At 74.7% G+C, this 56,032-nt stretch carries 56 protein-coding genes and 1 pseudogene (2 of these 57 cut by a window edge); 28 read left to right on the top strand and 29 right to left on the bottom strand.

Annotation, left to right across the window (positions count from 1 at the left end; genetic code table 11):
- The 5 genes from PGB27_RS05045 to PGB27_RS05025 all read left to right on the top strand — a co-directional run.
- Positions 1-677: the 3' portion of a phosphoglycerate kinase gene (locus PGB27_RS05045; RefSeq protein WP_274199253.1), read on the top strand. It extends 559 nt beyond the left edge of the window; 677 of the gene's 1,236 nt are visible here — the last part of the coding sequence; the start codon falls outside the window, past its left edge; it ends in the stop codon at positions 675-677.
- The gene (tpiA, locus tag PGB27_RS05040; protein ID WP_274199252.1) at positions 677-1,462 is read left to right on the top strand and encodes a triose-phosphate isomerase; all 786 of its coding nucleotides are present in this window, start codon (positions 677-679) and stop codon (positions 1,460-1,462) included. Before PGB27_RS05045 ends, tpiA begins: the two co-directional genes overlap by 1 nt.
- A gap of 156 nt (positions 1,463-1,618) precedes the next feature.
- On the top strand, positions 1,619-1,855 hold the full coding sequence (gene secG / locus PGB27_RS05035) for a preprotein translocase subunit SecG (protein WP_116707491.1): 237 nt from the start codon (positions 1,619-1,621) through the stop codon (positions 1,853-1,855).
- Positions 1,856-1,911: 56 nt separating this feature from the next.
- On the top strand, positions 1,912-2,256 hold the full coding sequence (locus PGB27_RS05030; protein ID WP_274199251.1) for an RNA polymerase-binding protein RbpA: 345 nt from the start codon (positions 1,912-1,914) through the stop codon (positions 2,254-2,256).
- Between the two features lie 33 nt (positions 2,257-2,289).
- Positions 2,290-3,582, top strand: a complete 1,293-nt coding sequence (locus tag PGB27_RS05025) for a TrpB-like pyridoxal phosphate-dependent enzyme (protein ID WP_274199250.1) — start codon at positions 2,290-2,292, stop codon at positions 3,580-3,582.
- Positions 3,583-3,601: 19 nt separating this feature from the next.
- Here the strand turns inward: PGB27_RS05025 and PGB27_RS05020 are convergent.
- Positions 3,602-4,141, bottom strand: a pseudogene (locus PGB27_RS05020) (DUF488 domain-containing protein).
- Here PGB27_RS05020 and mdlC point away from each other — a divergent pair.
- Entirely contained in the window at positions 4,134-5,786 is a 1,653-nt protein-coding gene (gene mdlC / locus PGB27_RS05015) for a benzoylformate decarboxylase (RefSeq protein WP_274199249.1), read from the top strand. The pseudogene PGB27_RS05020 and the gene mdlC overlap by 8 nt on opposite strands.
- Before the next feature lie 5 nt (positions 5,787-5,791).
- Here mdlC and PGB27_RS05010 read toward each other — a convergent pair whose 3' ends face one another.
- Entirely contained in the window at positions 5,792-6,250 is a 459-nt protein-coding gene (locus PGB27_RS05010) for a universal stress protein (RefSeq protein WP_274199248.1), read from the bottom strand.
- 127 nt (positions 6,251-6,377) lie between these two features.
- Positions 6,378-6,869, bottom strand: a complete 492-nt coding sequence (locus tag PGB27_RS05005; protein ID WP_274199247.1) for an Lrp/AsnC family transcriptional regulator — start codon at positions 6,867-6,869, stop codon at positions 6,378-6,380.
- An 85-nt stretch (positions 6,870-6,954) separates the two neighbouring features.
- On the opposite strand from PGB27_RS05005, the gene PGB27_RS05000 reads away from it, so the two are divergent.
- On the top strand, positions 6,955-7,224 hold the full coding sequence (locus PGB27_RS05000; RefSeq protein ID WP_274199246.1) for a hypothetical protein: 270 nt from the start codon (positions 6,955-6,957) through the stop codon (positions 7,222-7,224).
- 136 nt (positions 7,225-7,360) lie between these two features.
- On the opposite strand, the gene yczR is transcribed toward PGB27_RS05000, so the two are convergent.
- The gene (yczR, locus tag PGB27_RS04995; protein ID WP_274199245.1) at positions 7,361-8,893 is read right to left on the bottom strand and encodes a MocR-like transcription factor YczR; all 1,533 of its coding nucleotides are present in this window, start codon (positions 8,891-8,893) and stop codon (positions 7,361-7,363) included.
- A gap of 120 nt (positions 8,894-9,013) precedes the next feature.
- Here yczR and PGB27_RS04990 point away from each other — a divergent pair, with 120 nt between their 5' ends.
- Positions 9,014-9,289 carry a hypothetical protein gene (locus PGB27_RS04990; RefSeq protein ID WP_274199244.1) on the top strand — a complete coding sequence of 92 codons (276 nt, stop codon included), beginning with the start codon at positions 9,014-9,016 and terminating at the stop codon, positions 9,287-9,289.
- Positions 9,290-9,320: 31 nt separating this feature from the next.
- On the opposite strand, the gene pgl is transcribed toward PGB27_RS04990, so the two are convergent.
- From pgl to tkt, 6 genes are read right to left on the bottom strand one after another with little or no spacing between them, the layout of a single operon-like run.
- Positions 9,321-10,097: a 6-phosphogluconolactonase gene (gene pgl / locus PGB27_RS04985; protein WP_274199243.1), complete on the bottom strand. Its 777-nt coding sequence runs from the start codon at positions 10,095-10,097 to the stop codon at positions 9,321-9,323.
- On the bottom strand, positions 10,094-11,047 hold the full coding sequence (locus PGB27_RS04980; RefSeq protein ID WP_274199242.1) for a glucose-6-phosphate dehydrogenase assembly protein OpcA: 954 nt from the start codon (positions 11,045-11,047) through the stop codon (positions 10,094-10,096). The genes pgl and PGB27_RS04980 overlap by 4 nt, the downstream gene beginning before the upstream one ends.
- Before the next feature lie 13 nt (positions 11,048-11,060).
- The gene (gene zwf / locus PGB27_RS04975; protein ID WP_274199241.1) at positions 11,061-12,617 is read right to left on the bottom strand and encodes a glucose-6-phosphate dehydrogenase; all 1,557 of its coding nucleotides are present in this window, start codon (positions 12,615-12,617) and stop codon (positions 11,061-11,063) included.
- Complete coding sequence (locus tag PGB27_RS04970; RefSeq protein ID WP_274199240.1) at positions 12,614-14,350, bottom strand: glucose-6-phosphate isomerase; 1,737 nt, start codon at positions 14,348-14,350, stop codon at positions 12,614-12,616. Before PGB27_RS04970 ends, zwf begins: the two co-directional genes overlap by 4 nt.
- The gene (gene tal, locus PGB27_RS04965) at positions 14,347-15,474 is read right to left on the bottom strand and encodes a transaldolase (protein WP_274199239.1); all 1,128 of its coding nucleotides are present in this window, start codon (positions 15,472-15,474) and stop codon (positions 14,347-14,349) included. Before tal ends, PGB27_RS04970 begins: the two co-directional genes overlap by 4 nt.
- Positions 15,475-15,502: 28 nt before the next feature.
- Complete coding sequence (gene tkt, locus PGB27_RS04960; protein WP_408630009.1) at positions 15,503-17,650, bottom strand: transketolase; 2,148 nt, start codon at positions 17,648-17,650, stop codon at positions 15,503-15,505.
- Between the two features lie 427 nt (positions 17,651-18,077).
- Here tkt and PGB27_RS04955 point away from each other — a divergent pair, with 427 nt between their 5' ends.
- Entirely contained in the window at positions 18,078-19,013 is a 936-nt protein-coding gene (locus PGB27_RS04955; RefSeq protein ID WP_274199238.1) for a heme o synthase, read from the top strand.
- 6 nt (positions 19,014-19,019) lie between these two features.
- Here the strand turns inward: PGB27_RS04955 and PGB27_RS04950 are convergent, their stop codons facing one another.
- The 6 genes from PGB27_RS04950 to mptB form a co-directional block, all read right to left on the bottom strand.
- A complete protein-coding gene (locus PGB27_RS04950; protein ID WP_274199237.1) occupies positions 19,020-19,865 on the bottom strand; it encodes a hypothetical protein in 846 nt (281 codons plus the stop codon).
- A gap of 420 nt (positions 19,866-20,285) precedes the next feature.
- Positions 20,286-21,242, bottom strand: a complete 957-nt coding sequence (locus PGB27_RS04945) for a quinone oxidoreductase family protein (RefSeq protein WP_274199610.1) — start codon at positions 21,240-21,242, stop codon at positions 20,286-20,288.
- A gap of 10 nt (positions 21,243-21,252) precedes the next feature.
- A complete protein-coding gene (locus PGB27_RS04940; RefSeq protein ID WP_408630023.1) occupies positions 21,253-22,188 on the bottom strand; it encodes a COX15/CtaA family protein in 936 nt (311 codons plus the stop codon).
- A gap of 102 nt (positions 22,189-22,290) precedes the next feature.
- Positions 22,291-23,004, bottom strand: a complete 714-nt coding sequence (locus PGB27_RS04935) for an ABC transporter permease (RefSeq protein ID WP_274199609.1) — start codon at positions 23,002-23,004, stop codon at positions 22,291-22,293.
- 53 nt (positions 23,005-23,057) lie between these two features.
- Positions 23,058-23,987 carry an ABC transporter ATP-binding protein gene (locus PGB27_RS04930; protein ID WP_274199235.1) on the bottom strand — a complete coding sequence of 310 codons (930 nt, stop codon included), beginning with the start codon at positions 23,985-23,987 and terminating at the stop codon, positions 23,058-23,060.
- A 10-nt stretch (positions 23,988-23,997) separates the two neighbouring features.
- On the bottom strand, positions 23,998-25,584 hold the full coding sequence (mptB, locus tag PGB27_RS04925) for a polyprenol phosphomannose-dependent alpha 1,6 mannosyltransferase MptB (protein WP_274199234.1): 1,587 nt from the start codon (positions 25,582-25,584) through the stop codon (positions 23,998-24,000).
- Between the two features lie 144 nt (positions 25,585-25,728).
- Here mptB and PGB27_RS04920 point away from each other — a divergent pair, with 144 nt between their 5' ends.
- Genes PGB27_RS04920 through PGB27_RS04890 form a run of 7 tightly spaced genes read left to right on the top strand, consistent with a single transcriptional unit; the run spans position 25,729 to position 32,158 of the window.
- A complete protein-coding gene (locus PGB27_RS04920) occupies positions 25,729-26,484 on the top strand; it encodes a helix-turn-helix transcriptional regulator (RefSeq protein ID WP_408630022.1) in 756 nt (251 codons plus the stop codon).
- Complete coding sequence (gene sufB, locus PGB27_RS04915; protein ID WP_274199232.1) at positions 26,481-27,929, top strand: Fe-S cluster assembly protein SufB; 1,449 nt, start codon at positions 26,481-26,483, stop codon at positions 27,927-27,929. Before PGB27_RS04920 ends, sufB begins: the two co-directional genes overlap by 4 nt.
- Positions 27,926-29,188, top strand: coding sequence for a Fe-S cluster assembly protein SufD (sufD, locus tag PGB27_RS04910; RefSeq protein WP_274199231.1), 1,263 nt, complete (start codon positions 27,926-27,928; stop codon positions 29,186-29,188). Before sufB ends, sufD begins: the two co-directional genes overlap by 4 nt.
- 36 nt (positions 29,189-29,224) lie before the next feature.
- On the top strand, positions 29,225-29,995 hold the full coding sequence (gene sufC / locus PGB27_RS04905; RefSeq protein WP_274199230.1) for a Fe-S cluster assembly ATPase SufC: 771 nt from the start codon (positions 29,225-29,227) through the stop codon (positions 29,993-29,995).
- Positions 29,992-31,305 (top strand): cysteine desulfurase, encoded by a 1,314-nt coding sequence (locus PGB27_RS04900; RefSeq protein ID WP_274199229.1) that lies wholly within the window; start codon positions 29,992-29,994, stop codon positions 31,303-31,305. Before sufC ends, PGB27_RS04900 begins: the two co-directional genes overlap by 4 nt.
- Positions 31,302-31,763, top strand: a complete 462-nt coding sequence (gene sufU, locus PGB27_RS04895) for a Fe-S cluster assembly sulfur transfer protein SufU (protein WP_274199228.1) — start codon at positions 31,302-31,304, stop codon at positions 31,761-31,763. Before PGB27_RS04900 ends, sufU begins: the two co-directional genes overlap by 4 nt.
- Positions 31,760-32,158, top strand: coding sequence for a metal-sulfur cluster assembly factor (locus tag PGB27_RS04890; protein ID WP_274199227.1), 399 nt, complete (start codon positions 31,760-31,762; stop codon positions 32,156-32,158). The genes sufU and PGB27_RS04890 overlap by 4 nt, the downstream gene beginning before the upstream one ends.
- Before the next feature lie 147 nt (positions 32,159-32,305).
- On the opposite strand, the gene PGB27_RS04885 is transcribed toward PGB27_RS04890, so the two are convergent.
- The 5 genes from PGB27_RS04885 to PGB27_RS04865 all read right to left on the bottom strand — a co-directional run bounded on the left by PGB27_RS04885 (position 32,306) and on the right by PGB27_RS04865 (position 36,323).
- Positions 32,306-33,325 carry an adenylate/guanylate cyclase domain-containing protein gene (locus tag PGB27_RS04885; RefSeq protein ID WP_274199226.1) on the bottom strand — a complete coding sequence of 340 codons (1,020 nt, stop codon included), beginning with the start codon at positions 33,323-33,325 and terminating at the stop codon, positions 32,306-32,308.
- On the bottom strand, positions 33,322-33,768 hold the full coding sequence (locus tag PGB27_RS04880) for a universal stress protein (RefSeq protein WP_274199225.1): 447 nt from the start codon (positions 33,766-33,768) through the stop codon (positions 33,322-33,324). The genes PGB27_RS04885 and PGB27_RS04880 overlap by 4 nt, the downstream gene beginning before the upstream one ends.
- Positions 33,769-33,836: 68 nt before the next feature.
- Positions 33,837-35,087 carry a lycopene cyclase family protein gene (locus PGB27_RS04875; RefSeq protein ID WP_274199224.1) on the bottom strand — a complete coding sequence of 417 codons (1,251 nt, stop codon included), beginning with the start codon at positions 35,085-35,087 and terminating at the stop codon, positions 33,837-33,839.
- The gene (locus tag PGB27_RS04870) at positions 35,084-35,485 is read right to left on the bottom strand and encodes a hypothetical protein (protein ID WP_274199223.1); all 402 of its coding nucleotides are present in this window, start codon (positions 35,483-35,485) and stop codon (positions 35,084-35,086) included. The genes PGB27_RS04875 and PGB27_RS04870 overlap by 4 nt, the downstream gene beginning before the upstream one ends.
- Positions 35,486-35,540: 55 nt before the next feature.
- A complete protein-coding gene (locus tag PGB27_RS04865; protein ID WP_274199222.1) occupies positions 35,541-36,323 on the bottom strand; it encodes an SDR family oxidoreductase in 783 nt (260 codons plus the stop codon).
- A 115-nt stretch (positions 36,324-36,438) separates the two neighbouring features.
- Here PGB27_RS04865 and PGB27_RS04860 point away from each other — a divergent pair, with 115 nt between their 5' ends.
- The 7 genes from PGB27_RS04860 (at position 36,439) to egtD (ending at position 45,406) form a co-directional block, all read left to right on the top strand.
- A complete protein-coding gene (locus PGB27_RS04860; protein ID WP_274199221.1) occupies positions 36,439-38,079 on the top strand; it encodes an ABC-F family ATP-binding cassette domain-containing protein in 1,641 nt (546 codons plus the stop codon).
- 175 nt (positions 38,080-38,254) lie between these two features.
- Complete coding sequence (locus tag PGB27_RS04855; protein ID WP_116707459.1) at positions 38,255-38,464, top strand: helix-turn-helix domain-containing protein; 210 nt, start codon at positions 38,255-38,257, stop codon at positions 38,462-38,464.
- A gap of 172 nt (positions 38,465-38,636) precedes the next feature.
- Positions 38,637-40,481 carry an ABC transporter ATP-binding protein gene (locus PGB27_RS04850; protein ID WP_408630021.1) on the top strand — a complete coding sequence of 615 codons (1,845 nt, stop codon included), beginning with the start codon at positions 38,637-38,639 and terminating at the stop codon, positions 40,479-40,481.
- Positions 40,482-40,647: 166 nt separating this feature from the next.
- Positions 40,648-42,108, top strand: coding sequence for an ergothioneine biosynthesis glutamate--cysteine ligase EgtA (egtA, locus tag PGB27_RS04845; RefSeq protein WP_274199219.1), 1,461 nt, complete (start codon positions 40,648-40,650; stop codon positions 42,106-42,108).
- A 77-nt stretch (positions 42,109-42,185) separates the two neighbouring features.
- Positions 42,186-43,544, top strand: a complete 1,359-nt coding sequence (gene egtB, locus PGB27_RS04840) for an ergothioneine biosynthesis protein EgtB (protein ID WP_408630020.1) — start codon at positions 42,186-42,188, stop codon at positions 43,542-43,544.
- Between the two features lie 5 nt (positions 43,545-43,549).
- A complete protein-coding gene (gene egtC / locus PGB27_RS04835) occupies positions 43,550-44,350 on the top strand; it encodes an ergothioneine biosynthesis protein EgtC (protein ID WP_274199218.1) in 801 nt (266 codons plus the stop codon).
- A gap of 84 nt (positions 44,351-44,434) precedes the next feature.
- Complete coding sequence (gene egtD / locus PGB27_RS04830) at positions 44,435-45,406, top strand: L-histidine N(alpha)-methyltransferase (RefSeq protein WP_274199217.1); 972 nt, start codon at positions 44,435-44,437, stop codon at positions 45,404-45,406.
- Between the two features lie 13 nt (positions 45,407-45,419).
- Here egtD and PGB27_RS04825 read toward each other — a convergent pair whose 3' ends face one another.
- Together PGB27_RS04825 and PGB27_RS04820 are read right to left on the bottom strand one after the other, a co-directional pair.
- The gene (locus tag PGB27_RS04825) at positions 45,420-45,914 is read right to left on the bottom strand and encodes a cupin domain-containing protein (protein WP_274199216.1); all 495 of its coding nucleotides are present in this window, start codon (positions 45,912-45,914) and stop codon (positions 45,420-45,422) included.
- 40 nt (positions 45,915-45,954) lie between these two features.
- Entirely contained in the window at positions 45,955-46,491 is a 537-nt protein-coding gene (locus PGB27_RS04820) for a DUF1772 domain-containing protein (protein WP_274199215.1), read from the bottom strand.
- A gap of 175 nt (positions 46,492-46,666) precedes the next feature.
- Between PGB27_RS04820 and PGB27_RS04815 the strand changes: the two genes are divergently transcribed.
- Both PGB27_RS04815 and PGB27_RS04810 read left to right on the top strand, forming a co-directional pair.
- Positions 46,667-47,812: a sensor histidine kinase gene (locus PGB27_RS04815; RefSeq protein WP_274199214.1), complete on the top strand. Its 1,146-nt coding sequence runs from the start codon at positions 46,667-46,669 to the stop codon at positions 47,810-47,812.
- Positions 47,809-48,471 carry a response regulator gene (locus tag PGB27_RS04810; RefSeq protein ID WP_274199213.1) on the top strand — a complete coding sequence of 221 codons (663 nt, stop codon included), beginning with the start codon at positions 47,809-47,811 and terminating at the stop codon, positions 48,469-48,471. The genes PGB27_RS04815 and PGB27_RS04810 overlap by 4 nt, the downstream gene beginning before the upstream one ends.
- On the opposite strand, the gene PGB27_RS04805 is transcribed toward PGB27_RS04810, so the two are convergent.
- The 6 genes from PGB27_RS04805 to PGB27_RS04780 form a co-directional block, all read right to left on the bottom strand.
- Positions 48,435-49,118: a hypothetical protein gene (locus PGB27_RS04805; protein ID WP_274199212.1), complete on the bottom strand. Its 684-nt coding sequence runs from the start codon at positions 49,116-49,118 to the stop codon at positions 48,435-48,437. The genes PGB27_RS04810 and PGB27_RS04805 overlap by 37 nt on opposite strands.
- 55 nt (positions 49,119-49,173) lie before the next feature.
- Positions 49,174-49,614, bottom strand: coding sequence for a hypothetical protein (locus tag PGB27_RS04800; RefSeq protein ID WP_274199211.1), 441 nt, complete (start codon positions 49,612-49,614; stop codon positions 49,174-49,176).
- Positions 49,611-49,889 (bottom strand): hypothetical protein, encoded by a 279-nt coding sequence (locus tag PGB27_RS04795; protein WP_274199210.1) that lies wholly within the window; start codon positions 49,887-49,889, stop codon positions 49,611-49,613. Before PGB27_RS04795 ends, PGB27_RS04800 begins: the two co-directional genes overlap by 4 nt.
- 1,086 nt (positions 49,890-50,975) lie before the next feature.
- Positions 50,976-51,248 (bottom strand): hypothetical protein, encoded by a 273-nt coding sequence (locus tag PGB27_RS04790; RefSeq protein WP_274199209.1) that lies wholly within the window; start codon positions 51,246-51,248, stop codon positions 50,976-50,978.
- Entirely contained in the window at positions 51,245-51,493 is a 249-nt protein-coding gene (locus tag PGB27_RS04785; protein WP_408630008.1) for a DUF397 domain-containing protein, read from the bottom strand. Before PGB27_RS04785 ends, PGB27_RS04790 begins: the two co-directional genes overlap by 4 nt.
- A 111-nt stretch (positions 51,494-51,604) precedes the next feature.
- A complete protein-coding gene (locus PGB27_RS04780) occupies positions 51,605-52,492 on the bottom strand; it encodes a helix-turn-helix domain-containing protein (RefSeq protein ID WP_274199207.1) in 888 nt (295 codons plus the stop codon).
- 176 nt (positions 52,493-52,668) lie between these two features.
- Here PGB27_RS04780 and PGB27_RS04775 point away from each other — a divergent pair, with 176 nt between their 5' ends.
- From PGB27_RS04775 to PGB27_RS04765, 3 genes are all read left to right on the top strand, one after another.
- Positions 52,669-53,508, top strand: a complete 840-nt coding sequence (locus PGB27_RS04775) for an SAM-dependent methyltransferase (protein WP_274199206.1) — start codon at positions 52,669-52,671, stop codon at positions 53,506-53,508.
- 95 nt (positions 53,509-53,603) lie between these two features.
- A complete protein-coding gene (locus PGB27_RS04770) occupies positions 53,604-54,062 on the top strand; it encodes a class I SAM-dependent methyltransferase (RefSeq protein WP_274199205.1) in 459 nt (152 codons plus the stop codon).
- Between the two features lie 582 nt (positions 54,063-54,644).
- On the top strand, positions 54,645-56,032 hold the 5' portion of the coding sequence (locus PGB27_RS04765; RefSeq protein ID WP_274199204.1) for an aldehyde dehydrogenase family protein. The gene runs 115 nt beyond the window's last position; the window shows 1,388 of its 1,503 coding nt (coding positions 1-1,388); it begins with the start codon at positions 54,645-54,647; the stop codon falls past the right edge of the window.

Here is a 56,032-nt window from a genome sequence, read left to right as displayed (position 1 = left end):
TGCTGCGCCGGCTCGTCGGCGACCCCGAGCGGCCCTACGTGGTGATCCTCGGCGGCTCGAAGGTCTCCGACAAGCTCGGGGTGCTCTCGAACCTGCTGCCGAAGGTCGACAAGCTGCTGGTCGGCGGGGCGATGTGCTTCACCTTCCTCGCCGCGCAGGGCCACGACGTCGGCGGATCGAAGCTCGAGTCCGACCAGGTCGACACGTGCAGGGAGCTCCTGACGAAGTACGCCGACACCCTGGTGCTGCCCACCGACGTGGTCGTCGCGTCCGAGTTCGCGGCGGACGCGCAGACCCGGACGGTGTCGGTGTCGGAGATGCCCGAGGGCTGGCTCGGCCTGGACATCGGCCCGGAGACGGTGTCGGCGTTCGGTGCGGCGCTGGCCGACGCGGCGACGGTGTTCTGGAACGGGCCGATGGGCGTGTTCGAGATGGAGCCGTTCGCGGCGGGCACCAAGGGCGTCGCGGAGGCCGTGGCGTCGACCAGCGCGTTCAGCGTCATCGGCGGCGGCGACTCGGCGTCGGCGATCCGGGCCGCGGGGCTGGACGAGGGCCGCTTCGGCCACATCTCCACCGGCGGCGGGGCCTCCCTCGAGTTCCTCGAGGGGCACGTGCTGCCGGGCATCGCCGTCCTCGAGTCCTCCCATCGCTCCGCTCGCCCCGGTGAGGAGTCCTGATGGCGCGCAAGCCGCTGATCGCCGGCAACTGGAAGATGAACCTCAACCACCTCGAGGCCATCGGGGTGACGCAGAAGCTCGCGTTCGCCCTGCCCGGCAAGTACTTCGACGTCGTCGACGTCGCGGTGCTCCCGCCGTTCACCGACCTGCGCAGCGTGCAGACGCTGGTCGACGCCGACTCGATGCCGATCACCTACGGCGGCCAGGACCTCTCGCCCGAGGACTCCGGGGCGTTCACCGGTGACGTGTCGGGGGCGATGCTCGCGAAGCTCGGGTGCACGTGGGTCGTCGTGGGGCACTCGGAGCGCCGCACGATCCACGGTGAGGACGACGAGCTGGTCAACCGCAAGGTGCACGCGGCCCTGCGCCACGGCCTCACGCCGATCCTGTGCCTGGGGGAGGGCGAGGAGGTCCGCGACGCCGGCGGGCACGTGGCGCACTGCACGGGCCAGCTCGACGGCGCGCTCAAGGGCCTGTCGGCCGACGACGTCGCCAAGGTGGTCGTGGCCTACGAGCCGGTGTGGGCGATCGGCACCGGCAAGACCGCCGGGGTCGCCGACGCCCAGGAGGTCTGCCACGCGCTGCGTGAGCGCCTCCGCGAGGTGCACGGCGCCGGGGTCGCCGACCGCGTGCGCATCCTCTACGGCGGCTCGGTGAAGTCGAACAACGTCGCCGACCTCGTGAAGAGCGACGACGTCGACGGCGCGCTGGTCGGCGGGGCGAGCCTCGACCCCGAGGGCTTCGCCGAGCTGTGCGCCCTCGCTGCGGGTGGCCCCCTGCCCTGACGCCGGGTGCACGATGCCCCGTTCGGCCGACGGGTCCTGACAGGACCGTGACCGGGGCGGGGTATCGTGCACCACCAGCGCCGATCCCGCACATCGGGACGGCCAGAGCCCCACCCGGCCGGGTGGGGTCGGCTCCCGGAGGTCACGGACACCGACATGCGACTGTTCCTCGACATCCTGCTCATCGCGTCCAGCGTGCTGCTGGTGCTGCTGGTGCTGCTGCACCGCGGGCGGGGCGGCGGGCTGTCGTCGCTGTTCGGCGGCGGGGTGCAGTCGAGCCTCGCCGGGTCGAGCGTCGTCGAGAAGAACCTCGACCGCCTCACCCTGTTCGTCGGGGCCATCTGGCTGATCTCGATCGTCGGCACGGGGCTGCTCGTCAAGATCGAAGGTTGACGGGTGGCCCGGGTGCCGAGCGCCCGGCCGCCCCTGGACGCGGAGGTACTCCGGCGATGGCGACTGGCAACGCGATCCGAGGCACCCGGGTGGGTTCGGGCCCCATGGGGGAGTCCGAGCGCGGGGAGAGCGCGGCGCGCACCGTGGTCTCGTTCTGGTGCTCCAACGGGCACGAGACGCGCCCGTCGTTCGCGATGGACGCCGAGATCCCGACGACCTGGGACTGCCCGCGCTGCGGCCTGCCCGCCAACACCGACGAGAAGAACCCGCCGCCGGCCAAGCGCACCGAGCCGTACAAGACGCACCTGGCCTACGTGAAGGAGCGTCGTTCGGACGCCGACGGCGAGGCCCTGCTGGACGAGGCGCTCGCGAAGCTGCGCGCGAAGCGCGGGGAGAGCTGACCCGCCCGCCCGCGAGCTGACATGATCCGGGCCATGGCGGCCCCAGCTGACACCACAGACACCCGCTTCTCGCTCCCGCAGTCCGCGCTGCCCACGGCGTGGTTCAACGTCGCACCGCACCTGTCGGACCTGTTCGGGGCGCCGTTGGACCCGCCGCTGCACCCGGCCACGCGGGAGCCGGTCGGCCCGGACGACCTCGCGCCGCTGTTCGCCCAGGAGCTCATCGGCCAGGAGATGGCGACCGACCCCTGGATCGACATCCCGGGCGAGGTCCTCGACGTCCTGCGCCTGTGGCGGCCCACGCCGCTCGTGCGCGCCCGCCGGCTCGAGGCCGCGCTGGGCACGCCCGCGCGCATCTACTTCAAGGACGAGTCGGTGTCGCCCGCGGGCTCGCACAAGCCGAACTCGGCGGTGCCGCAGGCGTTCTACAACGCGAAGGAGGGCATCACCCGGCTCACCACCGAGACGGGTGCGGGCCAGTGGGGTACCGCGCTCTCGTTCGCGTGCGCGCAGTACGACGTCGAGTGCGCGGTCTACATGGTGCGCAAGAGCTTCGAGCAGAAGCCCTACCGCAAGGTCATCATGGAGACCTGGGGCGGCACGGTCGTCCCGTCCCCGATCGACGACCCGTCCCACCCCGGCTCGCTCGGGGCCGCGATCTCCGACGCGGTCCGCGACGCCGTCGGTCGCGACGACACCCACTACGCGCTGGGTTCGGTGCTCAACCACGTGCTGCTGCACCAGACGGTGATCGGGCTCGAGGCCCAGCAGCAGCTGGAGAGCGCGGGGGAGACCCGCCCGGACGTCGTCATCGCGCCGTGCGGCGGCGGGTCGAACCTCGGCGGCATCGCGCTGCCGTTCCTGCCCGACCCGTCGGTGCGCCTGCTCGCGGCCGAGCCGGCGTCGTGCCCGACGCTGACGCAGGGCCGCTACGAGTACGACTACGGCGACACCGCCGGCTTCACGCCGCTGATGAACATGTACACGCTGGGCCACGACTTCGTGCCGCCGGGCATCCACGCGGGCGGGCTGCGCTACCACGGCGACTCGCCGATCATCTCCAAGCTCGTGCACGAGGGGCGGATGGAGGCGGTGGCGCACCGCCAGCGGGCGGTGTTCGAGGCGAACGTGCTGTTCGCGCGGGTCGAGGGCAAGGTGCCGGCGCCCGAGGCGGGCCACGGGATCGCGTCGGTGATCCAGGAGGCGAACGACGCGACGGCCAAGGGCGAGGAGCGCGTCATCCTCTTCAACTACTGCGGCCACGGCCTGCTGGACCTCGCCGCCTACCAGGAGTACCTGGCGGGCGACCTCGTGGACGAGCCCTGAGCCCTGGGCCGGGCCCTGATCACCCGGTGCCGGGGAGCGGCGCCTGCCCGTCGTCGTAGACGAGCTGCTCCCCGGCGACCCGGACGCCGTCGGTGGGGCGGTGCTCGGGCGTCCGGCCGTCGTGCATCAGGTGGCGGACCGCCGCACCGCGGACGAGCAGGGCGTGGTCGGCGACGAGACGGCGGTGGCAGCGCCACCACACCGACTCCGAGCACAGGATCGCGGTCGGCTCCCCGGCGGCGAGCAGCTCGGTGACGGCGTCGCCGAACACCGGCGTGCGCATGTGGGCCGCGTAGCCGGCGAACGAGCGGTCGCGCAGCGCGGTGTCGGGGGAGTCGGCCGGGCGGCTGCGGCGCCCGTCGAGGCGCTCGTCTCAGCGGTAGGCGACGCCGTGGTCGGCGAGCACCGGCCCCAGGGCCTCGCGGGCGACCGACGGGTCGCGACGGCTGCCGGGGTGGCGGCGGACGTCCACGACCGCCGCGACCCCGGCCTCCGCGACGAGCCGCGCGACCGCGGGGCCGTCGAGCGTGCCGTGGCCGACGGTCCAGAGCGTGTCCACGCGCCGGGGGTACCCGGTGTTCCGGGCACCGGGAGGGCCCTCGCGTGCCGCCGCCGCCCGTGATGGGCTGCCCGGCATGGTGACGGTGCGCGAGGCGTCCCTGGCCGTGCTGCGCGGCCACGGCATCACGACGATCTTCGGCAACCCGGGCTCGACCGAGCTGCCGATGTTCCGGGACTTCCCCGACGACTTCCGCTACGTGCTGGGCCTGCAGGAGTCCGTCGCGGTGGGCGCCGCCGACGGCTACGCCCAGGGCACGGGCCGCGCGGCGCTGGTGAACCTGCACTCCGCGGCGGGCGTGGGCCACGCGCTGGGCAACGTGTTCACCGCCTTCCGCAACCGCACGCCGCTCGTGCTGGTCGCGGGGCAGCAGGCGCGCTCGCTGCTCGTCGGCGAGCCGTTCCTGTTCGCGGAGCGCCCGGCGGAGTTCCCCGAGCCCTACGTCAAGTACAGCCGCGAGCCGGCGCGGGCCGCGGACGTGCCGGCGACGCTGGCGCGGGCGATCCACGTCGCCACCACGCCGCCGTGCGGGCCGGTGCTGGTCTCGGTGCCGGTCGACGACTGGGACCAGCCCGCGCCGGCCGTGCCCCCGCACACCGTGGTCGGGACGGTCGCGGGCGACCCGCAGGCGCTCGCGCAGGTCGCCGACGAGCTGGCCGCCGCCCGCGCGCCGGCGTTCGTCGTCGGCGGGGAGGTGGACCGCGACGGGGCGTTCGACGACGTCGTCGCCCTCGCCGAGCGCCACGCCGCGCGCGTGTACGTCGCGCCCATGTCGCCGCGCTGCGGCTTCCCCGAGCGCCACCGGCTCTTCGGCGGCTTCCTGCCCGCCGCGCACGACGGCATCCGCGCCGCCCTCGACGCCCACGACGTCGTCGTCGTCCTGGGCTCGCCGGTCTTCCCGTTCCACACCGAGGGCGCGGTGCCGGGCGACACCGCGGTCCCCGACGCCACCACGCTGGTGCAGCTCACCGAGGACCCGGCGCACGCGGCGTGGACGCCGGTCGGCACGTCGATCGTCACCGGGGTACGCCACGGGGTGCGCGCGCTGCTCGCCGGGCCGACGCCGCCGCGGCGTCCGTTTCCCGCGCCCGGGGTGTCGGCCGGCCGCGTCGCCGCCGACGGGGACGTCATCACCGAGGAGCTGCTGCTGCAGACGCTCGCCGACCTGCGGCCCGCGGACTCGGTGGTCGTCGAGGAGGCGCCCGCCACCCGCGGCCCCATGCACGCGCACCTGCCGTTCGACCGCGCCGCGAGCTTCTACACGTGCGCGAGCGGCGGCCTGGGCCACGGGCTGCCCGCAGCGGTCGGGATGGCGCTGGCGCGCCCGGAGCGGGTGGTGGCGCTGGTCGGTGACGGGTCCGCGATGTACGGCATCCAGGCGCTGTGGTCGGCCGCGCAGCTCGGGGTGGCGCTGACCGTCGTCGTCGTGCACAACGCCCGCTACCGCGCGCTCGACCAGTTCGCCGAGCACTTCGGCATCACCAAGCCCGTCGGCACCGCGCTGCCGGGCCTCGACTTCGTCGCGCTCGCCGCCGGGCAGGGCGTCGCCGGCGTGCGCGTCGAGCGTCCCGACGAGCTCGAGCCCGCCCTCGCCGAGGCGCTGCGCTCGCCGGGGCCGGTGGTGCTGGACGTGATCGTGGCCTGAGGTCGCTAGTCGCGGACCACCACGACCGTGCAGTCCGCGTGGATGACGGCGCTCAGCCCGACCGAGCCGATGAACCGGCTGGCCAGGCCGCCGCGCCCGCGGTGGCCCACGACGAGGACCGAGGCCCCGCGCGCGTGGTGGAGCAGGACGGTCGACGCCGGCCCCATGGCGACCTCGGTCCGGACCTCGGGCACCGCCAGCCCGCGCTCGCGGCGCGCCGCGGAGACCTCCTCGACCGCGGCGGCCACCTCGCGCTGGGCCGCGTCGTGCAGGACCCGGGCGTCGGGGACGAGCCCTTCCGCGGTCGACCACACGTCCGGGCCCGCATAGGCCGTGATGGCGTGCACCGCGACGCCCCGGCGCGCGGCCTCGTCCATCGCCCACGCGAGCGCGGCGCGGGAGCCGTCGCTGCCGTCCACGCCGACGGCGACGTCACCGGTGCGGGTGGGGGCCGGTTCGGACACGTCGTGCTCCTCCCGACGATCACCAGGGCGTCCGATCATGCCGCGCGCCCCGGCGGCCCGCGAGCGCCCGGTGCTCCGCTGCGACGTCCGTCCCCGATGTCCCGATCGCCCGATCGGGCGGACGGGATCAGGCGTCGGTGGGGATGTTCCGCAGCTCGACCGGGCTCGACTTCACGACCGCGGTCACGGTGGCGGCGTGGTCCTGCCAGATCTCGAGGACACGGTCGAGGTCGGCGACGTCGCGGACCTGCACGCGCATGAGCAGGCAGTCCTCGCCGGTGATCTTGTGGCACTCGACGACCTCGGGCTGGCGGGCCGCGAGCTGCTCGGAGATCTTCCCCTGGCCCAGCGCCGGCCGGACGCGCACCCACGCGGCGATCGGGTAGCCGAGCGCGGCCGGGTCGATGTCGAGGCGGTAGCCCCGGATGACGCCCGTCCGCTCGAGCCGCTGGACCCGCTCGGTGACCGCCGGGGCCGACATCCCGATGCGCCGGCCCAGCGCCGACATGCTCTGGCGGGGGTCGGCCTCGAGCTCCGCGAGGATGCGCCGGTTGGTCTCGTCGAGCAGCTTGTCGTTCTCCAGGCGCTGGGTGCCCCGGGCTTCGGATACTGCAGTCATGTCGCCACTATCCCCGTGAGTTCGCCATGGAGTCCAGAGCTCTGGCCTTCGAGAATTGTCCTCATCAGCGCAGGGGTGCGAGGGGATGGTCGAGATGGTCACGTTCTGGGGAGTGCTGCTGGTCCTGGGGTTCCTGGCGGTCGCGCGCTACGGCGTCGACAGCCGCGGTGAGCAGGACCCGACGGGTCGCGACCCGGCCTGGCCGGTGACGCGCCGGCCGCACACGGTGCGCGGGGACGCGGTGCTGCTGGGCGAGCTGGCCCGCCGGGTGGCGGCCCACCGGCAGCTGTGGGCGGCGTACGACCGCAGCCTGCGGCCGTGGGAGACGGAGCGCAGCGGAGCTCGACCCGAGTAGTGGGAGACGGAGCGCAGCGGAGCTCGACCCGAGTAGTGGGAGACGGAGCGCAGCGGAGCTCGACCCGAGTAGTGGGAGACGGAGCGCAGCGGAGCTCGACCCGAGCAGTGGGAGACGGAGCAGGCGCGGTCGGGGCTCACACGACGGTCGTGAGCGTGGAGGTCCCGACGCCGAGGGAGTCCCACGCCTCGGCGAGCCGGGCCACGGCGTCGTCGAGGGCGTCGGGGGTGAGGGTGTAGGGCAGGCGCAGGTACTGCTCGAACGCACCGCCGGTGGCGAACCGGGGACCGGCGGCGAGGTGGACGCCGAAGCGGCCCGCCGCCTCGACCAGGGCGCTCGAGCGGGGGACGCCGAGGTCGACCCAGAGGCTGAAGCCGCCCGAGGGGTTCGGGACGCGCCACTCGGGCAGGGCCTCGGCGAGGGCGGCGCGCAGGTGGTCACGACGGTGCGCGAGCACCCGGCGGCTCTGGTCCACGAGCTCGTCGAGACGCTCGACGAGACCGACGGCGACGAGCTGCTCGAGGACGGGGGTGGAGATGTCGTCCGACGAGCGGGCGGCCGCGATGCGCCGCAGCAGGGTCCGCGGGGCCCGCAGCCAGCCGATGCGCAGCCCGCCCCACACCGTCTTCGAGAGCCCGCCGGTGGTGATCACCGGGGTGCCGCCGGCGCCGGCCCAGGCGCCGAGGGGCGGCGGGACGGGGGTGTCGAGCCACATGTCGCGCAGGCAGTCGTCGACCACCAGCGTCACGCCGTGCCGCCCGGCCGCGGCGACGACGGCCGCCCGCGTCTCGGGAGGCATCACCGCGCCGGTCGGGTTCTGGTGGTCGACGACGAGGTAGCCGAGCGTGGGCGAGGACGCGCGCATCGCCGCGGCGAGGGCGTCGAGGTCCCAGCCGGGGCGGCCGGTCGCCGCGTCGTCGACCATCGCGACCGGCACCGCGCGCGCCGAGGCGTGGCGGCACAGCTCGATGGCGCCGGGGTAGGTGGGCTGCTCGATGAGCACCCGGTCGCCGGGACGGACGAGCGTGCGGGCCACGAGGGAGTGGGCGTGCTGGGCGCCGGCGGTGATCATCACCTCGTCCGCCGAGGTGCGCAGGCCCTGCGCGGTGAGCCGGGCGGCGACGGCCTCGCGCAGCGCGGGCAGCCCGAGGACGTCGTAGCCGGTGCTCGCGAGGTGGGTGGGCAGCTCCGCGAGCGCCCGCGCACCGGCCTCGGTCACGGCCTCCATGGGTGCCCAGGGCGCGGCGTGGGCGAGGTCGATGACCTCGCGGCCCGGCACCTGGGCGGTCGGCGTGCCCATCGGCGCGAACGGCGCGAAACCGGTGGCGCCGACGTGCAGCGTGCCGTCGAGCGGCGCCGGCGGCCCGCCCGGCCCGGACGGCCGCGCGGAGGGCACCGCCGTCCACGTGCCCGAGCCGCGCCGGCGCACGAGGTGGCCCGCCTCGCGCAGCTCCTCGTACGCCGCGGCGACCGTGCCGCGCCCGACACCGAGGGCGCCGGCGAGCTCGCGCTCGCTGGGGACCCGCGTGCCCACCGCCAGGCGTCCGTCGGCGAGCAGCGAGGTGATGCGCCCGGCGAGCGCGGCCTGCGCGCTGGCCCCCGGGCCACCGCTCTCGCGCCAGCCGGCGAGCAGGCGGGCGAGGCTCCCGGCACCGAGGTGGTCGTCCATGACCGAGCATCCTGCCACTTCTGCCACCTTGGCTGCCACTCCTGCCGAGGTGGCCCTGGGCAGAGCTGCCACTGCAGGCCACTGTGAAGGACGACCAGCCACGACCTGAGGAGGAATCCCATGGCCACCATCGTGTTCGGCGTCCTCGTCGTCGCCGCTCTCCTCGCCACCACGCGCTACGGCGCCGACTCGCGCTCCGGTGGCGACCCGACCGGGCGGGACCCTGCGTGGTCGTCGGCCCCCACGCGCCAGCACACCCCTCGGCGAGACCTCGCGCTGGGCCGCGCCCTGGCCGCCCGGTGGGCCGCCTACCTGCGGCTCTGCGACATTTACGAGCGCGAGCTGCGTCCGTGGGAGGCGCCGCCGGCGGAGCGGACGCGCCGTTCGATCGCCTAGAGGCGGCGAACAGCACGTTCGCTGCCCGGGGTCAGAGCTGCGCGGCCGCCGCCTCGTCGAGCAGCCACAGCGTCCGCTCGGTGCCGCGCAGCCCGGCGAGCGGGACGTCGACCTCGGACGCGCCGCCGTGCGCCCGGGCGATCGCCTCGGCCTTGCCCCCGCCGGCCGCCACCAGCCAGACCTCGCGGGCGTGACGGGCGGCGGGGAGCGTGAGGCTGACGCGCGTGGGCGGCGGCTTCGGGCAGTCGCGCACCCCGACGACCCCGGCCGCGGCCGCGTGGACGGCGGGGGAGTCGGGGAAGACCGACAGCACGTGGCCCTCGGGCCCGCAGCCGGCGAGCAGCACGTCGAACGCGGGGATCGCCGCGCCGCCGCCGAGCCGGGACGCCGCGGCCGACAGCGTCTTGGCGTAGGCGTCGGCGGCGAGGTCCGGGTCGCCCCCGCCGGCGTCCTCGGGGGCGTCGGACGCCGCCATCGGGTGGACGCGGGCGGGGTCGAGGGGCAGCGCGTCGAGCAGCGCCTCGCGCGCCTGGGCGTCGTTGCGCTCGGCGTCACCGGCGGGGACGAAGCGCTCGTCGCCCCAGAAGACCTCGACCGTGGGCCAGTCCACCTCGTCGCGCCGGGACGAGCCCGCGACCTCGCGCAGCATCGCGATCCCGATCCCGCCGCCGGTGAGCACCACCGACGCCGACCCGCGCGCGGCCTGGGCCTCGGCGAGTGCGGTGATCAGGCGGTCGGCGGCGTCCCGGGCCGTCGTCTGCTCGTCGGCGTGGACGACGACGGTCGGTTGCCCGCCCCCCGAGGTCATGCGCTCACCTTCCTCGACGGCCGCGAGCGTCCGGCCGGCACCGCCTCGAGCGCCTCGGCGAAGATGTCGTCGGGGTCGAGACGGCGCAGCTCCTCGGCGAGGCACTCACGGGTGGTGCGCCGCGACAGGGCCACGCGCCGGTCCGGCTGCCCGGACTGCGAGAGGACCGCGCTCTTCGCGTCGAGGCGTCGGAGCTCGACCGCGCCGCTCGCGCGCTCGAGACGCACCGCGGCGATCTGCCCGCCCTGGCCGCCCGGCACGTCCTCGGACTTGCGGCTCACCGGGCAGCCCAGCCGCGAGGCGAGCCAGCCGGCCAGGAGGTCGGTGGACGCCGAGTCCGCGGCGCCGGTCACCGACGCGGCGGTGATCCGCTCGTGCGGCGGCTGGTCGAGCGCCGCGGTGAGGAGCGCACGCCAGCTGGTGATCCGGCTCCAGGCGAGGTCGGTGTCGCCGGGGTGGTAGCGCTGGCGCAGCTTGCCCAGCGCCTTCGACGGCGACTTGGCCTGCGCGACGTCGGTGATCCGGCGCCCGGCGACCGACCCGACGGGGTCCTCCGCGGGCACCGCCGGCGCCTCGCCCGGCCACCACGCCACGATCGGCGCGTCGGGCAGGAGCAGGGGCACCACGATCGCGCCGCCCTGGTCGGCCAGCGGCCCGTACATGCGCAGGACGATGACCTCGCTCGCGCCGGCGTCGCCACCGATGCGGATCTGGGCGTCGAGCCGCGACGCGGCCCGGCGCACCCCGCGGGCGAGGACGAGCACGCGGCACGGGTGCTCGCGGCTGGCGTCGTTGGCGGCCTGGATCGCCGCCTCGGCCTCCGGGCCGTCCTCGGTGATGATGATCAGCGTCAGCACCCGCCCGAGCGCCACCGCGCCCGCGCTCTCGCGCAGGTCGACCATCGTGCGGTTGACCGCCGACGTGTCCGTCGACGGCAGGTCGACGATCATGTGTCCCTCTCCCTCATGGACGCCGCCAGACGCGACCGGTGCGCTCGAGCACGAGGTCGGCCGAGCGCGGGCCCCAGGTCCCGGCCGGGTAGCTGTCGGGCGTGCCCTCGCGGTGCCACTTCGCGATCACCGGGTCGAGGATGCGCCACGACAGCTCGACCTCGGTGTTGGTCGGGAACAGCGACGGCTCGCCGAGCAGGACGTCGAGCAGCAGCCGCTCGTAGGCCTCGGGGGAGGCCTCGGTGAACGCCGTGCCGTAGCCGAAGTCCATCGTGACGTCGCGGACCTCCATGCCCGAGCCCGGCACCTTCGACCCGAACCGCAGGGTGACGCCCTCGTCCGGCTGGACGCGCACGACCAGAGCGTTCTGGCCGAGCTCCTCGGTCATGGTCTGGTCGAACGGCAGGTGCGGGGCCCGCTTGAACACCACGGCGATCTCGGTGACGCGCCGGCCCAGGCGCTTGCCGGTGCGCAGGTAGAACGGCACGCCGGCCCAGCGGCGGGTGTTCACCTCGCACGTGATCGCCGCGTAGGTCTCGGTGACCGAGTCCGGCGGGAAGCCCTCCTCCTGCTGGAGGCCCTTGACCTCGGTCGAGCCCTGCCAGCCGGCGGCGTACTGCCCGCGGGCGGTGGTCTCGTCGATCGGCTCGGCGAGCGTCGTCGCCGACAGGACCTTGATCTTCTCCTCGCGCAGGTCGTCGGGGGAGAAGGAGACCGGCTCCTCCATCGCCGTCAGCGCGAGCAGCTGCAGCAGGTGGTTCTGGATGACGTCGCGCGCCGCGCCGATGCCGTCGTAGTAGCCGGCGCGCCCGCCCACCCCGATGTCCTCGGCCATCGTGATCTGCACGTGGTCGACGTGGTGGGCGTTCCAGATGGGCTCGAACAGCTCGTTGGCGAACCGCAGCGCCAGCAGGTTCTGGACGGTCTCCTTGCCGAGGTAGTGGTCGATCCGGAAGACCGAGTCCTCGGGGAAGACGTCGTTGACGATGCCGTTGAGCTCCTGCGCCGAGCGCAGGTCGTGCCCGAAGGGCTTCTCGATGACGACGCGGCGCCACACGTCCCCCTCGTCGTCGGCGAGGCCCGAGCGCGAGAGCTGCTTGCACACGGTCGGGAACGCCGACGGCGGGATCGACAGGTAGAACGCGTGGTTGCCGTTGGTGCCGCGCTGGGCGTCCAGCTCGGCGACACACGCCGCCAGCCGGTCGAACGCCTCGTCGTCGTCGAAGGTGCCCTGCACGAACCGCAGCCCCTCCGACAGGCGGTCCCAGACCTCCTGCCGGAAGGGCGTGCGGGAGTGCTCCCGCACCGCGTCGTGCACGACCTCGGCGAAGTCCTGGTCGGCCCAGTCGCGGCGCGCGAACCCGACGAGCGCGAAGCCCGGGGGGAGCAGGCCGCGGTTGGCGAGGTCGTAGATGGCGGGCATCAGCTTCTTGCGGGCCAGGTCACCGGTCACGCCGAACAGGACGAGACCGGAGGGCCCCGCGATCCGCGGGAGGCGCTTGTCGCGTGCGTCCCGCAGCGGGTTGGTCCACTCCCCGTGGACCCCCGCGTGTCCCGACCCGAAGGTCACCGGCCCACCACCCCGTCGTCTGGTCGAGCTCCGCTGCGCTTCGTCTCCCGCACCGCGTTCGCGAGCGCCACCAGCCCGGCGGCGCGGTCCGCCAGGTGCAGCCGCAGGACCGGCCGCGGCGTGCCGCCGTTCTTGGCCGCCGCGAGCACCCCGGCGTCCCCGCGCGCCTGCGCGTGCTCGAGCGTGCCGAACGTGAACGGCTGCCCGGGGATGGCCAGGTCGTCGGCCACCGAGCCCGTGATCTGCAGGAACACGCCGTTCTGGTGCCCGCCCTTGTGGTACTGACCGGTCGAGTGGAGGAACCGCGGCCCCCACCCGAACGTGGTCTGCAGCCCCGTCGCCTTCGCCAGCTCCGGGCGCAGCGTCGCGAACGAGGCGTCGTCGAGCCGGTCGAGGTAGGCCTGGATCGCGATGTAGCCGTGGTCCGGCGCCGCGTCCACCAGCGCCTGGATGGCGTCGATGACGGTGTCCGGCGTCCCGAGCCAGCTCGCGTCGCCCGCGGCCCGGATCTCGACCGGGCCGTCGGTGGCGATCGGGGCGTCGTCGGCGGCGGCCCCACCGTCGCCGCCCGACCCGTCGCCGGCCGCGGCCAGCAGGTCACGCGTGGCCTGCTTGGCGGACTCGACGTCGGGCTGGTCGAACGGGTTGATCCCGAGGAGGCGCCCGGCCAGCGCGACGGCGTGCTCCCAGAGCAGGAACTGCCCGCCGAGCGTGCCGGTGACCGACACCTGTGCGCCGGACTCCGCCGGCCCGACGGCCACCGCGGTGGCGTCGCTGCCGTGGTCGCCGAAGCCCGGTGCACTCCCTGGATCCGCATCGGGGCTGCCCTCCACGACGACCGGGAGCAGACCGGTGCCCTGCTTGCCGGTGGACTCGGCGATGAGCTGCTCGGCCCAGTTGCCGAAGCCGACCAGCCCGGAGCCGGTGTCGGCCAGCACGACCTTCTCCGCGCCGGCGCCGTGCGCCGCCGCCATGGCCGCGGCGAGGCGGATCGCGGGGTTGTCGGCGCTGTCGCGCGCGAGCTCCGGGGCGACCGCGGCCGCCTCGTCGAGCAGCGCGCCCACGTCGACGCCGGTGAGCGCCGAGGGCACGAGACCGAACGCGGTGAGCGCCGAGTAGCGCCCACCGACGCCCGGGTCGGCCTCGATGAGCTTGCGGTAGCCCTGGTCGCGGGCGAGGTCCGCGAGCTTCGTGCCCGGGTCGGTGACGACGACCATGCGCGAGGCGGCGTCGATGCCGTTGGCCTCGAACACCTCGGCGAACACCCGGCGCTGGCTGTCGGTCTCGACGGTGCCGCCCGACTTCGACGACACGACGAGCACCGTGCGGGACAGGTCGCCCGCGAGCGCGTCGGAGACCTGCATCGGGTCGGTGGTGTCCAGCACGACCAGCGGGAACTCGCCACCGATCGCCCCGCCCGACCGGGTCGCGCAGATGACCTCGGGGGCCAGCGACGAGCCGCCCATGCCCGCGAGCACGACGCGGTCGACGCCGTCGTCGTGCAGCTCGCGGCGCAGGGCGGTCAGCTCGTCGACCAGCGGGCGCGAGGTCTCGTGCAGGGTCACCCAGGCGAGGCGCTTGCTCGCCTCGGGCTCGGCGTCCGGACCCCACAGGGTGGCGTCGCCGGCCGAGAGCTTCGACGCCGCGGCGTCGCCGACGAGCTTCTCGACCAGCGCGTCGGCGGCGTCGGAGAGCCCGGAGTCGACGATGTCGACCTCGACGCCGCCGCTCACTGCGCCTGCTCCGGGCTCCGGCGGGTCAGCTGGTCGGACACCGTGGCGGTGAGCTCCTGCCAGGAGTCGTCGAACTTCTGGACGCCCTCGTTCTCGAGCGTGAGGAAGACGTCGTCGATGTCGATGCCGACGTGGCTGAGCCCCGCGAACACCTCGCGCGCCGCCTCCTCGGTGCCGCTGACCGCGTCGCCGTGCAGCTCGCCGTGGTCGGCGAACGCCGTCAGCGTCGCCTCCGGCATCGTGTTCACGGTGTTCGGGGCGACCAGCTCCGTGACGTAGAGCGTGTCCGGGTAGGCCTTGTTCTTCACGCCGGTCGAGGCCCAGAGGGGGCGCTGGGCCTTGGCCCCGGCGCCCTTGAGCGCCGCCCACCGCTCGGTGCCGAACACCTCGAGGTAGGCCGCGTAGGCGAGGCGGGCGTTGGCGATCGCCGCGGTGCCGCGCAGGTTCAGCGCGGCCTCGGTGCCGATGGCATCGAGGCGCTTGTCGACCTCGGAGTCCACGCGCGAGACGAAGAACGACGCGACCGACGCCATCGACGACAGGTCGTGCCCGTTGGCGCGGGCCTGCTCCATGCCGGCGAGGAACGCGTCCATGACCTGGCGGTAGCGCTCGACCGAGAAGATCAGGGTGACGTTGACGCTGATGCCCTCGGCGAGCGTGCGCGTGATCGCCGGGATGCCCTCGAGGGTCGCCGGGATCTTGATCATGAGGTTGGGCCGGTCGACCGTCTTCCACAGGTCGGCGGCCTCGGCGACGGTGCCCTCGGTGTCGTGGGCCTTGCCCGGGTCGACCTCGAGCGAGACGCGGCCGTCGACGCCGCCGGTGCGCTGCCACACGCTGCGGAAGACGTCGCAGGCGCGCCGGACGTCCTCGGTGGTGAGCTCGCGGATCGCCTCCTCCACCGAGGCGCCGCGGGCGGCGAGCCCGTCGAGGTCCTCGGCGTAGTGGTCGGCCTGCGCGAAGGCGCTGGCGAAGATCGTCGGGTTGCTGGTGACGCCGACGACCTCGTACTCCTCGATCAGCGAGGTGAGGTTGCCGGACTCGATGCGCTGGCGGGACAGGTCGTCGAGCCAGACCGACACGCCGGCCGCGGAGAGGTCGGCGAGGGGGGTGTTGCTGGCCATGGGGTCCTCCTCGGACTGCGGACCGGGATCAGGAGCGCTCGGCGCGCTCGGCGGCGCGGGCGAGCGAGCGGCGTCCGGCCTCGACCACGTGCTCGGTCGTGAAGCCGAACTGCTGGAACAGGGTCTTGTAGTCGGCGCTGGCCCCGAAGTGCTCGATCGAGACGCACTCGCCGTCGTCGCCGACGAACTTGTGCCACGACTGGGCGACGGCCGCCTCGACCGAGACGCGCGCCGTGACCTCCGGCGGGATGACGTGGCGGGTGTACGACCGGTCCTGCGCCTCGAACCACTCGACGCAGGGCATGCTCACCACGCGCGTGGGAACGCCCTCGGCCTCGAACACCTTCCGCGCCTCGACGGCGAGCTGCACCTCGGAGCCGGTGGCGATGAGCACCAGTCGGGGCTGCCCGCCGCTCGCGTCGGCGAGGACGTAGCCGCCGCGGCCGACGCCGTCGGTGTCGGTGCCCTCGAGGATCGGCAGGTTCTGCCGGGTCAGCGCGAGGCCGGCGGGCCCGGTCGGGTTGTCGAGGATGTGCCGGACGCACGCGGCGGTCTCGTTGGCGTCCGCGGGACGCACGACCGACAGGCCCGGCACCGCGCGGAGCGAGGCGAGCTGCTCGATCGGCTGGTGGGTGGGCCCGTCCTCGCCGAGACCGATCGAGTCGTGGGTCCAGATGTAGGTCGTCGGCAGCTTCATCAGGGCCGCGAGCCGGACCGGCGGGCGCATGTAGTCCGAGAAGATCAGGAACGTGCCGCCGTAGACGCGGGTGCCGCCGTGCAGCGCGATCCCGTTGAGGATCGAGCCCATGGCGTGCTCGCGGACCCCGAAGTGCAGGGTGCGGCCGTAGGGGCTCATCCGGCCCCACATGTTCGTGGAGACCGTCGATGGGCCGAACGAGTCGGCGCCCTTGATCGTGGTGTTGTTCGACTCCGCGAGGTCGGCCGACCCGCCCCAGAGCTCGGGCAGCACGGGGCCGATCTCGCCGAGGATCTTCTGCAGGGCCTTGCGGGTGGCGACCGGGTCGCCGCCGGCCTCCCAGGTCGGGAGCTTCTCGTGCCACCCGTCGGGCAGCTGGCGACGGGCCATGCGCTCGAGCAGCGCGCGGCGCTCGGGGTTGGCCTCGGCCCAGTCGGCGAACTGCTTGTCCCACTGCTCGTGGGCGGCCTTGCCGCGCTCGCCGACGCCGCGGGTGTGCTCGAGGACGTCCTGGTCGATGTGGAAGTGGGCGTCCGGGTCGAAGCCGAGGATCTCCTTGACGGCGCGGACCTCGTCCTCGCCCAGCGCCGCGCCGTGCGCCGCCCCGGTGTTCATCTTCTCCGGCGCGGGATAGCCGATGATCGTCCGCAGCGCGATGAAGCTGGGACGGCCGGTCTCGGCCCTCGCGTTGGCCAGCGCCTCGCGGATCCCGACGACGTTCTCGCCGCCGCGCACCACCTGCGTGTGCCAGCCGTAGGCCTCGTAGCGCTTCACCACGTCCTCGGACAGGGCGACGGTGGTGTCGTCCTCGATCGAGATGTGGTTGTCGTCGTAGATGACGACGAGGTTGCCGAGCTGCTGGCGGCCGGCGATCGAGCTCGCCTCGGCCGTCACGCCCTCCTCGATGTCACCGTCGGAGGCGATGACGTAGATGAAGTGGTCGAACGGGCTCTCGCCCTCCGGCGCCTCCGGGTCGAACAGGCCGCGCTCGCGGCGGGCGGCCATCGCCATGCCGACCGCCGACGCGAGACCCTGGCCCAGTGGGCCGGTGGTGATCTCGACGCCGGGCGTGTGGCTGTACTCCGGGTGGCCCGGGGTGGCCGAGTCCCAGGTCCGCAGCTCCTGCAGGTCGCGCATCTCCAGGCCGTAGCCGGCGAGGAACAGCTGCAGGTAGAGCGTGAGGCTCGAGTGTCCGGCGGACAGGACGAAGCGGTCACGGCCCTGCCAGCCCGGCGCCGCCGGGTCGTGGCGCATCGTGTGCTGGAAGAGCTCGTAGGCCAGGGGGGCGAGGGACATCGCCGTCCCCGGGTGACCGTTGCCGACCTTCTGGACGGCGTCGGCGGCGAGCACGCGGATGGTGTCCACGGCCTTCTGGTCGAGGTCGGACCAGTCGTCCGGACGGTGCGGGGTCAGGAGCGCCTGGATCTCGTCCGGGTCCTCGCTCGCGGGCTGCGTGCTGCTCACATCGGTCGCGGTCACGAACCGTGCCTTTCCTGCGCGTGTCGTGCGCCGTGGGCGCGGCCACGACGCGTCGGTCCTTGCCCGGGCTCCGGCGTCGGACGGCGGCGTCGCACGACCACGTGCCCCGGCCCGGGCGATGCTCCCACGGGATCGATTCGGGTCCGCACCACGGCGGCTCGGACCTGCATCGATCCTCCGTCATGGCACGCCAGTGCGTATACCCTCCGCGCCCCTCACGGACACCGGACACCTATGATCGCCGGGTCGTTCGGCGAGCGGTCCCGACCGCGTCACGTGCCCGTGACGTGTCGGACACCGCACCGCCCGGGGGACGCCCCCCGCGAGCGCGCGGAGCCGCGGGGGTGCAGACTTCCCCGACGACAGCGTGTAGGAGACGCGCGTCGTGCCAGGAGCAGTTCCGTCCACCACAGCGAGGTGCCCCCGAGTGAGCACGGCGGTCGGCCCGGTCCCCGCGACGCGGCGGGGCGGTCTGCTCACCACCGTGCGGGCCTACCTGGCGCTGACCAAGGCCCGGATCATCGAGCAGCTGCTCGTGGTCACGGTGCCGGCGATGATGCTCGCCGAGCGGTCGGTGCCGTCCCTCTGGCTCGTGCTGGCGGTGCTCGTCGGCGGCGCCGGCGCCGCGGCCAGCGCGCACGCGTTGAACTGCGTCGTCGACGCGGACATCGACGCGAAGATGGCCCGCACCCGCAAGCGTCCCCTGGCCCGCGACGCGGTGCCCCGCTCGCACGCCCTGGTCTTCGGGCTGCTGCTCGGCGCGGCGTCGGCCGTGTGGCTCGGGCTGACCGCGAACTGGGTCGCGGCCGGCCTGTCGGTCGCGGCGATCGCGTTCTACATCCTCGTCTACACGCTGCTGCTCAAGCGCCGGACCTCGCAGAACATCGTCTGGGGCGGCGCGGCCGGCTGCATGCCGGTGGTGATCGGCTGGGCGGCCGTGACGGGCACCGTGCAGTGGCCCGCCCTGGTGCTCTTCGCGATCATCTTCTTCTGGACGCCGCCGCACTTCTGGGCGCTCGCGATGCGCTACCGCGACGACTACGCCGCGGCCGGCATCCCGATGCTGCCCGTCGTCGCCTCGCCCCGGCGCGTGAGCCGCCAGATCGTCGCGTACTCCTGGGCGATGGTGGCCTGGTCGGCGCTGCTGATCCCCGCGACCTCCTGGATCTACCTGGGGGCCGCCGCGCTCGGCGGGATCTGGTTCCTCGTCGCGGCCCACCGCCTCGACCGCGCGGTCAGGCGTGACGAGGTGGTGCAGTCGATGCGGCTGTTCCACCTCTCGAACACCTACCTCACCGGGCTCTTCGTGGCCGTGGCGGTGGACTCGGCCATCGGCTGGCCGGTCTTCGGCTGGCCGTTCTAGGCTCCGCTAGACCCACAGCCGCGGCGCGGACGGCCGTCGCGGGAGGCGTCCGCGCATGTCCGGGACGTCGCGCCACCGCAGCCGGTCGAGGCGCGCGGAGAACGCGACGATGCGCTCGACCACCTGCGCCACGGGTTGCTCGCCGCCGGCCCCGAGCGACACCACCTCCCACCCGTGGTCGAGCAGCGCGCCCGCGCGCGACCACGCGTCCGCGGGATCGCGGTCCACGAGCACGCCGCCGCGTGTCCCCGGCCAGGCCAGGTCGAGCTCGGCGACGACCTCCTCGGTCGCCGCCACCGTCACCACCGCGCCCACCACCGGGGTCGGCAGGCGCGCGGACAGCACCCCGAGCCGCACCCGGGTGCGCCGGGGCGTGTCGGTCCGCGGGTTCATCAGGGCCGCAGCCGCGCGCACCCGGGCCATCCCACGCTCGCCGGTGTGCCGGTCGGCCAGCGCGACGACGTCGGCCCCTCCGAGCCCGCAGCGCCGGGCGAGGGCGTCGGCGACCACCACCGCCTCCACCGTGGGCAGGCGGCGGGCGACCTCGAGGACCGTCCGCGCGGGCGAGGTGAGGCGCAGGACCGCGCCGTCGCTCCCGTCCGGCCACGTGACGACCTCGTCCTGCGGCAGCGCGGCGCGCCGGACGTCGAGGTCTCCCCGCGATCGGATGCCCGCGCCCGGCACCAGGACCTCGGTCAGCCCCGAGAGCTCCGTGGTGGTGGTGACGTCCGCGACCGCCGCGCCGGCGCCCCAGAGCACCGCCGCGGCCGTCCCCGTCAGGCTCCCGTCGGGGTGGCGCAGCATCGCGGCGCGGGCCAGCGTGACCTGGTCGACGGCCGTCCCGGCGCTCACGTAGACGTCGTGCCCGAGGGGGACGAATCCCGGCCCGCGGAGCCGTCCCGGCGTGAGGAGGCCACGCCCGACGGCTTCGGACCCGCGGAACGGTCGCTCGAGGTCCATGCCGGCTTCGACGCAGCCCGCGCCCGGGCGGTTCCGTGCGCCGACAGCTCTCCATCTCGATCTCTCGAGAGTGTCCGGGCTGCTGGACACTGGCGACACTCTCGGGAGATCGATCTGGAGGTGCGCGGGACCCCCTCGCCGTCGGCACGAGCCGACGCGACGAGCCCGGATCGACGACGGCCCGCGCCGCCCCACGAGATCGGGGCCTGCTGACACGCCACGGCGTCCGAGACGACCTCTCTCGTTCGATCTCCCGGGAGTGTCACCACGGCGGTGCGCTGACGACATCCTCGAGAGATCGGGACGGAGAGCTCACGGCAGCAGGAGCAGCTTGCCCGTCGTCCGGCGCGACTGGAGGTCGCGGTGGGCGGTGGCGGCGTCGTCGAGGGCGTAGCGGCCGCCGATGCGCACCGACAGGTCGCCGGCCGCGACCGCGGAGAACACGTCGGACGCCCGGGCCGCCAGGGCCTCGGGGGTGCGGACGTGCCAGTGCAGGGACGGGCGGGTGAGGTAGAGCGAGCCGCCGCTGTTGAGGCGCTGGGGGTCGACGGGCGGGACCGGGCCGCTCGCGGCGCCGTAGAGGGCCAGCACGCCCCGGATGCGCAGGCTCGCCAGGGACGCGTCGAAGGTGGCGGCGCCGACGCCGTCGTAGACCGCCGCGACGCCTTCGCCGTCGGTGAGGGCGCGGACCCGGTCGGCGAGGTCGTCCCCGTACCGCAGGGTCTCGTGCGCGCCGGCCCCGCGGGCCAGGGCGTCCTTCTCCTCCGACGAGGTCGTCGCGAGCACCCGGGCTCCGAGCGCGCGGGCCATCTGGCACAACAGCAGGCCCATGCCCCCGGCGCCGGCGTGCACGAGCACGACGTCGCCCGGCGCCACCGGGTAGGTGTCGTGGAGCAGGTAGTGGGCGGTCATGCCCTGGAGGACCACCGCGGTGGCGGTCTCGAGGTCCACGGCGTCCGGGACGGTGACGAGCTCGGCGGCCGGGACGGTCGCGAGCGTCGCGTAGGAGCCGAGGGTGTTGGTCCAGACCACGCGGTCGCCGGGCGCGACGGTGGTGACGCCGGCGCCGACGGCGCGCACGGTGCCGCCGCCCTCGAGGCCGGGCACGAAGGGCAGCGACGTCGGGTAGGTGCCGGTGCGGAAGTAGGTGTCGATGTAGTTGACGCCGATCGCCGCGAGCTCGACGAGCGCCTCGCCCTCGCCGGGCTCGGGGTCGGGCAGGTCGGCGGGCTCGAGCACCTCGGGGCCGCCGAGGCGGGTCACGCGGATGGCGCGCACGTCAGGACCTCCCGGCCAGCGCGGGAGCGGGGACGTCGGAGGCCGCGAGCGTCACGGCGTCCGGCTCGGCGGTCGCCGACCACAGCCAGGCCGTCGCCGCGACGATGACCACGGCGCCGAGGACGTGCAGTGCCACGAGGAGCTCGGGGACGCCGAGGGCGTACTGGACACCGCCGAGCGCTCCCTGCGCGAGCGTCAGGACGACGAGCACCCGCAGTCGCACGATCACCGCCCGGGGCGCGCCGACCGCGTGGACCATGAAGCCCACGCCCACGAGCAGGCCGAGGAACGCGAACAGCAGGTGGGCGTGCGCCGTCGCGAGCGAGGGGAGCGGGATCGCGGCCAGGCGGGGGGTGGCGGCGTCGCCGCCGTGCGGTCCGGCGGCCGTGACGAGCGTGCCGGCCACGAGCAGGGCGACGAGCACGACCGAGGTCACGACCAGCAGCCCGCGCAGCGCCGGCGCGACCGCGGGGCGCCAGGGCGTCCCCGGCGGCGCGGCCACGGCGGCGGGGGAGGACTCGCGCACGAGGAGCACGGCGAGCCAGATGAGCGGGATCGTGACGAGGAAGTGCGGCGCCACCGTGTACCAGGCCAGGCCCGCGAGCACCGTGATCCCGCCGATGACGGCCTGCGCGACCACGCCGAGGGGCATCGTCGCCGCGAGGAGGATCAGCCGGCGCCGGCGCGGGCGGACGTTGATCGCGGCGAGCAGGCAGGCCCCGGTGACGAGCACGAGGGCGATCCCGAGCAGGCGGTTGCCGAACTCCACCCACTGGTGCAGGACCGCGATCTCGGGGTGCGGGACGGGCACGAGGCTGCCCGGGAAGCACTGGGGCCAGGTCGGGCAGCCGAGCCCGGACCCGGTGACGCGGACGACGGCACCCGTGACCGCGATGCCCGCCTGGCCGACGACCGCGGCCATGGCGAGCCCGCGCATCAGCCGGGGCGGGGTGGCGGGGAGGCGCTCCAGCACGAGGCCGATCCTAGGACGCGCAGCGCTGCGGAGCCGGATCAGTCCTACGACCGGTCGTAGGCGCGCTCAGGACCAGCGCACGGTCCGGACGGCGATGCCGCCGGCGACGACGGTCCAGGCGAGCAGGACGACGACGTGCACGGTCGACGGGGTGCCGCCGACCAGGGCCGTGCGCAGCCCCTCGGCGAGCGCCCCGGACGGCAGCAGCTGCACGACGGTCGCGAGCGGACCGGGCAGGGCGGCGGCCGGGACGAGGACCCCGCCGGCGAAGAGCAGCACGAACCACACGATGTTGGCGACGGCGAGGACCAGTTCCGCGCGGAGGCTGCCACCGAGCAGGACGCCGACCGCGCCGAAGGCCGCCGTGCCGAGCACGACGAGCAGCACGACCCACCCCGGCGAGCCCGCGCCCGGCCGCCAGCCGAGCGCGACGGCGACCGCCGCGAGCACGACGACCTGCACGAGCACCACGGCCGCCATCCCGCCGAGGCGCCCGAGCACGATGAGCCAGCGCGGCACCGCCGTCGCGGCGAGGCGGCGCAGCACCCCGTAGCGCCGGTCGAAGCCCAGCGAGATCGCCTGGCTCGTGAAGGCCGTCGACATGATGGCGAGTGCGAGGACCGTGCCCAGCGCCGACGTCGCCCGCGGCTCGGGCAGCGGGACGACGCGCAGCAGCGTGAGCCCGACGAGCAGGGCGAGCGGGATGACGAGGGTGAGCAGCACCTGCTCGCCCTGGCGCAGCGCGAGCTTGGTCTCGAGCAGCACCTGCGTGGCGAGCATGCGGCCCAGGGACCCGCGCCCGGGTGCCGGGGTGAAGGTGCCCGCCTCGAAGGTCACGACCGCAGCTCCCGCCCCGTGAGCTCCAGGAACACGTCCTCGAGGCTCCGGCGGGCGACCCTCAGGTCGTCGGCGAGCACGCCCTGGCGCGCACACCACGACGTCACCGCCGAGAGCACCTGCGGGTCGATCGAGCCCTCCACGAGGTAGCTGCCCGGCGTCGGCTCGGAGACCGTGCACCCCTCGGGCAGGGCGTCCGCCAGCAGGCGCAGGTCCATCCCGGCCGCGGCGCGGAAGCGCAGCTCGCGGTCGGCGCCGGCGGCGGTGAGGTCGTCGGGCGAGCCCTCGGCCACGGTGCGCCCGTGGTCGATGATCACGATGTGGTCGGCGAGGGTCTCGGCCTCCTGCATGAGGTGCGTGGTCAGCAGGACGGCGACGCCGTCGGCGCGCAGCGCCCGCACCAGGTCCCACACGAGCCGCCGGCCCTGCGGGTCGAGGCTCGCGGTCGGCTCGTCGAGGAACACGAGCTCGGGGCGCCCGACGACCGCGCAGGCCAGGGCGAGGCGCTGCTGCTGGCCGACCGAGAGCCGCTTGTAGGGCGTGCGGGCGCAGGACGCGAGGCCGAGGGTCTCGACGAGCCAGTCGGGGTCGAGCGGGCGCGCCGAGCACGTCGCGACGAGCCCGACCATCTCCCGCACGCGCACCCCGGGGTACGCGCCGCCGCCCTGGGGCATGACGCCCAGGCGGGCGCGCAGGGCGTCCGGCGCGCCGGCGGGGTCGGTGCCGAGCACCCGGACCTCGCCCGCGTCGCGCCCGCGCAGGCCCTCGCACACCTCGACCGTCGTGGTCTTGCCCGCGCCGTTGGGCCCGAGCAGGGCGAGCACCTGGCCCGGCGCGAGGTCGAGGTCGAGCCCGTCGACCGCCGCGCGTCCCTGGTAGCGCACGACGAGGTCGCGCACCTCCAGCGCGCGCACGGCTCCCGACACGCTCGACAGCCTAGGTGGCCGGTGCATCGGGTCGAGCTCCGCTCCGCTCCGTCTCCGGAGTCCGCGGCACGCGCCCGCGCACCGCGGCCAGCGGCACCAGGGCGAGCAGCGCGGCCGCGGTGATGGCCATGGGCAGCTGGTAGGTGCGGAACGAGAAGTCCGCGCCCGTCGGCGGCACGAGCAGGGCGACGATCGCGCAGACCGCGACGGCGAACCCGCGGATCTTCGGGTCCCGCACCGACGCGGCGAGCGGGACGACGGCCCACAGCAGGTACCAGGGATGCAGCACGGGTCCGGCGAGGAACACCGCGCCGAAGCCGTAGCCCATGCCGGCGACGGCGTGCAGGCGCCCGTTGAGCACCATGAACACCAGCAGCACGCACACCAGGGCGGCGACGCCGAGACCGGCCGCGCGCGTGAGGTCGAGGACGGCCTCGGTGTGGTCGCCGAGGCCGAGCAGCCCGCCGAGCCAGCCGCCGAGCACCCCGAGGTCGGTGGTGACCGAGAGCCAGCTGCGCAGGAGGTTCGGCACGGCGAGGGCCTGGATCCACCCGAAGCCCAGCCCGCTGCCCACCGACACCGCGGCGACCGTGCCGAGCCCGAGCACCGAGACCCCCGCGCCGTAGCGCACCAGGCGCGCGAAGCCCCCGCCGCGCTCGTGCGCCACGTGCGCGGCGAGGAACCCCAGGGCCACGACCGCCGGGATCTTCCCGGAGGCGCCGAGCCCGATGAGCAGCGCACCCAGCACCCACGAGCGCCGCATGCCGATCTCCATGCCGGCGAGGACGACGCCCAGCATGATCGCGTCGTTGTGGATGCCGCTGACCAGGTGGAACAGCACCAGCGGGCTGATCGCGAGCCACAGCGCCGCGATCGGCTCGACGCCCGCCCGCCGTGCGAGGTGCGGCACCGCCCAGATGACGAGGCCGAGCGCGGCGAGCGCGAGGACCCGGTGCAGGTAGATCCCGAGCACGATGTCGTCGCCGGCGATCCCGGTGATGAGGCGCCCGAACGTCAGGAATCCGGGCCCGTACGGCGACGGCGTGGTGCGCCAGATCGTCGGGATGCTCGCGACCAGCGGGTCCGAGAGCCCGAGCGCCTGCGCCGCGCCGTAGATGTAGGGGTCGAAGCCGCGCGAGACGACCTCGGCCTGCGACAGGTAGCCGTAGACGTCGGTGGAGAACAGCGGCGGCGCCACGGCCAGCGGCGCCATCCACATGACGAGGATGCGGGTGAGCTGGCGCACCGAGAGCCGCACGCGCGCCGGCCACGCGAGCCGCCCGAGCCACAGCCAGGCGAGCACGAGCATGCCCATGCCGAGGTAGGCGAGCGTCAGCGACACCGTCGGCATGCGGCCCCACAGGCCGAGCACCCGCGTGCCGAGCAGCGGGTTGTACGCCGGCGCGGGCGTCGCCCCGCAGCCCAGCGCGCCGACCGCCATGAGCAGCGAGCCGGTGGTCCCGAACCGCCGCACGGTGCGCAGCCGGCGCCGCTCGTCGGGCGTCGGCGGGGGCGGCGTGGCGCCCGGAGGCGTCACGGCGGGGGCGTCTCCGGGCACGTCGGCAGGCGCCTGCAGGGCCTGCGCAGCGCCGGTCACGGAACGGGACGATACCGAGCGCAGTGACGAGCCCCGCCCGCCCTACCGCCCGCCCTACCCGGACGGTGGGCGCAGGTGAGGTGACCCTGGGTGAGCGCGATCACCGGCCCGATCCGGGGGGTCCGCTTTGCCGGGCGCCGACAAATACGCAAGACTGGTGTTGTCAAAAGGAAGGCGAGCCTTGGTCATCGCGAGGAGGTGGGGACCATGAGCGGTGTCGACGGCCACGACGGCCGGACCCGGGACCTCATCGTCCGCCGGCTGCTCGAGCACGGTCCGACCACGGCGATGGACCTCGCCGGCGAGTTCGGGCTCTCGGGCGCGGCGGTGCGTCGCCACCTCGACGCGCTGGTCGCCGACGGCACCGTGGTCACCCGGGACGCCCCCCGCGCCTCGGGCCGGGGCCGCGGCCGCCCGGCGCGCCAGCACCTGCTCACCGAGCAGGGCCGCCGGCGCGCGGGACGCGGCGAGGCCGACGTCGCCGAGCTCGCCGTCGCCGCCCTGCGCGAGCTCGCGGGGGTGGCGGGGGAGGACGCCGTGCGCGCGTTCGCCCGCCGGCGCATCCTCGGTCTCCTCGCCGAGCACCGCGAGGGTGTCGAGGCGCAGGACGACCGTGCGGCCCGGGTCGAGGCCCTGGCCGGCGCGCTGTCCCGCGAGGGCTACGCGGCGTCGTCGCGGCCCAGCAGCGGCACCGGCGCGCAGCTCTGCCAGCACCACTGCCCGGTGGCCGGCGTGGCCGCCGAGTTCCCGCAGCTCTGCGAGGCGGAGACCGAGGTCTTCGCCGAGCTCCTGGGCACCCACGTCCAGCGGCTGTCCACCATCGCGCGGGGCGACGCCGCGTGCACCACCCACGTTCCCCAGCCGACCACCACCGACGTCAAGGGAAGGCAGGTCGTATGACCACCTCCGCGGAGCGGACCACCGCCCCGGCGCCCGAGCTCACCCAGGAGGAGACCCTCGCGGCGCTCGGGACCTATCAGTTCGGGTGGCACGACAGCGACGTCGCCGGGGCGAGCGCGCAGCGCGGCCTGAACGAGGCGGTCGTGCGTGACATCTCGCAGAAGAAGGACGAGCCGGACTGGATGCTCCAGCTTCGGCTCAAGGCGCTGAACACGTTCGACAAGAAGCCGATGCCGCAGTGGGGCTCGGACCTCTCGGGCATCGACTTCGACAACATCAAGTACTTCGTCCGGTCGACGGAGAAGCAGGCGGCGACCTGGGACGACCTGCCCGCCGACATCAAGAACACCTACGACAAGCTGGGCATCCCCGAGGCCGAGAAGGCCCGCCTGGTGTCCGGCGTCGCGGCGCAGTACGAGTCCGAGGTCGTGTACCACCAGATCCGCGAGGACCTGGAGGAGCAGGGTGTCATCTTCATGGACACCGACACCGGGCTGCGCGAGCACCCGGAGCTGTTCGAGGAGTACTTCGGCTCGGTCATCCCGGCCGGCGACAACAAGTTCTCCGCGCTGAACTCGGCGGTGTGGTCCGGCGGCTCGTTCATCTACGTGCCCAAGGGCGTCCACGTGGACATCCCGCTGCAGGCCTACTTCCGGATCAACACCGAGAACATGGGCCAGTTCGAGCGGACGCTGATCATCGTCGACGAGGACGCCTACGTCCACTACGTCGAGGGCTGCACCGCGCCGATCTACTCGTCCGACTCGCTGCACTCCGCGGTCGTCGAGATCGTCGTGAAGAAGGGCGGCCGCTGCCGCTACACGACCATCCAGAACTGGTCGAACAACGTCTACAACCTGGTCACCAAGCGCGCCAAGGCCGAAGAGGGCGCGACGATGGAGTGGGTCGACGGCAACATCGGCTCCAAGGTGACCATGAAGTACCCGGCCGTCTGGCTGACCGGGCCGCACGCCAAGGGCGAGGTGCTCTCGGTGGCGTTCTCCGGCGAGGGCCAGCACCAGGACGCGGGCGCCAAGATGGTGCACCTCGCGCCGCACACGTCGTCGACGATCATCTCGAAGTCGGTGGCCCGCGGCGGCGGTCGCACCAGCTACCGCGGCCTCGTGCGCGTCAACAAGGGCGCGCACCACTCGCGGTCGACGGTGAAGTGCGACGCGCTGCTGGTCGACACGATCAGCCGCTCGGACACCTACCCCTACGTCGACGTCCGCGAGGACGACGTGACGATGGGCCACGAGGCGACGGTCTCGAAGGTCAGCGAGGACCAGCTCTTCTACCTGATGTCCCGCGGCCTCACCGAGGACGAGGCCATGGCGATGATCGTGCGCGGGTTCGTCGAGCCCATCGCGCGCGAGCTGCCCATGGAGTACGCGCTCGAGCTCAACCGCCTGATCGAGCTGCAGATGGAGGGCGCTGTCGGATGACCGACGCACCTGTCGCTTCCACCGGGGGCGGTTCGACGACCGCCCCCGGGTCCCCGGTCCTCGACGTGGACCCGGGCATCAAGACCGCGTCGTCGCCGAAGCTCGCGCCGTGGGAGGAGCGCCACACGTCCTACGACGTGGAGGCGTTCGAGGTCCCGCGCGGGCGCGAGGAGCAGTGGCGGTTCACGCCGCTGCGGCGCCTGCGCGGCCTGCACGACGGCTCGGCGAGCGCCGACGGCGCCGTCTCGGTGTCGGTCCAGGCCGGCTTCGGCGACAGCGCGTCGGACCTCGCGGGGTCCGGCACGCGGCTCGAGACGGTCGGGCGCGACGACGCCCGCCTCGGCGACGGCGGCATCCCCGCCGACCGCGTGGCGGCGCAGGCGTGGTCGTCGTTCGACCAGGCCCACGTCGTGGTGGTGAACGAGGCGCGCTCGGACGACGAGCCGCTGACCGTCACGGTCACCGGGCCGGGCGAGGGCAAGGTGGCGTTCGCGCACCTGCAGCTGCGCCTCGAGCACCACGCCGAGGCCGTGGTCGTGCTCGACCACCGCGGCTCGGGCACGGTCGCCGCCAACACCGAGTTCGTCGTCGCCGACGGCGCGAAGCTCGAGGTCGTCGAGGTGCACGACTGGGCCGACGACGCCGTGTACGTCGGCGCCCAGCACCTCTCGGTCGGCCGCGACGCCACGATCCGGCACAGCTCGGTGACCCTCGGCGGCGACCTCGTGCGCCTGTCCCCGGTCATCAACTACCGGGCCCCCGGCGGCGACGTCGAGCTCGACGGCCTGTACTTCGCCGACGGCGGCCAGCACTTCGAGCAGCGCCTGCTCGTCGACCACTCGGTGGCCCACTGCCGCTCGCGCGTGATGTACAAGGGCGCGCTGCAGGGTGCGGACGGCGGAACGGCCGCCCACACGGTCTGGATCGGCGACGTGCTGATCCGCAAGGCCGCCGAGGGCACCGACACCTACGAGCTCAACCGCAACCTGCTGCTCACCGACAACGCCCGCGCCGACTCGGTGCCGAACCTCGAGATCGAGACGGGCGAGATCGTCGGCGCCGGCCACGCCAGCGCGACGGGACGATTCGACGACGAGCAGTTGTTCTACCTGATGGCGCGCGGCATCCCCGAGGCGCAGGCGCGCCGGCTCGTGGTGCGCGGCTTCTTCGGCGAGGTCATCGCCAAGGTCCGCGTCCCCGCGCTGCGCGACCGTCTCGAGGCGGCCATCGAGGCCGAGCTCGAAGCGATCAACACCTGAGCACCCACCACACGTACCCGTAGTGAAAGAGGCCTGATGTCCACCCTCGAGATCCGCGACCTGCACGTCGAGGTCGAGACCGAGTCCGGTCCCAAGGAGATCCTGCGCGGCGTCGACCTGACGGTGAGCTCCAACGAGACCCACGCGATCATGGGTCCGAACGGCTCCGGCAAGTCCACGCTCGCGTACTCCATCGCGGGCCACCCGAAGTACCAGGTCACGAAGGGCCAGGTGCTCCTGGACGGCGAGGACGTGCTGGCCATGGAGGTCGACGAGCGCGCCCGCGCCGGGCTGTTCCTCGCCATGCAGTACCCCGTCGAGGTGCCCGGCGTCTCGATGTCGAACTTCCTGCGCTCCGCGGCCACCGCGACCCGCGGCGAGGCGCCGAAGGTGCGGCACTGGGTCAAGGAGGTCAAGGGCGCGATGTCCGACCTCGAGATCGACCCGGCGTTCGCCGAGCGCAGCGTCAACGAGGGCTTCTCCGGTGGCGAGAAGAAGCGCCACGAGGTGCTGCAGATGGCGCTGCTCAAGCCGAAGTTCGCCGTCCTCGACGAGACCGACTCGGGTCTCGACGTCGACGCGCTGCGCGTCGTGAGCAAGGGCGTCAACGACTACAAGGCCGCCTCCGACGTCGGCGTCCTGCTGATCACGCACTACACGCGGATCCTGCGCTACATCGCGCCGGACAAGGTCCACGTGTTCGTCAACGGCCGGGTCGCCGAGTCCGGTGGACCCGAGCTCGCCGACGAGCTCGAGGAGAACGGCTACGAGCGCTTCATCGGCGCGAAGGAGGAGCAGCCGGCATGACCGCCATCGCACCCACTGACGCGGGTGCGACCCTGGATGTCGCGAAGATCCGCGAGGACTTCCCCATCCTGAGCCGCACCGTTCGGGACGGGAAGCCGCTGGTCTACCTCGACTCGGGCGCGACGTCCCAGCGGCCCCGCCAGGTGCTCGACGCGGAGCGGGCGTTCCTCGAGACGTCCAACGCCGCCGTGCACCGCGGGGCCCACGCGCTGGCCGAGGAGGCCACGGACGCCTACGAGTCCGCGCGCGAGCGGATCGCGGCGTTCGTCGGCGCGGACATCCACGAGGTGGTGTTCACCAAGAACGCGACCGAGGGGATCAACCTCGTCGCCTACGGCATGAGCAACGCCTCGGTCGGCGACGGCGTCGACCCGGCCGCCGAGCGCTTCCGTCTCGGGCCGGGCGACGAGGTCGTCACCACCGAGATGGAGCACCACGCGAACCTCGTGCCGTGGCAGGAGCTCTGCCGGCGCACCGGGGCGACGCTGCGGTGGTTCTCGGTGACGCCCGACGGGCGCCTCGACCTCGACTCGGACGAGGCGCGCTCGGTGATCAACGAGCGGACCAAGGTCGTCGCGTTCACCCACCAGTCCAACGTGCTGGGCACCGTCCCGCCGGTGGAGGAGCTGGTGCGGCGGGCGCGCGCCGTCGGTGCGTACACGGTGCTCGACGCCTGCCAGTCGGTGCCGCACGCCCCGGTCGACCTGCACGCGCTCGGCGTCGACTTCGCCGCGTTCTCGGGGCACAAGATGCTCGGGCCGTCGGGCATCGGCGTGCTCTACGGGCGCGCCGAGCTGCTCGAGGCGCTGCCGCCGTTCCTCACCGGCGGCTCGATGATCGAGATGGTCCGCATGGAGGGGGCGACCTACGCGCCGCCGCCCGCGCGGTTCGAGGCCGGCGTGCCGATGACGTCGCAGGCCATCGGCCTCGGCGCGGCCGTCGACTACCTCTCGGCCATCGGCATGGACGCGGTCAAGGCGCACGAGAACGAGCTGACCGACGCCGCGCTGCTCAAGCTGCAGGACCTGCCGGGCGTCGCGATCGTCGGCCCGCGCACCACCGAGGCCCGCGGCGGCGCGGTCGCGTTCACGATCGAGGGCCTGCACCCGCACGACGCCTCGCAGGTGCTCGACGACTCGGGCATCGCGGTCCGCGTCGGCCACCACTGCGCGTGGCCGCTGCACCGGGCCTTCGGCGTGCAGGCGTCGATCCGCGCGAGCTTCCACGTGTACAACACGATGGAGGAGGTCGACGCGCTCGTGGCCGGTGTGCGTCGGGCCCAGGAGTTCTTCGGGGTGGTGCCACAGTGAAGCTCGACTCGATGTACCAGGAGATCATCCTGGACCACTACCGCAACCCGCACGGGCGCGGGCTGCGCGACCCCTTCGAGGCCGAGGTCCACCACGTCAACCCGACCTGCGGCGACGAGGTGACCGTACGCGTGCACCTCACCGGCGGCGAGGGGCTCGACGCCAAGGTCGAGGACCTGTCGTACGACGCGCTCGGCTGCTCGATCAGCCAGGCGGCGACCTCGGTGGCCCACGACCTGCTCGTCGGCCACACCGTCGGGGAGGCCTTCGAGACGCTCGAGGCCTACCAGACGATGGTGCAGGGTCGCGGCAAGGTGGAGCCCGACGAGGACGTGCTCGACGACGCCGTGGCGTTCGCCGGCGTCGCGGCCTACCCGGCGCGCGTGAAGTGCGCGCTGCTCGGCTGGCTGGCGTTCAAGGACGCCGTGGCCCAGGCTCAAGCTGGAGGTACCTCATGAGCGACGACACCGTCACGCGCGGCGCGGCCGGGATGCCCGAGGCCCCGGCCGCCACCGCCGACCTGCCCTCGGTCGACGACCTCGAGGAGGCGATGCGCGACGTCGTCGACCCCGAGCTGGGGATCAACGTGGTCGACCTGGGCCTGCTCTACGGCATCGACGTCCACGGCGAGGAGTCCGGCGCCGTCGTCACCCTCGACATGACCCTGACCTCGGCGGCCTGCCCGCTGACCGACGTCATCGAGGACCAGGCCCGCGCCGCCCTCACCCAGGGCCCGGGCGGGGGGCTGGCCAAGGACGTGCGGATCAACTGGGTCTGGATGCCGCCGTGGGGCCCGGACAAGATCACCGACGACGGCCGCGAGCAGCTCCGCGCGCTCGGCTTCACCGTCTGAGCGGACCGCCGCGCGCCGGCAGGACCGAACGAACGGCGCTCTCGCTGCGATGGCAGCGAGAGCGCCGTTCGTGCGTGCGGGGCGGGCGAGCCTCGGTGATCAACGGGGACTTCGCGCGCGTAGAAGCAGCGAACAGGACGTTCGCTGCTACCCCCGCCGCTCCCGGATCACGTGCGGGCGCAGGTGGCGGTAGCCGCGCACCGAGAGCTGGGGCACCGCGCGGATGTCGAGGTCCAGGTCGGTGGCGCGCAGGGCCTCGGTGAGGTCCTCGTCGACGAGCACCGTGCCCGGGCGGGCCTCGGACGTCAGGCGGCTGGCGATGTTCACGACCGGCCCGTAGACGTCGCCGTAGCGGGGGAGCACCTCGCCGAGCGCGAGGCCGACGCGCAGGGTCGGGCGGCCCTCCTCGTCGGGCACCTCGTCGTGGAGCCGGAACGCGATGTCGACGGCGTCCTCGACGCGCTCGGCCACGAAGAGGATCTCGTCGCCGAGGGTCTTGACGATCCGCCCGTGCCGGCGCGCCACGACCTCGGTGCACACGGTCTCGAAGCGCTCGAGCAGCGCGCGCAGCTCGACCTCGTCGATCTTCCGGCTCAGGCTCGTGAACCCGACGATGTCGGCGAAGCCCACGACGACGCGGTTCTCCGACGACCCGTCCTCGGGCGGGTGCGCGAGCGTCGCCAGCATCCGGCCCGCGGTGACGGCGAGGTGGCGGCGCCAGACGTAGGACTGGAGCTCCTCCAGCGTCGGGACCAGCGCCTCGACGGCCTCGACGATCGCGTCCGGGTCGTCGGCCTTCCCGGCGGCGGCGATCGTGCGGCGCACGAGCGTCGCCTGCCACTCCGCGAGGCGTCCCAGACCCTGGCCGAGGGCGCGCGCGACGGCGAGCTCCTCGGCCTCGTCGAAGGTGTCCTCCTCGAGGAGGCGCCCCGACAGCTCGAGCGCGTCGACGTCCGCCTCGGCGAACCCGCGGACGTCGTCGGCGGTGGCCGGGAAGCCGAGCGCGCTCCACAGCCGCGCGGTGTGCTCCGGGGTGAACCCGGTGCGCTGCTGCACCTCGCCGCGGGTCATGGTCCGGGGCCCGCGCAGGAGCAGATCCTCGATCCGCTCCTGCGCCCGCGCCCACCGCTCGCTGTCGGTGGAGGCGGGGTCCGGACCGGCCGTCACGTGGTGTGGACGATGAGGACGTCGCTGCCGGCGCGGCGGGAGATGCCCTGCGGGACCGAGCCGAGCAGCCGGCCCGCGAGGCTGTTGAGGCCCCGGTTGCCGACGACCACCAGGTCGGCCTTGCGGTCGGCGACGACCTCGACCACGCGGTCGATCGGGTCGCCCTCCACCGCGACGGTGTCGATCTCCACCGGGCCCTTGGCGGCGGCGCGCTCCCGGGCGTCGCGCAGCGTCTCCTCGGCGGGCGTCGAGCCGACGACGTGGAACGCCGCGTCCTCGCCGAGCGCCTGCTCGGCCTCGCCGGTCGACTTCGCCGGCTTGTAGGCGCAGATGATCAGCAGCAGCGCCTTCGCGTCGGCCGCGATCGTCGCCGCCCGGTCGACCGCGCGGTACGACGACTCCGAGCCGTCCGTCCCGACGGCCACGGTCTGGTAGGCACCCATGGCGGAAGTCCCCTTCTCGTCGGTGGCGGGTCACGAACCCGTCACGATGCCGGTTCGCGAGCGTACCGTTACTGCTCCGTTCGGACGCTGCGGGCCCCGAGGAGCGTTCCCCTGATCAGGTGGACGCGCAGCCGCGGTGTCAGCCGTCCGAACAACGACGACATGGCCGCCACCGATGCGGTGACGTCCTCCCGCGCGTCGAGGTATGCCCGGCGGTGCGCCGGCGGCAGCGTGAAGAACCGCTCGAAGAACGCGGGCACCTCCGCCGGCGGCATCGCCAGCAGCGTCTCGAGCCCGCGGCGACGCAGGGCGTGCACGGTGAGCGCGCCGGGGGAGCGGATCACCCGACGGGCCGCGCGAGCGACCCCGACCGGCTCGGTGCCACCGCGCAGCGCGTCGGCGAGCACCGTGGCCAGGCGCGGGGCGAGGCGCAGCGACGTCGCCAGGCTGAAGCCCGACGCCGGGTGCACGAGCGGGTCGGCGGCGCCGATGGCGACCACGCCCGACGGCGAGCGGTGTCGCGGCGAGTCGACGGGGAAGCGCACCTTCTCGACGTCGGCGGGTGCGTCGGGGATCTCGGCCTCGGCGAGGCCCGCGGCGCGCAGCCGGGCCCGCAGCCGCGCGCGCAGCTCGGGCATCGGCAGCCCGGGGCGGCGGGCGAGCGAGGTCTCCTCGAGCAGCACGCGCTCGTCGTCGAGGGGGATCGCGTAGAGGAACGTCGGCCAGCCCGGGCGCCCGTGGGCGGGACGCCAGTCCATGAACAGCAACCGGTCGCCGCTGACGCGCGCCGCGACCTCGCGCGGCACGACGACGCCGAACGCGGTCTGCTCGGCGCGCGGCGGCCCGGCGTCGAGCTCGCGGGCGGTGCCGCGGCGGCCCAGGGCCTGCCGGGCGCCCGTGGCGTCGACGACGACGCGGGCGGTGACGCTCGTGCCGTCGTCGAGCAGGACCGCGGGGTGCCGGCCCGGCCCGGCGGGCACCGCGCCGACGCCCCGGCCGCGCCGCACCGCCACCGCCGGGTCGGTGAGGTGCGCCTGGAGCGCGGCGGTGTCGAGCACGACGTACTCGTCGTCGAGCTCGTGGGTGCGCTGCGCGATCGCCACCCCCCGGCCGCGGGCGGCGACGACCTCACCGGGCAGGTCGTCGGGCAGCTCGTGGGACCAGGCGCCGTAGGTGTGGGTCCACGGACGGTGGGGCTTGGGGTCGACGATCAGGGTGCGCAGGTCGCGCGCCGCGCAGGCGCGCGCCAGCGACCGGCCGGCGGGACCGGCCCCGGCCACGACCACGTCGGCGACCGGCACGGCCGCGCCGGGGCTCACCGCTCGCGGTCCCGCTCCGACTCGGCCCGGGTCATCTCCTCGAGCGCGGCCCGGTCGGCCTTGGCGCGCGCGTTCCAGCGCCGCATCTCCGGCGGGTAGCCGGTGACCGTGACGTCGTGGCACGCGACCTTCACCGAGCGCGCGAGCTTCTCGGCGGCCCGGGGCGTGCCGACGCGACGGCGGGTCCACTCGCCGTCGAAGGCCACCGCGACGACCGTCGTGTCGGTGGCCGTGGTCTCGGGCTCGACGTAGAACGCGACGCCCTCGCGGCTCCGGGCGAAGGCCCGGAGGTGCTCGAGATCGGCGCCCGTCGCCTCGCGGTCGAGCACCTGGCGCTGCCCCCCGGCACCGGCACCGCTCCCACCGCCGCCGCGGCGCCACCTGCTGAAGAGCCCCATGGAGACCACCTCCCGATCACCACCCATTCTGCCCGCACGTGGTTGTGGTGGCCGTTTACGTGCTCCCGGTCGCGAGGAGGCCGCCGTCGACGCGCACGGTCTCACCGGTGATCCACGCGGCGGCGTCGGAGACGAGGAACCCGACGAGGGCGGCGACGTCGCCCGTGGTGCCGAGGCGCCGCATGGGGTAGCGGGCCGCGATCTCCTCCTCCTGGCCCGACCACAGCGCCTCGGCCATCCGGGTCTTCACCAGCGCGGGCGCGACGGCGTTGACGCGGATCGCGGGCCCGAGCTCCCAGGCCAGCTCCTCGGTGAGCCGGATCAGCGCCGCCTTCGACGCCCCGTACGCGCCGATGACGCCGCTGGAGCGGAAGCCGCCGACCGAGGCCATGTTGACCACCGCGCCCCCGTGCTCGCCCATCCACGCCCGGTGGGCCTCCTGCACGAAGCCCAGGGCGGCGACGACGTTGACGTCGAAGATCTTCGCGACCGCGCCGAGGTCGGCCTCCATGAGCGGGCCGTACTGCGGGTTGGTGGCGGCGTTGTTGACCAGCACGTCCAGCGACCCGAAGCGCTCGACGGCGGCGTCGACCGCGCGCGCCCGGGCCGCCGCGTCGCCCGAGTTGCCCGCGACGGCGAGGACCCGCTCCGGAGCGCCGAGATCGGCCAGCGACGTCACGGCCTCGTCGAGCTGACCCTGCTTGCGGGCGGTCAGGGTCACCGACGCGCCGCGGTCGAGCAGGTGGCGCGCGACGCCGAGGCCGATGCCCCGGCTGGCGCCGGTGATCAGCGCGGAGCGGCCGGCGAGATCCTGCGCGGGGGGAGTGGCCTCGGTCATGCGCGCACCCTAGAGCCGAATCCGGGTGCGGGGGCCGCCTACACTGGGAGGGTCAGCGTGGCGCTGTGCTCCCGGTCGGCGCCCGCACCGATCCCCGTCCTCGAGGACCTCCCCGTTGATCACCGCGACCGATCTCGAGCTGCGCGCCGGCTCCCGCGTCCTGCTCGCGGGGGCGACGCTGCGCGTCCAGCCGGGCGACCGGATCGGGCTGGTCGGGCGCAACGGCGCGGGCAAGACGACGACGCTGCGGTCCCTGGCCGGTGTCGGTGAGCCGTACGGCGGCGTGATCCGTGCGACGGGCCCGGTCGGCTACCTGCCCCAGGACCCGCGCGAGGGCGACCTCACCGTCCTCGCGCGCGACCGGGTGCTCTCCGCGCGCGGTCTCGACGAGCTGCTGCGCGAGATGGAGAAGACCCAGACCGCGATGGCGGAGCTGGCCGACGACGCGGCGCGTGACAGGGCCATCGCGAAGTACGGGCGCCTCGAGGAGCGCTTCGCCGACCTCGGCGGCTACGCCGCGGAGAGCGAGGCCGGCCGCATCTGCTCGAACCTCGGCCTGCCCGGCCGGGTGCTGGGCCAGCCGCTGCGCACGCTCTCGGGCGGGCAGCGCCGCCGCGTGGAGCTCGCGCGCATCCTCTTCGCGGCCAGCGGCGACGGCGCCGGGTCGAAGGCGGCAGGCAACGCCGGCACCACGCTGCTGCTCGACGAGCCCACCAACCACCTCGACGCCGACTCCATCGGCTGGCTGCGGTCGTTCCTGACCGCGCACGAGGGCGGGCTGGTGGTCATCAGCCACGACACCGAGCTCATCGGTGACGTGGTGAACAAGGTGTGGTTCCTCGACGCCACGCGCGGCGAGCTCGACGCCTACAACATGGGCTGGGCGAAGTACCAGCAGGCGCGCGCCGACGACGAGGCCCGGCGACGCCGCGAGCGCGCCAACGCCGAGAAGAAGGCGGGCGCGCTGCAGGCCCAGGCCGCGAAGATGGGCGCGAAGGCGACGAAGGCGGTCGCGGCCAAGCAGATGGCGCGCCGCGCGCAGGCCATGCTCGACGGGCTGGACTCCGAGCGTGTGGACGACAAGGTCGCCCACATCCGGTTCCCGTCGCCGGCCCCGTGCGGGCGCGTGCCGATGACGGCCGAGGGCCTGTCGAAGACCTACGGCTCGCTCGAGGTGTTCACCGGCGTGGACCTCGCGGTCGACCGCGGGTCCCGCGTGGTCATCCTCGGGCTCAACGGCGCGGGCAAGACGACGCTGCTGCGGATCCTCGCCGGCGCCGAGACCCCCGACACCGGCGAGGTGCTGGCGGGCCACGGCCTGCGCACCGGCTACTTCGCGCAGGAGCACGACACGCTCGACATGGACCGCTCGGTGTGGGAGAACGCGCGCAGCGCCGCCCCGGACACCCCCGAGCAGCAGCTGCGCACACTGCTCGGCGCGTTCATGTTCAGCGGCGAGCAGCTCGAGCAGCCCGCCGGCACGCTGTCGGGCGGCGAGCGCACCCGCCTCGCGCTGGCGGGGCTCGTCTCGTCGGCGGCCAACGTGCTGCTGCTCGACGAGCCCACCAACAACCTCGACCCGGCCAGCCGCGAGAAGGTGCTCGACGCCCTGCGGCGCTTCGAGGGTGCGGTCGTGCTCGTCACCCACGACCCCGGGGCGGTCGAGGCGCTGGAGCCGGAACGCGTGATCCTGCTGCCGGACGGCACCGAGGACCATTTCTCCGCCGAGCACCTGGAACTGGTCGAGCTGGCCTGACCGGCGCGCTGTGCAGGGAGTTCGTGCAGGTCCCGAAGGATCCGACGAACGGACGTCGATCACGCCGATCGGCCGAACCGCTTACCGATCACGACAATTGTGCCGTGGCGCACACCCCGCTCGCCGATCATCATGGTTCGACCGGACCTGCGGTCGGACGAGGGGTGAGATCGAGATGGCCGATCTGAAGAAGGGTGCTCGGATCACCGGCACCCAGCGCGACAAGCTCGCCACGGATCTGAAGAAGAAGTACGAGAAGGGTGCGAGCATCCGCTCCCTGGCCGAGTCCACCGGCCGCTCGTACGGATTCGTGCACCGCGTGCTCTCCGAGTCCGGGGTCACGCTGCGCGGGCGCGGTGGCGCCACGCGCACGAAGAAGAAGTAGCGCACCCGGCTCGTCCCGGGGTACCCGCACGCCGGGAGGACCCGGCGGACCACCACCCGCCGGCCCCGCGTCGCGTCCCTCCGCTTGACCTCGACCTTGGTCGAGGTCGCACGCTCGCGGGGTACTCGGTCCTCACGAGCGACGGGAGCCGGCGTTGGACGCCTGGTCGTTGATGATGTCCGCCGCCCGGGCGGATCAGGTGCCCCGGTCGGTGCCGAAGGGGACGCTGCCGCGGATCTGGCGCTTCGCCGCGCGCCACCACCGGATGCTCGCGGTCTTCCTGCTGCTGGCCACGGCCTCGGCGGTGATCGGCGTGGCCACGCCCGTGCTCGCGGGGCGGGTCGTCACGGCGATCACCGGCCGGTCGGCGCCGTCGGTGGTGATCACGCTGGCGCTCGTCATCGCGGGCCTCGCCGTGGTCGACGCCGGGCTGACGCTGTTCGAGCGGTGGCTGTCGTCGCGGATCGGCGAGGGGCTGATCTACGACCTGCGGCTCGCGGTGTTCGGCCACGTCCAGCGCATGCCGCTGGCGTTCTTCACGCGCACGCGCACCGGGTCGCTGGTCAGCCGGCTGAACAACGACGTCATCGGGGCGCAGCGCGCGTTCACCTCGACGCTCTCGGGCCTCGTCACCAACGTCATCCAGTTGGTGCTCGCGGTGGTCGTCATGCTGGCTCTCGCGTGGCAGGTGACGCTGCTGGCGCTCGTCCTGCTGCCGGTCTTCCTGCTGCCCGCCCGGCGGATGGGCCGGCGTATCGCCGCGCTGCAGCGCGAGTCGGCGGACCTCAACGCCGCGATGACCGGGCAGATGACCGAGCGCTTCTCCGCCGGCGGCGCGACGCTGGTGAAGCTCTTCGGACGCCCGGAGGCGGAGGCCGCCGATTTCGGCGAGCGGGCCGACCGGGTCCGGGACGTCGGGGTGCGCACGGCGATGGTCAGCCGCGTCTTCCTCACCTGCCTGACCCTCGTCGCCGCCCTCGCCCAGGCCCTCGTCTACGGCCTCGGCGGCTGGCTCGCGGTCACCGGCCAGCTCGACGCCGGCACCGTCGTGAGCCTCGCGCTGCTGCTCACGCGCCTCTACGCGCCGCTGACGGCGCTCTCGACCGCCCGCGTCGACGTCATGAGCGCGCTGGTGAGCTTCGAGCGCGTCTTCGAGGTCCTCGACCTGCAGCCCGCGCTCACCGAGCCCGAGCGCCCGACGCCCCTGCCCGCGGGCCCGCTCGCGGTCGCCGCGCGCGGGGTGCGGTTCACCTACCCGTCGGCCTCGTCGGTGTCGCTGGCCTCGCTGGAGGAGGTCACCCGGCTCGACGACCGGCGGGGCCACGAGGTCCTGCACGGCGTCGACCTGGAGGTGGGGCCGGGGGAGATGCTCGCGCTGGTCGGGCCGTCGGGGGCGGGGAAGTCGACGATCGCCTCGCTCCTGCCGCGCCTGTACGACGTCGACGAGGGGCAGATCACGATCGGCGGGGTGGACGTGCGCGATCTGTCCTTCGCCGACCTGCGGGGCGCCGTGGGTGTCGTCACGCAGGACGGGCACCTCTTCCACGACACGGTGCGCGCCAACCTGCGCTACGCCGCCCCGGACGCGACCGACGAGGAGCTGCGCGCGGCGATGGTCCGCGCTCGCCTCGGGGAGCTGCTCGACGAGCTGCCGGCCGGGCTCGACACGGTGGTGGGGGAGCGGGGCCACCGGCTCTCCGGCGGCGAGCGCCAGCGCCTCACGATCGCGCGCCTGCTGCTGGCGTCGCCGCGGGTGGTGATCCTCGACGAGGCCACCGCCCACCTGGACTCGGAGTCCGAGCAGGCGGTGCAGGAGGCGCTGACCGAGGCCCTGGTCGGGCGCACCTCGGTGGTCATCGCCCACCGCCTGTCGACCGTCCGCGCGGCGGACACGATCGCCGTCGTGGAGCACGGGCGCGTCGTCGAGCAGGGCACGCACACCACGCTGCTGGAGCGCGGTGGGCGGTACGCGGACCTCTACCACACCCAGTTCGCCCCGCCCCGCGCGGCGGCCTGAACGGCCCTCGCGCGGGGCCGGGGAGTGACCTTCGCATCCGGGACAACCCGTTCCCGGACCCCTGCGAGGGCCCTGACCCGCGTGTAGCGTCGTCCCGGTCCGTGTGCGTCCACCAGTCGGCGCCGGCGGTGATCGTCGGTGCCGGCCGGTCCAACAAGGAGGCCCCGTGCCGGCTCGGACATCCTCCGTACACCCCACCGGCGGCCACGGCGCGCCGGGAGGTTTCGCGACGACCCGACACCGCGTCGCGATCGACCCGAACGGCCCGGTCCCCGACCGGGCGGCGGCCGAGGCGTACGTGGCGTCGGTGTGCTTCAAGCACGGGCCGCCGCGCCTCGTCGGCACCGAGCTCGAATGGCTCGTCCGCCACGACGACGACCCCACCCGCCCCGTCGACCCCGACCGCCTGGCCCGGGCCCTCGGACCCCACGCCCCGGCCACGCTCTCGCCCCACCCGCCGTCGAACGGCTCCGGCCCCGCCCCGCTCCCCGCGGGCGGTGTGATCACCGTCGAGCCCGGTGGGCAGGTCGAGATCGCCAGCCCGCCGCTGCCCGGGCTCGGCGCCCTCGTCCGCGCCGTGCGCGCCGACCACGCCGCGCTGCGCGGGCTCCTCGCCACCGAGCGCCTCACCACCGTCCCCCGCGCCGGCGACGCGCTGCGCCCGCCCCGCCGGGTGCTGCAGGTCCCGCGCTACGCGGCGATGGAGGCCACCTTCGACCGCATCGGCCCGCACGGGCGCACGATGATGTGCTCGACGACCGCGGTCCAGGTGTGCGTCGACGCGGGTGAGGGCGAGGAGGTCGCCCGCCGCTGGGCGGCGCTGCACGAGCTCGGGCCCGTGCTGCTCGCCGCGTTCGCGAACTCCCCGGCGGTGCACGGGCGCCGCACCGGCTGGAAGTCGTCGCGCTGGGCGGCCTGGATGGCCCTCGACCCCGAGCGCACCGGCCCGCCCCGCGTCCTCGGCCCCGACCCGGCCGCCGAGTACGCACGGCGCGCCGTGGACACCCGGCTGCTGTGCGTCCGCCGCGAGGACGGGGACGGCGACTCGTGGGCGGCGCCGGACGCGACGTTCGCGCAGTGGGTCGACGGCGCGCTCGCGCCGCCGCCGACCCGCGCCGACCTCGACTACCACCTGACGACGCTCTTCCCCCCGGTGCGGCCCCAGGGGCACCTCGAGGTCCGGTACCTCGACCAGCAGGCCGGCGACGAGTGGGTCGTGCCGCTGGTCGTCGTGGCCGCGCTGATGCACGACCCGGACACGGTGGCCCGCGCTCGCGCCGCGGCCGAGCCCGCGGTGGGCCGGTGGGCGGCCGCCGCGCGCCACGGCCTCGCCGACCGCGTGCTGCGCCGCGCCGCCGGTGACGTCTTCGAGCAGGCCCACCGCACCCTCGCCGGTCCCGCGTTCGCCGACCTGCCCCCCGACGTGCGCGAGCTCGTCGACCGCGTCATCACCGAGCGCGTGCTGCGCGGCCGTTCCCCGGCCGACGAGCCGCTCGACCCCGCCGAGACCTTCCTCCCGCCCGACCCCGTCCCGGTGATCCCGGACGAGCTCGACGACCAGATCGCCCCGGACCGCCCCGACACCCCCGAGGGCGTCCGATCCCTCCAGCGAGGTGAGCGCCCGTGACCGCCACGGATCCCGCACCCGGCCGCACCGACACCGCCGACACCGCCGACACCGCCGACACCGCCGACACCGCCGCCCTGCGCCGCCGGCTGGCCGCCGAGCTGGCCGCGGCCCGCGCGCGCACGCGCGCGCTCACCCACGACGTCTTCGACCCCGACGACCCCGACATGACGCGCCAGCACTCCCCGCTGATGTCGCCGTTCCACTGGGACGTCGCGCACATCGCGAACATGGAGGACTTCTGGCTGGTGCGCCGGGGCGCTCCCGACACCGAGATCACCGAGGGCGTGCGGGAGGACGTCGACGGGCTCTACGACGCCTTCACCAACCCCCGGGCCGGCCGCACGCAGCTCCCGCTGCTCGATCCCGCCGAGGCGCGGGTCTACGGCGACCGCGTGCGCGAGCGGGCGCTCGAGCACCTCGAGGCCGGGAGGTTCGACGAGCGCCGCACGCTCGCCGGCGGCTTCCTGTTCTCCATGATCGTGCAGCACGAGCAGCAGCACGTGGAGACGATGCTCGCCACCCACCAGCTGCGCGCCGGGGCGCCGGTGCTGCACGCCGACCCGCCCCCGCCGTCGGTGGTGCCGGGTCTCGCGGGCACCGAGGTGTTCCACCCGGGGGCGACCTTCCTGATGGGCACCGGGGACGCGCAGCGGGCAGGGGAGCACGCCGATGGGGGAGCTGGACCATCGAGCTCCGACGAGCCGGCGGCGCTGGACAACGAGAAGCCCGCGCACCCCGTGACGGTCGCGGACTTCTGGCTCGACGCCGCGCCGGTGACCAACGCCGAGTACGCCCGGTTCGTCGACGCCGGCGGCTACGACGACCGGCGGTGGTGGTCGGAGGCCGGCTGGGAGCACATCCGTGCCGAGGGCTGGACCGCGCCGATGACGTGGGAGAAGGACGACGGGCGCTGGTACCGGACCTCGTTCGGGGTGCGCGAGGAGATCCCGGCCGACCAGCCCGTGCTGCACGTCAGCTTCCACGAGGCCGCGGCGTACGCGGCGTGGGCGGGCAAGCGCCTGCCCACCGAGGCCGAGTGGGAGCTCGCCGCGCGCTACGACCACGCCACCGGCACCACCCGCCGCTTCCCGTGGGGCGACGAGGACCCGACCCCCGAGCGCGCGAACCTCGACCAGCGCCACCTGCAGCCCGCGCCTGTGGGTGCCTACCCGGCCGGCGCCTCCCCGCTGGGCGTGCACCAGCTGATCGGGGACGTGTGGGAGTGGTGCGACTCGGGGTTCGAGGGCTACCCGGGCTTCGAGCCGTTCCCGTACAAGGAGTACTCCGAGGTCTTCTTCGGCGGCGACTTCCGCATGCTGCGCGGCTCGTCGTTCGGCGTCGGGACCCCCAACGCGCGCGCGACCTTCCGCAACTGGGACCTGCCGATCCGCCGGCAGATCTTCTCGGGCTTCCGCTGCGCCCGGGACGCCTGACCGACGTGTGCCGCCACCTGGCCCACGTGGGCCCGACGCCGGTGACGCTCGCGTCGCTGCTGACCGAGCCGTCCCACGCGCTGCTCGTCCAGAGCTACGCCCCCGCCGACATGCGCGGCGGCGGCACCGTCAACGCCGACGGGTTCGGCGTCGGCTGGTACGTGAGCGATCTTCCGAGCCATGGCTCGAAAGATCGCTCACGAGGACCGGCGCTCTACCGGCGCGACGACCCGATGTGGACCGACGCGTCGTTCCTCGACCTCGCGCGGGCCGTGGAGACCACCGCACTGGTGGCCGCGGTGCGCTCGGCGACGGTCGGCATGCCGGTGTCCACCGCCGCCTGCGCGCCCTTCCGGGACTCCGCGGACGGCGGGCGGCTGTTCAGCCACAACGGCGTCGTGCGCGGCTGGCCCCACAGCATGGCCGACCTCGCCGGCACGCTGGCGCCGGTCGACCTGCTGACCCTCGACGCCGCCACCGACTCCGCCCTGCTCTGGGCGCTGGTCCGCGCGCGGCTGGCGGCCGGCAAGGACCCCGCCGACGCGCTGGCCGGCGTCGTCGCCGACACCCTCGCCGCCGCGCCGGGTTCCCGGCTGAACCTGCTGCTCGGCGACGGCGAGCAGATCGTCGCGACGGCCGTCGACCACGCCCTGTCCTACCGCGTCCGTCCCGACGGCGCGGTGACGGTGGCCTCCGAGCCCCTGGACGACGACGCCGCCTGGGTGCCGGTGCCCGACGGCTCGCTGCTCGTCGCCCGGGCCGGTGCGCCGCACGTCCCGCCCGCCGTGACCGTCACGGCCCTGTAGCCGCGCTCTCCCGTTCCCGACGCCGTGAACGCCGGCGCGCCCGACCGCGGGCGCGCCCCGACCCCAGGACGTGACCCGACACCGATGAGCCTGCCCGCGCTCGACGTACACCTCACCGCCGCCGACGCCGACGCCGCCCTCCGCGCCGACGCCCGGCGGGGCCTGACCTCGACCCCGAAGGTGCTCAGCCCGCAGTGGCTCTACGACGCGCGGGGGAGCGAGCTGTTCGAGCAGATCACCGCGCTGCGGGAGTACTACCCCTTCACGGCCGAGCGTGAGGCCCTCGCCGAGCACGCCGACACCATCGCCCGCGCCGCGGCGGCGGACACCCTCGTCGAGCTGGGATCGGGGTCGTCGTCGAAGACGCCGATGCTGCTCGACGCCCTCGACCGCGCCGGCACCCTCCGCCGCTACGTGCCGGTGGACGTGTCGCCGTCGGCGCTCGAGGAGGCGGTGCCGGGGCTGATCGAGGCCTATCCGGGGCTCGACGTGCACGGGGTCGTCGCCGACTTCACCAGCGACCTGCGCAGCATCCCCCGCGACGGGCGGCGGCTCGTGGCGCTGCTCGGCGGGACGCTCGGCAACTTCGAGCCCGGGGACCGCCAGGCCTTCCTCGCCGCCCTCGCCGACGAGCTCGACCCGGGGGAGGCGTTCCTCCTCGGGACCGACCTCGTCAAGGACGAGGCGACGCTCGTGGCCGCCTACGACGACGCCGAGGGCGTGACCGCGGCGTTCGACCTCAACGTGCTCGCCGTGCTCAACCGCGTGCTGGGCGCCGACTTCGACCCGGACGGCTTCGAGCACCTCGCCGTCTGGGTGCCGCAGGCCAGCCGCATCGAGATGCGCCTGCGGGCCCGGCGCGCGATGCACGTGCGGGTGCCGGAGCTGGACCTCGAGATCGACTTCGCGGCGGGCGAGGAGATGCGCACCGAGATCTCGACGAAGTTCACGCGCGAGGGGATCCGCGCGGAGCTGGACGCCGCGGGGTTCGCCCACGACGGGTGGTTCACCGACCCGCAGGGCCGGTTCGCGCTGTCCCTCGCTGTGCGTCGCTGAGGACGGGCCCGCGTCAGCCGCGGTGCAGCCGGGCGAGGAGCCGCCAGACCGGCCGCTGCACCGCCTCGGGCACCCCGGCGAGGGCGAACGGGAGCCCGTGCCGGACGTTGATGGCCGCGAGCTCCCGCACCGGCGGCACGCGGCCCGCCCGGGCCAGGGCGCGGAACTGCTCCTCGAGCGGCCCGGCGGGCTCCTCGGTCGCGCGGATGCGGGCGGGCTCGTCGAAGGGGTTGGCGAAGGCGTGCACCACCGTCGGGGGGACCACCGCGGTCTCCCCGACGCGCAGCACGCGGGTCTCCCGCCCGACCGTCACGCGCAGCCGTCCCTCGAGCACCGTGAACGTCTCGGTCTGCGCCCGGTGCCGGTGCCGCGGCGGACCCGCGAGTCCGGGCGGGAGCAGGCCCTCGATCTCGAGGACGCCGTCCGCGTCACGGCCCGACCGCAGGATCGTGACGGTCTCGCCGGTGGGCAGGTGGAGCACGCGGGCGTCCTCGGGGTGCTCGGTCATCGCGGCACCTCCGGGCCGGGTCGCGGGACGGCGTCGGGCCTCATCGTGCGGTCTCGAGGGGCGGCCCGGCCACCGGGCGCGGCGCGGTGGTCGACCGGAGGCGACGCCACAGGGCGACGAACGCCAGCGCGGCGGTGACGGCGCTGCCCACCAGGCGCACCCGGTGCCCCGCCACGAACTCCGCCGCGACCTCCCGCAGGTAGGCGGGGGAGTGCATGCCGATCGGGTCGACGAACATGATCGTGTTGCGCGGCCAGAAGAACGCGGCGGAGAAGAGGAACTCGCACGTGACGAACACGGCAGCCGCGCCGACGACCCACCACCGCAGACGCCGGTCCCGCCAGGTGAGCACGCTCGCGGCGAGCAGGGTCAGCACCGTCGCCGCGCCGAGCGGCGGGTAGTAGTCGCCCGGGCCGGCGACGACGAGGAACGCGCGGGCGCGTTCCAGCGACGCGGGCGGGTCGTCGAAGATGTTCGGGTAGAGGATCACGGTCTCGGCGGCGATCCCGCCGAACGCGGTCATCGTCGTCCAGACCATCGCGGCGAGCACGACGGTGGTGAGCGTGGCGCGGGACATGCGGAGCCTCCTCGGTCGAGCGGTGCGGGCGCTCGACGACGCTAGGGACGCCGCGGCGGTGGGGCGTCCGGGCGGTGGCGTGCGCCGGTGTCGCTCCTCGACGTACGACCGGCGCGGCGAGTGACGCCTCCCGACGACGGTGCGGGCGCGGGGACCGGGCCTACGCTGCGGCAGGGTGGAGCCCGCCCGTCCCCGCCGCCTCGAGGTGGCGCTCGCCGTCGCGGTCCTGGGCCTCGTCGCGGTCGCGCTGCTCACCGACCCCGGCTCGCCCGCCCGGGCCGTCCTCACGGCCGGGTGCGCGCTGGTGGTCGCGGCCCTGGTGCTCGCCGCCGGGCGGTGGCCCCTGCCGGCCCTCCTCGCGACCGCGGCGGTCCTCGTCCTGTATTACGCGCTCGACCTCCCCGCGGTCGGCCTCGCCGCGCCGATGGCGCCGGTGCTCTACCTCGCCGCCGAGCGCGGGCGGGTGCTCGCCGCCGCGGTGGTCGGTGCGGGACTGCTCGCGGTGTCGGTGGGCGTCCGCCTCCTCGAGGGCGACGACCTCACCGTCCTGCTCACGTTCGGCCTGGTGACCGACGCGGCCCTCATGACGGCGGTGATCGCGCTCGGCGACGCCGTCCGCAGCCGCCGCGTGGCGCAGGCGGAGTTCGCCCGGCGGGCCGCGGCCGCGGACGAGGAGCGCCGGCGCGACGCGGCGCGCCAGGTCGACGCCGAGCGTGTCCGCATCGCCCGGGAGCTGCACGACACCCTGGGCCACACGATGTCGATCGTGACGATGCGGTCGGCGGTGGCGCAGGAGGCCCTCGCGGACCGGGCGTACGCCGAGGTGGGCGCGTCCCTCGACGCCATCCGGGCGGCGAGCGGCGGCGCCATGACCGAGCTGCGCGCGACGCTGGGCACCCTCCGCGCCGAGGCCGGCCGGGAGCCGGCACCGGGGATCGACCAGCTCCCCGCGCTGGCGGAGCGGGTGCGGGACGGCGGGCTCCCGGTCGACCTGCGGGTGGCGGGCGAGGTGGACGCCCTGCCCGTGGTCGCCGGCACCACCGCCTACCGCGTCGTGCAGGAGGCGCTGACCAACGCCCTGCGCCACGCCGACGCGACGCGCGCCGTGGTCCGGGTGGACGTCGGAGCGGCGGACCTCACCCTGCTGATCACCGACGACGGGCGCGGTGGCCCGCCGGGACACGCCGGGGACGCCGGCCACGGGCTGCGGGGCATGGCCGAACGCGTCGAGCTGCTCGGCGGTGAGGTCGCGGCCGGCCCCGGCGTCGACGGCGGCTACCGCGTGCACGCCCGCCTCCCCCTCGGCGGGGGAGCGGCGTGAGCACCGTCGCGGTGGTGATCGTCGACGACCAGCACCTCGTGCGGGAGGGCCTGCGCGCGCTCCTGGAGCGGGCGCCGGACATCCACGTGGCCGGGGAGGCCGCGGACGGGGCGGCCGGCCTCGCCGTCGTCCGGACGGTGCGCCCGGACGTCGTCCTCATGGACGTGCGGATGCCGGGCACCGACGGGCTCCGGTCCGCTCGCCAGATCGTGGCGGACCCGGTCCTCGCCGACGTCCGGGTGGTCATGCTGACGACGTTCGACGACGACGAGTACCTCTTCGAGGCGATCCGGGCGGGCGCCGCCGGGTTCCTGCTCAAGGACACCGCTCCCGACGCCCTCCGCGAGGCGGTGCGCACGGTCGCGCGGGGCGACGCCCTGCTCTCGCCGGCGGTCACCCGTCGCGTGCTGGCCGCGGTGGCCGACCGCCCCGCCGTGGACCCGGGCCGGCTGGCCGGGCTCACGCCGCGGGAGCGCGAGGTCCTCGCCCACGTCGGCGCGGGCCTGTCCAACGCCGAGATCGGCGCAGCGCTGTACCTCAGCCCGGACACGGCCCGGACCTACGTCGGGCGCCTCCTCGCCAAGCTGGGCGCCCGCGACCGGGCGCAGCTCGTGGTCGCGGCCTACGAGAGCGGGCTCGTCCGGCCCGGAGAGCGCTGACCGACGCCGTCGGCCGACGACGCGACCGACGAGACCGTCGGTGGCGGAGGGGTCGCGCCCGGGCCGGACGGCAGCGTCGGGCTCCGGGGCGACATCGCCGACAGGGGGGCGAGCGACGGCGCCGGGGCCGACGGTCGTGGGCCGTCGGCTCGGTCGGGGGATCCGTTGTGGGGGTGGTCCTGGGGGTCGTCCGTGGCGGCGGCGCCGTCGGGGCCGGGCGCCTCGACCACCCAGCTGCCGTTCACCGGACGTCGCTGGAGCGTCGGCCCGGCGGTCAGCGCCTCCACCGACACCGTGCGCAGCCGCAGGCGGGCCTTGGCGACGTGGCGGGGGGCGCCGCGGACGACGACGGCCACCACCAGCCGCTCTCCGTGCGGGTCGGGCACGGCGTGGAGCAGGTGGTGGTGGCCGTCGTCGGTGCTCACGGACAGCTCCGTGAGCGTCGGGGTGATCGCGAGGGCGGCCCGCACCATGTCGGCGTGGGCCGCCCCCAGCAGCTCGAGGTCGGCGAGCGCGGGGTGCTCGCCGGGGTCGTCGACACAGCCGTCGAGGACCAGGCCGCTGTCGGCGTCGACGAGGGTGGCGGCGACGATGCGGCGGTCGTCGAGCAGCGGGCGGAGCACCGCCGACAGCCCGTCCGACCGCACGCACGTCAGGTGGCGGTGTCGCCCCACCCTCGCCGCTCCCGTCCGTCGACCGTCGTCAGCGCCGCCCGACCTGCTGGTAGTAGCCCTGGTCCTGCTGCGGGACGGCCGCCGCCGACGACGGGTCGTCGAGGTAGAAGCGCTGACCGATGATCTTCAGGTCCCGGCGGGCCATCGCGAGGTTCGCCTGCTGGCGGTTGAGCACCAGGTAGAAGAACATCTTGTCGTCCGGGTTGCCGTAGATCGGCCGGATCAGGTGGTACTGCGTGTCGAGGGTGATGAGGATGTCCTCGATCGTCTCGCGCAGGCCCAGCTTCTGCATGACGTCGAACTTGGCGCGGACGACCTCGCTGTTGCCGGGCGCGGCGACGTCGAGGTCGAACTCCGCGCTGCCGCCCCGCGAGCCGAGGGTCATGCCGCTGTCGTAGTCGACGATGGCCACGGCGAACGCGCCCTTGATGTTGGCGGCCGCGTTGAGGGCGTACTCGATGTCACTCATGGATTCCTCCGTGTCGGGGTCGCTCCGGGGGAGCGGGTGGTCGGTTCGGGGGTGGTGCCGGCGAGCGCTGCCTGGGGCGCACGGCCCAGGCGGAGCAGGCCGGCGAGGACCCGCCGCAACGTCTCGGGGTCGGTGCGCCAGCGCTGGCCGAGCACACCGGCCGAGTCCCGCGGCGGGGACGGGCCCCGGTCGCCCTCGGTGGCGGCGGGGGCCGGGTTCCGGGCGGCGGCCGGCAGCGACGCGCCCGGGGGCCGGCGGGGGGTCGGCAGGGCCACGGCGGCCGGTGGGGCCGGGGTCGACGGTGCCGTCGCCGGAGCGAACAGCGCCGCGGGTGCGGACGGAGCCGCTGCCGGTGCGGACGGAGCCGCTGCCGGTGCGGACGGAGCCGCTGCCGGTGCCGACGGAGCCGACGGTGCCGACGGAGGCGACGGAGCCGACGGAACCGGTGCCGACGGAGCCGGTGCCGACGGAGCCGGTGCCGGTGCCGGTGCGGACGGAGCCGCGGCGGCCGGTGCGGACGGCGCAGGCAGGGCGGCCGGAGCCCGGCTCGGCGAGGCCGCCGGAGCGCTGGTCGCCGGTGTCGTCGACGGCGCTGTCGACGCGTCGGTGGGTCGGCGGTCCGGCCGGGTGTTCCACCGGCCCGCAGGGGAGGGGGCCGTGGACGACGCCGGGGTCGGCGTGGTCGACAACCGGCCCGCGGGGAGCTCGACCGGCCGGGCCGGGGTGGAGCTCGCCGCGGGAGCTGGATGGGCGCGCGCGCCGGTGACGGCCGCGAGGCGCCGGCGGGCGAGGGCCAGGTTGCCGTCGGCGCGGCGCACCCGCAGGTAGATCCAGGTGCTGCCGGCCCGACGCAGCAGGTGGTACGCCGCATCGGTGGTGACGATGAGGTCATCGAGGGCGAGAGCCCGGTCGGCCGCGACGGCGGCCGCGCGGCGCCCCCACGTGAGCACCGTGGGCGCCGTGCCCTCGTCGGCGCCGATCTCCGCGATCACGCGCCGTTCGGGCGCGTCGGCGTCGAGGGCGAGCGCTTGGGCCAGGCCGGGCAGGTCACGCAGGGGTTCGAGCAGGCCGGGGTGCGGGGTAGCGGCGGCCGGGGCCGGTGGGGCCCCGGGAGCAGGCCCTGCAGGGGCCGGGCGCGTCGCCGCCGTGGTCACGGAATCCTCTCGCTGCCAGCTCGATGACATCACGAGCCTAGCGCATCGGTGACGCTCTGCAATTGGCCAAACGGGTACGGCTGCCTGTCCGGGTGATGCAGCGGGCCGTCCGGAGACTGATCGATTACTCTACGCCGAACGGCCCTACGCGATGAGCGTCTGCTCTGTCCGTGCCGCGAATCTACGCCGAGCGGGACGACCGGGCCGTCACGCCGACGCCCGCGGCACGAGACGCGACCAGAGCCCGCCGCGACGGTCGCCCGCCCCGGGGGCGGGCTCGCCCGCGGCCGAGCAGCACGACGGGCAGCGCGAGGCCGGGGGAGACGAGAGCGACGAGGCCCAGACGGTCGCCTCGCAGAGCGCCTCGAACCGCCCGTCGCCGCCCTGCGCGGCGAGGAACGCCGCGTCCGAGACGGCGTGGTCGGCGCCGTCGACGGCGCACGTCAACCACATGAGCCGGCCCCCGGTCGGGCGCCTCACGACGCGAGGCCGGCGACGTCGTCGGGACCCAGGAGGTCGTCGTAGGCGCCGCGCTTGACGTCAGCGAGGAACGCGCTCATCTCCGCGACGGAGAACAGGAGGGCCGGACCCTCGGGGAACCGCGAATTGCGGACCGCGACCCGGCGCGCCGGCACCGGCGCGAGCTCGACGCAGTTGCCCTGCTTGCCCGAGCGGGCGCTCTTGCGCCACGTCACGTCGGGAAGGCCGTCCTGTGCGTTCGGCACCTGGCCCATGCGACCGCCTCGCTCATGTGCACGTGCATCCGACAGTGCACCGACACTAGCAAGCGAAAGGATCATCTGCACGTGCACGCCCGGGCCCGTCGCCGGGCCGGCTCAGCGCTCGGCGACGAGCTTCGTGAGGTACTGGCGCGTCTCGTCGGGCGTCAGCGCGTCGACGGCCACACGGTCCATGACACGGCTGTAGGCCTCCACCTCGGGCCGCTTGTCCAGGTAGACGGCGGCGGTGAGGTGCTCCTGGTAGACGAGGTCGGGCAGCTCGGGCTCGGCGAAGCGCAGGATCGAGAACGTGCTCTCGGCGGCGTAGCCGCTCAGCGTGAACGGCAGCACCTGGACGACGACGTTCGGCAGCGCCGAGAGCTCGAGCAGGCGCTCGACCTGGGCGACGAGCGTGCCGTGGCCGCCGATCGGCCGGTGCAGCACCGACTCGTCGATGATCGCCCACAACGTCGGCGCGTCGCGGCGCCCGAGCATCTGCTGGCGGCGCATGCGCACGGTGAGGCGGCGCTCGTCGTCGGAGGTGGCCCGGTCCGGGTGGCCCGAGGTGATGACGGCGCGCGCGTAGTCCTCGGTCTGCAGCAGGCCGGGGACGAACAGCAGCTCGTAGGTCTGGATGCGCGAGGCGCTCATCTCCAGGCCGACGTAGTCCTCGAACCAGTCGGGCAGGACGTCGCCGTAGGGCTGCCACCAGCCGGGCTCGTTGCTGCGGCGGGTCATGTCGAGGAGCAGCTCGCGCTCGCCCTCGTCGGTGACGCCGTACATCGTCAGCAGGTCGGCGACGTCGCGCTCCTTGAAGCCGACCTTGCCCGCCTCGAGGCGGCTCATCTTGGAGTCCGACCCGCGGATCGACCACGCGGCGTCGGACCGGGCCACCCCGGCCCGCTCGCGCAGGCGGCGGAGCTGGGCGCCCAGGATGATGCGGCGTGCGGTGGGGCCGGCGCCCTCCGCCCCGCCGTCGGCCCCGGTCTGCTCCCGCTCGACCACCGTCGTGCGCTCCCCGTTGTCGTCCGGCCGCCGGAGACCCCCGGCTCGTACCGCCGAGCACGAGAGGTTACACGCCCGACGCAGCGTGTGGTCGTTCCCTGACCCGTCCCGGGCCCTGCGCCGTTACCCTCCTAGGGTGAGCGCCCGTTCGCGACCGCACGCCTGATGGGAAGCAGATGACCGCTGCGCACTCCTCGTCCCGCTCGGGGTCCGCTCCCGCCTACATCGACACGTCGAGGGCGAGCATCGCGCGGGTCTACGACTTCGCGCTGGGCGGCAAGGACAACTACCCCATCGACCGTGACGTCATCGAGGACCTCCGCCGGGCGGCGCCGGAGGCCGAGATCCTCGCCGTCGACAACCGCGCGTTCCTCGTGCGCGCGGTGCGCTTCCTCGCCGGCCAGGTGGGGATCGACCAGTTCCTCGACTGCGGGTCGGGCCTGCCCACCGCCGAGAACACCCACCAGGTCGCCCAGCGGTTGCGGCCCGAGGCGCGGGTCGTCTACGTCGACAACGACCCGACGGTCGTCGCGCACGGGCGTGCGCTGCTGGAGGAGAACGAGCTCACGGCCTTCTCCCCGGGCGACCTGACCGAGCCCCGGCAGGTCCTCGAGGACGCGGTCGTCCGCCGGGCCCTCGACTTCGACCGGCCGATCGCGCTGCTGCAGGTCGGGACCCTGCACCACTACGACGAGGGCCGGCTCTCCATCCCGGAGCTCATGTCGCAGTACATCGAGGCCCTGCCCTCGGGCTCGTACGTGACGATCGCACACTTCCTCGACCCCGAGGACGAGGACAGCCAGCTCGCCCGCCGCATGGAGGACGTCTTCGTCCACAGCCCGATGGGCACCGGACGCTTCCGCACGCGCGACCAGATCCTCGCGATGCTGCCCGGCCTCGAGCTCGTCCAGCCCGGCCTCGTGCGGTGCTTCGAGTGGTGGCCGGACGGCCCGCAGCTCAAGCCCGTCGTGGCCGCCCAGCGCTGCATCGCGGGCGTGGTGGGTCGCAAGCCCTGAGCGACACGGACCGGGCGCGCTGGGACGCCCGCTTCGCCGACCTCGAGCCCGTCCAGCCGGGCCCGCCGAGCGCCCTCGCCGGTCGCGAGGACCTCGTGCCCACGACGGGCCGGGCCCTCGACGTCGCCTGCGGGCGCGGCGCGGTCGCCGTCTGGCTCGCCCGGCGGGGCCTCGCCGTCACGGCCGTCGACGTCTCGCCCGTCGCGCTGGCGGCCGGTCGGGCCCTGGCGCCGGAGGTGCGCTGGATCGAGGCGGACCTCGACGACGGGCTGCCCGCCGCCGGCCCGTTCGACGTCGTCGTCTGCCAGCGCTTCCGCGACCCCGCGCTCTACCCTGCCCTGGTCGACGCGCTGGTCCCGGGCGGGCTGCTGGTGGTGACGGTGCTGATCGGCGAGGGCGCCTTCCGCGCCGCCCCCGGCGAGCTGCGCGCGGCGTTCGGACACCTCGACGTCCTGCACCACGAGGACGGCGATCACGAGGCGAGCCTCGTGGCCCGCCGTCCCCTCACGTCGGCGGGCGCCAGTCCAGGATCCCGTCGAGCCCCCGGACGGTGACCGCGGTCGGGACCAGGCGCCCGAGGCCGTCCCGCACGCGTCATCGCGTGCGGCGTCGCCGACGAGCACGGTGCGCCCGGCCACGGTGCGCCGCAGGGGCGGCAGCCAGCGCAGCTCCGTGACCAGCGCCGCCGCCGAGTCGGCGCGGTCGAGCAGCGCCGGGATCGGGTCGTGCCAGCCGGCGAGGCGGCGGCGCAGGGCGTCGAGGTCGGACGCGGCGGGCTCGCCGGCCGGGACCACCGCCCACAGGTGGACGCGGCCGCCGCCGTGCGGGGCGATGCCGGCGCAGGCCCCGACGCCCCCACCACCAGCGCCCGTCCCGCCACCTGGGCGGGGTGCCCCGACGCACCCGGCCCAGACGTGCTCGGACGACGGGCCCCGGCGGCGTCACGACGTCGCCGTCGAGCGCGGCGGCGGGGCGCGGGAGATGAGCGCCACGCGTGCACCTCGGCCGGGCTGCCCCACTTCACCGGCGCGGCACGCGTGTGATCGGTCGAGGATGGTGCTGACGGTGCGCGGGGTCGATACTCGACGGACCGGCGGCAGGGCCGACCGGGTGACACGAACGAGGAGGCGCCGGGCGTGGGTCAGCTGTTCATCGACGGAGCGTGGACCTCAGCGGTCGACGGGGGGCGCCGGGAGATCCGGTCTCCCGCGGACGGGTCGCTGGTCGCGGAGGTCGACGAGGCCGGGGCGAAGGACACCGAGCTCGCGATCGCGGCGGCGCGGCGGTCGTTCGACGACGGCCGGTGGTCGTCGGTCCCGGCCGCCGAGCGGGGTGGGCTCCTGCTGCGGGTCGCCGACCTGCTCCAGCGCGACAAGGCCCGGCTCGCCCAGGCCGAGACCGACGACACCGGCAAGCGGCTCGCCGAGTCCGAGATCGACATGGACGACATCACGAACTGCTTCCGCTGGTTCGGCCACCTCGCCGCCAGCGACGACGGCCGGCTCGTCGAGACCGGTATCGCCACCGCGCGCAGCAAGGTCGTCCACGAGCCCGTCGGCGTGTGCGGGCTCATCACGCCCTGGAACTACCCCCTGCTGCAGACCGCCTGGAAGGTCGCGCCGGCGCTCGGCGCAGGGTGCTCGTTCGTCCTCAAGCCCAGCGAGCTCACGCCGCACACCGCGATCATCCTCATGGAGCTGCTGGCCGAGGCCGGCGTGCCCGACGGCGTCGCCAACCTCGTGCTCGGGGCCGGGGCGACGGCCGGGGCGCCGCTGTCGTCGGACCCGCGGGTCGACATGGTCAGCTTCACCGGCGGGCTCCTGACCGGCCGGAAGATCATGGAGTCGGCGGCACCGACCGTGAAGAAGGTGGCCCTGGAGCTGGGCGGCAAGAACCCGTTCGTCCTGTTCGCCGACGCCGACCACGAGACCGCCGTCGACAACGCCCTCACCGCGATCTTCCTGCACTCCGGACAGGTGTGTTCCGCCGGCGCGCGGCTCGTCGTCGAGGAGTCCGCGCACGACCGGATCGTCGACGACCTCGTGGAACGGGCGCAGCGGATCCGCCTCGGCGGCCCCGACGACCCCGAGACCGAGACCGGCCCGCTGATCTCCGCGGCGCACCGCGACAAGGTCGAGCGCTACGTCGCCGCCGGGATCGCCGAGGGCGCCGTGCTGCGCTGCGGGGGCGAGCGCCCCACCGACGAGCGCCTGGCGAACGGCTACTACTACCCGCCGACGATCCTCGACCGCTGCACCCAGGACATGTCCGTGGTGCACGACGAGTCGTTCGGCCCGGTGCTCACCGTCGAGACGTTCACCGACCTCGACGACGCCGTGCGCATCGCCAACGACACCGAGTACGGCCTGGCCGGCGCGGTCTTCTCGTCCGACCACGGGACGTGCGAGGAGGTCGCCGCCCGCCTGCGCCACGGCACCATCTGGATCAACGACTTCGGTCCGTACGTCCCGGCCGCCGAGTGGGGCGGCTTCGGCCACTCCGGCGTCGGCCGCGAGCTCGGGCG

It is taken from the genome of Actinomycetospora lemnae, assembly GCF_028737315.1.
Taxonomy (GTDB): Bacteria; Actinomycetota; Actinomycetes; order Mycobacteriales; family Pseudonocardiaceae; genus Actinomycetospora; species Actinomycetospora lemnae.
This window is presented reverse-complemented; position numbering and strand designations above follow the sequence as displayed.

What these genes read in the sequence shown, in the direction of transcription:
- PGB27_RS04855 (WP_116707459.1), top strand. Translation starts at nt 38,255, where the DNA reads ATGGCCGATCTGAAGAAGGGTGCTCGGATCACCGGCACCCAGCGCGAC.
- yczR (WP_274199245.1), bottom strand. Translation starts at nt 8,893, where the DNA reads ATGGACGACCACCTCGGTGCCGGGAGCCTCGCCCGCCTGCTCGCCGGC.
- PGB27_RS04800 (WP_274199211.1), bottom strand. Translation starts at nt 49,614, where the DNA reads ATGAGTGACATCGAGTACGCCCTCAACGCGGCCGCCAACATCAAGGGC.
- PGB27_RS04880 (WP_274199225.1), bottom strand. Translation starts at nt 33,768, where the DNA reads ATGGGTGCCTACCAGACCGTGGCCGTCGGGACGGACGGCTCGGAGTCG.
- PGB27_RS04980 (WP_274199242.1), bottom strand. Translation starts at nt 11,047, where the DNA reads ATGATCGTCGACCTGCCGTCGACGGACACGTCGGCGGTCAACCGCACG.
- PGB27_RS04870 (WP_274199223.1), bottom strand. Translation starts at nt 35,485, where the DNA reads ATGGGGCTCTTCAGCAGGTGGCGCCGCGGCGGCGGTGGGAGCGGTGCC.
- PGB27_RS04990 (WP_274199244.1), top strand. Translation starts at nt 9,014, where the DNA reads ATGGCCACCATCGTGTTCGGCGTCCTCGTCGTCGCCGCTCTCCTCGCC.
- PGB27_RS04900 (WP_274199229.1), top strand. Translation starts at nt 29,992, where the DNA reads ATGACCGCCATCGCACCCACTGACGCGGGTGCGACCCTGGATGTCGCG.
- sufB (WP_274199232.1), top strand. Translation starts at nt 26,481, where the DNA reads ATGACCACCTCCGCGGAGCGGACCACCGCCCCGGCGCCCGAGCTCACC.
- PGB27_RS04820 (WP_274199215.1), bottom strand. Translation starts at nt 46,491, where the DNA reads ATGTCCCGCGCCACGCTCACCACCGTCGTGCTCGCCGCGATGGTCTGG.
- secG (WP_116707491.1), top strand. Translation starts at nt 1,619, where the DNA reads ATGCGACTGTTCCTCGACATCCTGCTCATCGCGTCCAGCGTGCTGCTG.
- PGB27_RS04850 (WP_408630021.1), top strand. Translation starts at nt 38,637, where the DNA reads ATGATGTCCGCCGCCCGGGCGGATCAGGTGCCCCGGTCGGTGCCGAAG.
- PGB27_RS05030 (WP_274199251.1), top strand. Translation starts at nt 1,912, where the DNA reads ATGGCGACTGGCAACGCGATCCGAGGCACCCGGGTGGGTTCGGGCCCC.
- tpiA (WP_274199252.1), top strand. Translation starts at nt 677, where the DNA reads ATGGCGCGCAAGCCGCTGATCGCCGGCAACTGGAAGATGAACCTCAAC.
- PGB27_RS04775 (WP_274199206.1), top strand. Translation starts at nt 52,669, where the DNA reads ATGACCGCTGCGCACTCCTCGTCCCGCTCGGGGTCCGCTCCCGCCTAC.
- pgl (WP_274199243.1), bottom strand. Translation starts at nt 10,097, where the DNA reads ATGACCTCGGGGGGCGGGCAACCGACCGTCGTCGTCCACGCCGACGAG.
- PGB27_RS05025 (WP_274199250.1), top strand. Translation starts at nt 2,290, where the DNA reads ATGGCGGCCCCAGCTGACACCACAGACACCCGCTTCTCGCTCCCGCAG.
- PGB27_RS04890 (WP_274199227.1), top strand. Translation starts at nt 31,760, where the DNA reads ATGAGCGACGACACCGTCACGCGCGGCGCGGCCGGGATGCCCGAGGCC.
- tal (WP_274199239.1), bottom strand. Translation starts at nt 15,474, where the DNA reads ATGGCCAGCAACACCCCCCTCGCCGACCTCTCCGCGGCCGGCGTGTCG.
- PGB27_RS04940 (WP_408630023.1), bottom strand. Translation starts at nt 22,188, where the DNA reads ATGCGCGGGCTCGCCATGGCCGCGGTCGTCGGCCAGGCGGGCATCGCG.
- PGB27_RS05000 (WP_274199246.1), top strand. Translation starts at nt 6,955, where the DNA reads ATGGTCGAGATGGTCACGTTCTGGGGAGTGCTGCTGGTCCTGGGGTTC.
- sufD (WP_274199231.1), top strand. Translation starts at nt 27,926, where the DNA reads ATGACCGACGCACCTGTCGCTTCCACCGGGGGCGGTTCGACGACCGCC.
- PGB27_RS04935 (WP_274199609.1), bottom strand. Translation starts at nt 23,004, where the DNA reads ATGCTCGCCACGCAGGTGCTGCTCGAGACCAAGCTCGCGCTGCGCCAG.
- PGB27_RS04865 (WP_274199222.1), bottom strand. Translation starts at nt 36,323, where the DNA reads ATGACCGAGGCCACTCCCCCCGCGCAGGATCTCGCCGGCCGCTCCGCG.
- sufC (WP_274199230.1), top strand. Translation starts at nt 29,225, where the DNA reads ATGTCCACCCTCGAGATCCGCGACCTGCACGTCGAGGTCGAGACCGAG.
- PGB27_RS05005 (WP_274199247.1), bottom strand. Translation starts at nt 6,869, where the DNA reads ATGACTGCAGTATCCGAAGCCCGGGGCACCCAGCGCCTGGAGAACGAC.
- PGB27_RS04825 (WP_274199216.1), bottom strand. Translation starts at nt 45,914, where the DNA reads ATGACCGAGCACCCCGAGGACGCCCGCGTGCTCCACCTGCCCACCGGC.
- egtD (WP_274199217.1), top strand. Translation starts at nt 44,435, where the DNA reads ATGAGCCTGCCCGCGCTCGACGTACACCTCACCGCCGCCGACGCCGAC.